Origin of the sequence: Flavobacterium sp. ZB4R12 (assembly GCF_048276375.1) — a bacterium.
GTDB classification, from domain to species: domain Bacteria; phylum Bacteroidota; class Bacteroidia; order Flavobacteriales; family Flavobacteriaceae; genus Flavobacterium; species Flavobacterium gawalongense.
The window spans coordinates 1-57671 of record NZ_JBLNKS010000004.1 but is presented as its reverse complement, the minus strand read 5'-3'; the positions used below and the strand labels follow the sequence as shown (position 1 = coordinate 57671).

Here is a 57671-nt window from a genome sequence, read left to right as displayed (position 1 = left end):
AACACTTTGACCGTACTGCTAGATAAATTGACATTAACTACTTTTAAATGAATCAACTCCGTTCTTCGCATACCGGTAGTATAAAACAAATCAACTATAAGTTTATTTCTTATTTCCTCGAAACCTACTGGATTTTGCATATGACTTAACGCATCTACAACTTCTTTTTCAGAAAACGGGATTTGTAATATCTTAGGAGTCTTTAATGCTTTGTGCTTCAATAGCGGACTAACTTCTATTTGTTTTGTTTTTAACAGAAATTTGTAAAATGCTTTTAAGGATGCAATTTTTCTATTGACTGAGGTATTTGATATATTATCATCAACAAGAGAAACAATCCAACTTCTTATTTGACTATAATTAACATGTTCTACATCCTCTTGATCGAAATGAATAGTATTGAATGATTCAAAAGAAGTAATGTCATTGCAATACGCTGTAACGGTATGTGAAGAATATTTTTTCTCCAACTGCAGATAATCCCGAAATGCATCTTTATTATTAGCCATAAAAAAACCGTTAGCATCAAAGTTATAAAACTTTTAATGACTAACGGTACTTTATTTTAATAGATATTGACTAACTCTCTAAGTTATCTCTCATATTTTGGATATAAGCCGCTTTTTGAATTTTGATTCTATTTGTAACTGAAGGCTTAATAAAAGCAGTACGTGCTCTTAATTGACGAACAGTTCCTGTTTTATCAAATTTTCTTTTGTAGCGTTTTAACGCTCTATCGATATTTTCTCCGTCTTTAATTGGTATAATTAACATAATATAGACACCCCCTTTCTTTAAGTGTGCAAAAGTAAACATTATTTTGAATTACGAGTCATGAATTATGGATTATTTTCGGGCGTGCCGGCGGACACCACTTTTGTTGTCATCAAAACATCTTTTCATCCGCCGTCAGGCTGTCCGTTGCAAGTCCTCATTGCATTCCGGGCTTTCCTCTTCCATCCTTCACGCAAAAAAAAGAGCCAATCTACAATTTAATGTGTCTTGACTCTTTATTCTATTTTTTAATTTCAAAAACTATTCCTTCAACAAATTTCTCGAAATCACTATTTTTTGAATCTCTGTAGTTCCTTCACCAATGGTACATAATTTAGAATCTCTATAGAATTTCTCCACTGGATAATCTTTGATATAACCATACCCCCCGTGAATTTGCACCGCTTCATTAGCGACTTTCACACACACTTCCGAAGCAAACATTTTAGCCATAGCTCCCATCGTAGTCACCGGTCTGTGTTCTTGTTTCAAGAAAGCTGCTTTGTGTAATAACAATTCCGAAGCTTCAATTTCAGTTGCCATATCAGCTAACTTGAATGAAATTCCTTGAAATTCACAAATTGGCTGTCCAAACTGATGTCTTTCTTTCGAATATTTCAATGCCGCTTCATAAGCTCCTTTGGCAATTCCTAATGACAATGCTCCAATGGATATTCTTCCACCATCCAAAATTTTCATCGCTTGAATAAAACCTTGCCCTACTTCCCCTAATCTGTTAGCATCAGGAATACGACAATTATCAAATATCAATTCAGCAGTTTCACTGGCGCGCATTCCTAATTTATTTTCTTTTTTTCCAGAGGTAAAACCCGGCATTCCTTTTTCGAAAACAAAAGCAGTCATTCCTTTCGAATCTCCTTTTTCACCTGTACGAACAATTACAACAGCGATATCTCCGGAAATGGCATGCGTAATAAAATTCTTAGCTCCATTAACAATCCAGAAATCCCCCTCTTTTTTTGCAGTAGTATTCATTCCACCAGCATCCGATCCCGTATTGTGCTCTGTCAATCCCCAAGCACCTATATGTTCTGCGGTGGCTAATTTAGGAATCCATCTTTTCTTTTGCTCTTCGTTTCCAAATGTCAAAATATGATTGGTACATAAAGAATTATGTGCCGCAACAGACAACCCAATCGACGGATCTACTTTTGATATTTCTTCTATAATAGTAATGTATTCATGATATCCTAATCCAGAACCTCCGAGTTCTTCTGGCACCAAAACACCCATAAAACCCATTTCACCTAATTTTTTAAATAATGGCACGGGAAATGTTTGTGCTTCATCCCACTCCATTATATTTGGGCGAATTTCTTTTTCAGCAAAATCTCTTATAGATTGTGCAATCATCGATTGTGTTTCGTTGTAGTCAAAGTTCATTGTAATACTGTTTTATTTTAAAAGTCCAAATATAAGTCAATTATTTTTGCTTTATCAACAGGAAATCCCTTAATTTTTATTAAATCCTCAATATTATTAATATCTCCTTTCATACTTCTATAGGTCACAATTTCTTTTGCTAGAGCATATCTAAAATAAGAAAACTGAGAAAGTTCCTTTAATGATGCATTATTAATATCTATCTTCTTGAAATTCGGGAGCACTGAGACTTTAAAATGAGCATTCAAATTTTCAATAACTTCGGGAGATAATCCCCAAACATCTTTCATTTGTTCCATCGAAACAAAACCTCCTAAACTTTCTTTTTGTTTTAAAATCCGCAAAGAAATGACCTCGCCTATCCCATAAATTTTTATCAAATCTTCTTGAGTTGCCTGATTGATATCGATTAAAACAATTTTCTCTTTTTTGGCGAAAGCCTGATTTGAATAATTTTTATACGCTTTGAATTCTTTTTTATTGTTCACCCATTCCGGGAATTTAAAATAAGGAGCTATAGCATTTAATAATGAATCAGAAATTTTAGTCACATTTTGAAATTCTTTTGGAGAATTCACATATTTATTTTCTTTTCTAAAAGAAAGCAACCTATCTATTTCTTCAACAGACATTCCAAGTTTATATCCTTTATAATCTGTAATAAAATTAGGATTGAAGAGATACATTTTAGGAAGTTCCGCTTGATTCTCCGTTTTCATGGAATCAATTTGAGATTGTAGTGAAAGCCACTTTTGTTTCTCTGGATAATTTTTTGCTACAACACTAAAATCAACAAAAAAATAAATCAATTGTAAAACAATTATAATCCCAAACAACAATAAAATACCATTGCGTTGCTCACGAGAAAATTTAAAATAAGTAACTATCGTTCTGAAATCCATTATTTTAATTTGATTAAAAAAACTTATTTTAATAGCTAAAAATAAGAAAACTATTTAAATTTAAAAATATAATAAAAATCAATTCAATTTGCATTTTCTTAATGAAAGTTTCACAACTTTAAAATAAGAATTTAAAAAAATATAGTTAAATTTTTTACACAATTCACAAAAACAAGTCGTTAAAATAATTATTATGTATTTATTGAAATATTGTTAGTTTTTTTTTATTTTAAAAGTTTATTTAAATTATTGTTTTTATTTTTTATAAAAAAGAATACATTTGGAGCTTAATAACAAACAAAACCATATAACCCATGTCAATTTGGAAAACTAAACCACTGTCGGTATTGCTAAATGAAGCATCAGAATCTGAAAAAGGATTAAAAAGGACTTTGTCCTCACGTTCACTAGTAGCACTTGGAGTTGGAGCAATTATTGGAGCAGGATTATTTTCATTAACAGGTATTGCAGCAGCGGAACACGCAGGTCCTGCAGTTACACTCTCCTTTGTTTTAGCCGCCGTAGGATGTGCTTTTGCAGGACTTTGCTATGCAGAGTTTGCATCAATGATACCTGTAGCAGGAAGTGCCTATACGTATTCCTATGCAACTATGGGAGAATTTATGGCTTGGATTATTGGCTGGGATTTAGTTCTTGAATATGCATTAGGAGCCGCTACGGTAGGTGTAAGCTGGTCGCGATATTTACTCGAATTATTAAATAAATACGGTATTCACCTCCCCCATAATTTGATTTGTTCACCCTGGGAAACGTTAAAATTAAGTGACGGAACTATTATAGAAGGCGGAATGATAAACCTTCCAGCAATTTTTATAGTTTCCATGTTATCGTTATTGCTGATAAGAGGAACTAAAGAATCTGCATCTATAAATAACATACTCGTTATTGTAAAAGTAATCGTAGTTATTATGTTTATTGTTTTAGGTTGGAGTTTTATTGACACTGCAAACTACACACCATACATCCCTGAAAACACAGGCGTTTTTGGAGAGTTTGGATGGTCAGGAATTGCTGCCGGTGCAGGAACCGTTTTCTTTGCTTTTATTGGTTTTGATGCCGTATCTACAGCAGCTCAAGAAGCAAAAAACCCACAGAAAGGGATGCCAATTGGTATTTTAGGATCATTGGTAATTTGCACCATACTTTATGTATTATTTGCACACGTAATGACAGGACTTGTTCCTTATAATGAATTTGCCGGTGATGCTAAACCAGCTGCAACAGCATTTGCCAGAACTGGGTATACCTTTTTGCAAACAGGTTTGATTATAGCTATTTTAGCCGGTTATACTTCTGTAATGTTGGTAATGTTAATGGGACAAAGTCGTGTTTTCTACACGATGAGTAAAGATGGTTTATTACCTTCATTCTTCAGCGAAATTCACGCTAAATTCCGTACCCCATGGAAAACAAATATTTTCTTCATGATTTTTGTGAGTCTTTTTGCTGGGTTTGTACCTGTAAGTGATTTGGGTCATATGGTAAGTATTGGAACATTATTAGCATTCGTTTTAGTTTGTATTGGAGTATTGGTAATGCGTAAAAGAATGCCAGATGCACCAAGATCATTCCGTACGCCTTTAGTACCATTTGTACCTATTGCCGGTATTGTAATCTGTTTAGCTTTAATGTATTCATTGCCTAACGAAAGCTGGGCAAGACTAGTTGTATGGATGGCATTAGGTGTTGTTATCTATTTTGTATATGGAAAGAAAAATAGTAAATTAAACAATCCAGATAAATAAATTTCTATCCTAATTTAAAAAGGGATTATAAAGTATTTCAAGTACTTTATAATCCCTTTTTAAATTTATATTATTTTTACAAATCAAAAACTGAGGTACGTTTCGCTCGAATTAAATCCTTCAGACGAATCCAGAAGGCCAATGTCAAATAAACCGCAAACCACAATCCAACGGTAACAAACGACAAGTAGATAAAAAATAATCGTACACTACTGGCACGCATCCCTAATGTATCAGCCAAACGGGAAGAAACATGGAAACCGTGTTTCTCAAAAAAAAACTTGAGTTTTATAATTACTGACATTCTTTAGCTTATTTATTGAATTGGTTATTTCGTTTATCCGAAAAACAAATTTACAACATTACAGCATTCTCCAGTAAACAAATCCAAAAATAACTGAATCAACTTTTTTTCAACAATTCCATGCCAACAGCACATTCTAAACATTTGCTTTTATTACAATACTCATTTTTGAGTTGTAACAAAGATTGAGTTTCAAAAGCACTTTTTGATTGTATACCGAAAGAACTAAATTTATCTATAACCGCATTTTTCTCTGGAGCAACTTCATTTAAAAGGCGTATTAAATCCTCAGAAATTTCTTTTCCCTGACTTTTTGCGAAAGCAAACTGAAGTGGAATTATAGTATTTATAACAATCAAATCGATGAAAGATTTAGAAAGCGGTTTCTTTTTCTTCGGGCTTTCTTTGTCAAATTGATAATGATTTAACCAATATTCAGAAGCGGACACTTGGAAAACTTCATAAATATCTTTTAATGAATTTAATGTACTTATTTTCGAAAATAAATTTTGCTGACTGTGGTATAAATTAGCCAATTGAGAAAGTCGTATCGTTGGAAAATTATCAGGACGATGCTTGAAAAACTGAACGGGCTCTATACAACTTTTCTCCATTTGATATTTGTGGAGCAAATAGAAATACCTGAATTTTAAATCTTTGAAATAATTATCTTCCTTTTCAGAATCCAACAAACCAGCATTCCCAAAAATTAATGCTTCCAGATTCTCCACTTCAAAACTTTCTTTTCTTATGATTGAAAAAGGAATGGATCGGGCAATTTTCAAAAAGATTTCCCCATTCGTATTTAAACCAAAATTCTTGGCTAAAAGACAAAATAAAACGGCTTCCCAATCTTGACTGGTTTGTTCCAATAAATCAAATATAGGTTGGGATTTCCTTTCTAAACGTTCAAAAAACAAACGTTCTTGCCAGTTTTTTAAAGTAAATTCATCTATGTTTATCAGTTGTTTTTCACAAAAAATCCATGATTTTGGGGACATTAAAGATTGGTAATTTTCAACAGTCTCTTTTTCTACATATTTTTTTAATTCCAAAACCGGAATTTCAGTATTATCACTTCTAAAAATCCCCGCATCATGTTCCCAAACTACATGTAGAATTACGTTTTCATACCCTGTATCTCTTTCGTGATGATGCACGTACCAATCAGAAGATTTGAGATGAATTTCGACGTTTCCAGCCCATTTTTGATCACCAATAGTAATTTGAGCATTGAAAAAATCAGGACCTGCCAATTCAAGGTATTGCCCTACATTGGCAATTGTGATTTCCTCATCGTTAAACGTTTTTAAATTCAAAGTATCAAACTTCTTGAATTTCCAGAGATAATGGAGGAAATCTTCTTTCATATTTTTTTCAGATAATAGAGTATAGACTTGGAGACAATAGACTTCTAAAGTAAGAAAAAAAACAGAAATGAAAGAAATTTATCGCAATAAATACAATTTGGCGCAAGCCCGAGCATCAGATAAAGCTTCATGATGATTTAATTGTATTTTCATTTCCCTACAACAATCGCTTAATTTTGTTGGTTTCAACCCTTTGGCTTTGTAAATTTTCACGGTGCATTCCCAACGAGGCGCCAAATTTAAATCAGCATAATCCAAATTATAAAGTGCCATTGATTTAGCAAGAACATTTCTATCGAAACTCTCATTATGAGCTACAACAACCCTGTTTTGCAGCCGTTTTTGAATTTCAGGATACACTTGTGCAAATGATTTTGCATTTACTGTATCACGTGGATAAATTCCGTGAACTTGAATGGTAAAAGGAGAATATAGATTATTTGGCGGCTTGATTAAACTGACAAATTCATCTACAATTATTCCGTTTTCTACGGTGACAATACCTACAGAGCAAGGATGGAATGCTGTTGCGGTTTCAAAATCTATGGCGGTGAAAGTCAATTTGATTTCAGATTTAGGATTGCTTCGCCAGTTCGCCTTACAGGCTCGTGTAACGATTTTTGATTTCAGATTTACAAAAATACTATCAATTATACAAGTTCAAAGCATTCAACAACTTTTTTTTCATTTCGTCTTGTAAACTTTTGGGTTCTAAAACTTTTAGCTCTTTACAAATCGATTCTATTGAAAGTTATCGTATCTACAAATTATAGCTTAAATTTAAAAACACTTCCTTCAAGCAATTTCTCTTCTTTCGATATTCCTTTTTAGAAAAGAAGTCAGACTTTAAATCGATACCTCTAAATTTTCATTAACCGCTTTCTTAAAATCTAAATCATTTTGATTGTTGTACAATGGTAATCCAAATAAAACATAATCCTTATTTTCGGCTTTTAGGATTTTTTTTGTTCCGTATTTATGAGAAATTTGCTTTAAAAATTCTTCTTTCCATTTACTATCATCGTTTGAAATTCTATCGCCGCCTTTTGGCTCTATAAATACTTGGTAATACAATTCTTTTTTAGGCGATTTCAGAAACAATAAAAAATCAGGTTGAAAACCCCTGCCTTTTTCAAAATCATAAATTTTATATACTTCTTCGTTTCTTAACAAGAATACTTTTTCGTATTTGTTTTCGAAATTCCCCATTGTATCTTTCAAAAACGAAATCAGGTTTCTTTCTTCGCTAGTTCCGCTAAAACCATTATAAACATACCAATCCTTGTCTTTTAATTCGTTTTCTAAATTAACATTCTCTGGTTCTTCAACAATTGATTTTTCTTTGTACCAAACATCCATTGCTGCGAATGGTTTTAATTCAAATTCTGAACCGATATAAGGATTTGAAATGAATTGAATTTCATTTGATATTTTTTCAAAAAAACGAATTAAGGCATTTAATTGCTCGATATTCGAAACATCATCTAAACTGACAACCGTTTTTGGAACAATCAACTTTATAGGAAATTGCCCTAAAAGTTTATCTTCTAAAATCTCATCAATGGAATTTATACTTAATTCTTCTTTTAGTTTATTGAATCTTAATATCGAATTACTTCTTTTTGCTATGCTATTTATGGCTTTCCAAATGATGTGTCTTTCGAAGTTTTTCAGTTTTAATGATAATGTTTTACTATCAGATGTACCTTGTTTAAAGCGAGTCTTATCCTCTTTTTCTTCAAGATTTACAGTAGTTTCATTAATTCTAAAAGTATCTAATTTATATTCAAAATCAAATGTAAATTTTATTTCATCTAATGTAGATTTTCGCTTATTTGGATTTGGTGGACGGCTGTTACAATAGAGTTGCATTTTATTGTAAAAGTCTCTATTATCTTCAATAAACGTTTTTTTTAGTTCATATTTTTTTAATATTTTGTCTTTTTCAGGTAATAAATTTTGACGCTTTAATTCATCCTTTAATTCATTTATATACTTTTCGTCATTATCGCTATGAAAAAAAAACTCTTCTAAAACACGTAAATCGTGGTTTAATAAATTATCGAATTTTCGCTTATTCTTTTCTTTCTCTTCAAATTCAAATGGATAATAGCGAACACCTCGCCCAATTAATTGAACTTCTGCTGTGGTTGCTTTACCAGCTTTTCTTCCACCTGTTTCACTCTTACCGCTATCTCTTCCTTCATACATCCTAACAATATCATAAAGATTTAAAACATCCCAACCTTCTGTAAGTCTTTGTACGGTAAAAATGGCTCTAATATGATTGTTTTTATCCTCAAGACTGTTTAACAATCTTTCTGTTTCGGCTTCGGTTTTTTCAATTGTTTTTGTACCTTTTTTAGAATTGGTAATAATACAATTTCTGTCGACAAATGCGCCTTGCAGGTATTTAATAATATGATTTGTCGTCAACTTATTTTCGAGCATATACCGTTTAATATCAATGATTCGGCTTTGACCTTTTTTGTATAGTTCCGTAATATTAAAAAGTGCTTCTTCATCAAATTCATTCAAAAAATTAAAATCTTCGGTTGTTAAATCTTTGATTAAATTAATGAAAAATTCAAAATCTTCTTGCGAATTATTTTCTTGGTCTTTGTCAATGTATTTACTCCTAAAAAGTATAACGGGTTTGAAATTAGGAATATTATATTTTAGCGCAATTTCATTTCTGTACCAATTAAATAACAAGGCTTGCAAAACTCTTTTTCGTTTGCTAAAAGAACTCGAAACCAAATTAATCTCTTTGGTGTATCCTGCTTTTAGAAAATCTTTTAAATCAAATTTTGCTATTGTTTTGGGTACATATTTTTCTTTTACATCAATATTATCTGGAACCGTTGCTGTAAATTCGACAAGCACATTTTGGTTAGATAAATTTTGTTCCTTTTTACCTTTATTTAAAATTAGTTGAATAACAGTATGTTCCCAACTTTTTTCTACTTGGTCTTGACTTGCTTTTTCGGACAATTCAAAAACCGTATCCATTTCTAACTGTTGTCCTTTTTTCTTTTTGGTTGTTGCATTCAAATGATGAGCTTCATCGCCAAGCATAATAATGTCGTCTTTTTGCAATTGTTCTAAAAACAAAGAATCTTCTTTTACTTTATAAACTGAATTGTGAAGTGCGTGAATTGTTGTAAAAACGATTTGAATATCATCATCATAATTTGAGAATGTATCTACTTTTTTTATATTTACTATCGTATCATCAATAACAATATTAGTCTGAAATAAATATTTGTTATGTAGCGGATTGGTTAAATTGTCTTCTGTTTTGCCAACTATGTTGTTTTGATTTACAAAAAAGATGAACTTGTTTTTCCCTTGTTTGTAATAATATAAAATTACAGCTGCCATCAACAAGGTTTTCCCTGTCCCAGTAGCCATATTAAAAAGCAAATGAGTTGGATTTTTATCTTCTTCATATTCTTTTATAACCGCATAATCTAAAAAGTTAAGCAAGGCGCTTTCCTGCCACTTGAAAAGTGGAAATTTTAAATTATCCGTGATGTAATTCGGAATGTTAGAATAAGGCAAACGATATTCTCTTTGCTTTTCTGCTATTTCTTGATAAAGATATTTTTCTGGAAATAAACTCATAATAATGATTACTATATTTGATAAAAATCTTTTGTCACAGCAATATCAGTCGAGCTCAAAGCATATCGACTGTCTTCCATATCCGAAACATTGACATACAACTGATTTAAATCAAGCATTTTGACAAACATTATTTTTTGTTGGTCTAATGTCAATTTTTTGAAGTTTTCTTCTTTACAAATTACTTCTCTAAATTCCTTTAATTTTACATTATAATGCAAGAAATACTTGTTGCTCATTTCATCAAAATAATCAACTAAATCTTGATAATTTTCGCAAGACTGAATGTGTTCAATAGCATTTTGATTGTTTTTGGCTAGCTCTAAATAAACGAATGAACCTTTTTTTTCTTCGAAAATTGAATTAGATACTCTTTTGCAAGTAACCTGTTCTACATAATCTAATTGTTCCACAAGAATAAATCCTCTATTGCTATCTGTTTCATTATTCAATTGAATAATTGCATCGCCAGTTGTACCGCTGCCAGAAAAAAAATCTAAAATAATATCGTTATCATCACTCCCTATCTTAACAAAGTCTTTAATCAAGTCAACAGGCTTTGGGTTTTTAAAAATCTTTGTGCCGAAAATTTTTTTGATTTGAGCTGTTCCATTACCACTAGAATATTCAGGTTTGTAAAACAACGATTTTGGTTTTTTACTTGGTAAATCGTTAAGATCTGGTCTTTGTTTTTTATATAATGAAATACCATTCTTTGTGTTAGATACTATTACATCGTAACTTAATCTTTTACGGTTTTTTTCAGAAAAACCCCAACGCCATCTACCGTAATCATTATCCGATAAAGGAAGAATTACATCATAACCCAAATCTTTGTATTTTGAAATTAATGAATTCAAAAAATCATCCTCAAATTCTTTTGTTACTTTATTATAAATTCCAGAATGTTCTTCTGCAGTTATCGTCGAAGCAATATCTTCTTTAACCAATATAGGATAAAACATATCTGTTCTATCTTCTCTTTTATCTTCATCTCCAGTAGCGCGAAGTGGTGCTCCCTTTTTAAAATAACCTATGTCATCAGTATCCCATTTTTCTAGCTCTGTTTCTTCTATATCAAATTCATTTATTTTAGCTATTTTTTTATTTATTCCATAAACCAAAGTATATTCGTGAGTGCCTGCAAACCCGAATTCGTCATTATTCCCCTTTAAATTCATCACAGTAGGAAGATTAGCAATAAAATTTTCACGCCTAAAAATCTCATCACATATAACTTTTAAATAAGATTGTTCATTATCATCACAACTTATAAAAATTAGACCATCATCTTTTAATAAAACTTTTGCAATAGAAATTCTATTATAAATAAATGTTAACCAAGTACTATGAGTAAAGTTATCATTATATTTAAAAGTGTCTTTTTCAGTATTATATGGAGGGTCAATGTAAATGAGTTTTACTTTGCCAGCAAACTCGCTTTTCAAAGTATGCAAGGCTAAAAGGTTGTTTCCTTTAATGATAAGATTGTCTTTTATGGTGCCATTTTCATCTCTATTAAAAGAAGTTATATTTTCTTCTCCATTTGCAGTATATTTTTTTATGTTGGTAAAAGCTTTAGGTTCAAGCAATCGGTCAATTTCGTCTTTGGCAAGAACGGTATTAAAAAATATTTCTTTTCGTTTGGCTTGTTTTTCAAGGTAATGACCGTCTTTTGGCTCGTATTCAAAATAAGTATCAGTGCCTTCTTCGGTCCTTTGTCCGCCTTCGAGAATGCAATCTTTGTATGGAAAATCTAAAACAACATCGGCACAGTCTTTCAAAAATTTTCCGCCAGCAGTTAATCCAATTCTGTTTTCGTATTGGGTATAAGAATTGTCAATTTTATTTTCATCTAAAAAAAACTTGAAATCATTGGTTTTAAAAACATAAACATCTTTGATTTTAAAGAAGAATTTTTCTCGTAATTCTTGATTTTCTAATAACAACCCAATTAAGTTTTCATCGGTTTTATCTACTAAATCGTGAATTTTATTGAGCATCAAATCCCCTTGATTGTCTAATAGTTTTGTGGTGGTAATATTGTTGGATTCTGATTTTAAAACAGATTCGAGAATTGCGTATAGTTTCATTTAAATAATTATATTTTTCAAATATAATTAAATATTCGGTCGCAATCAACCGATTGTTTTCAATCAGTTAAAAACAATCTCACTCTTGTAATTTTCGGAATATGAAAAGGACTAGAAAAACAGAGGTACCACAAACTATTATTGACTTGGGTAATAGAATAAATGAAATCATAAAGCAAAATAATTTTAAACAAAAAGATGTTGCTCATGATGCCGGTTTAGATGTGGAGAATTTAAGAAAGTATATTAAAGGAACTCAAGAAATGAAAGTAAGTACAATGTTAAAAATTGTTGAAGCCCTTAAAATAGAGGTTAAAGACCTTTTTAAAACTCAATAAAACATCAATATAATTTATGGCTATTGAAAAGTTTTTAGTTAAATCTAAACTCTCTAAAAACAAAAAACCTACAAGGTTAAAAAAAACCTTGCAGGAGTATAGTATAAAATAAATTCGTATTTTAACCTTATTTTATCGACCCAATAATATCATATTTAGTAATAATATGGTGATTTCCATTCTCTAATTCAACCAAAACCGCATCGTTTTCTTTGGTAAATAATTTAGAAACTTCTTCTATGGAAGTTCCTAATTTTACCATTGGAAATGGTTTTCCCATAATTTCTTTAATGGGTCTGTCCGCTACGTTTTTATCGGCAACATAACTTTGGAACAAATCACTTTCATCAACGGAACCTACAAATCCTGTGACGTCAATCACCGGAATTTGAGAAATCTTGTATTTACGCATTCTTTCTATAGCGTGTGAAACTAATTCTTCTGTACGAACTACAATCAATGGTTTGTCGATATGATCTTTGATAACATCTTCGGCTTTTTTGATTTCCTCGTCCAGAAAACCTCTTTCACGCATCCAATCATCATTGAACATTTTACCCACATAACGACTTCCTGAATCATGGAATAAAACCACAACCACATCTTCTGGTTTGAAATGTTCTTTGAGTTGCAACAATCCTTTTACGGCTGCACCAGCTGAATTCCCAACAAATATTCCTTCCTCAAGTGCAATTTTTCGGGTATAAACCGCTGCATCTTTATCAGTTACTTTTGTAAAACCATCAATCAAAGAAAAATCAACATTCTTTGGTAATATGTCTTCGCCAATTCCTTCTGTGATATAAGAATAGATTTCATTTTCGTCGAAAATCCCTGTTTCATGGTACTTTTTAAACACAGAACCATAGGTATCGATTCCCCAAATCTTAATATTTGGGTTTTTCTCTTTCAAGTATTTTCCAACTCCTGAAATCGTCCCTCCAGTTCCTACCCCAGAAACAAAATGAGTGATTTTACCGCCTGTTTGTTCCCAAATTTCAGGCCCGGTTTGCTCGTAATGCGCTAAAGAGTTGGATAGGTTATCGTATTGATTTACATACCAGGAATTAGGTGTTTCTTCAGCCAATCTTTTAGAAACTGAATAATAGGATCGTGGATCAGTAGGCTCAACATCCGTTGGACAAACCACCACTTTTGCACCTACCGCACGAAGAATATCCATTTTTTCTTTGGATTGTTTATCCGAAATTACACAAATAAGTTTGTAGCCTTTTATGATGGCTACTAATGCCAATCCCATTCCTGTATTTCCTGAAGTTCCTTCGATAATTGTTCCTCCTGGTTTCAATCTTCCGTCAGCTTCGGCATCTTCAATCATTTTAACGGCCATTCTGTCTTTTACAGAATTTCCCGGATTGAAGGTTTCTACTTTGGCAAGTACCAAAGCCTCTATACCAGCAACAACTTTATTTAGTTTTACTAATGGCGTGTTGCCTATTGTCCCTAATATATTTTCTGCGTAGTGCATTTTATTATTCATTTAAGAGTGTTCGTTGTTATAAATCACAACACAAAGATAGCATTTTGTTACAAAATAATCTTGGTTCCTGGATTATGCGTTCGTGATTACTTCACTATACTTTTATTTCAATGGGAGTTCAGTGAATTTCATTTAAAGCGGCATCCTTTACTTGCTTGCTGCCAAGCAAGTAAAGATATAACATACACGATAAAATACCCAGAAAATTATTGGAAGAAATTCCAAACCAATCCAAAACGGATTGTAAAATCACGAGAAGGATTATTAGGTGAAGAATAGAAATTATTCCCCGATAAGGCCGAATTAAAATGCTCCGCTTTTAGGTAAATTCTGGTTCTTTGAATCTTTGCATTAATAAAAAAATCAAAATTAGGATGATTTCCAATTTCCTTTTTATTTTGGACGAAAAACTCACCAATCACCGGATTGTAATCATTGGCATAATATTTCGTGAAATAATTTAACGAAACTCCTGTCTGCAAAAACAAAGCGTTCTTTTTGAAAAAATAACCTGAGTAATAAAAGGTATTTCTCGTCACAATTGCAGGCACATTTATGATGTTATCCTGTTGATCTACTTTTTGATATAAAACGGTATTATCTAATGCAAATCTCCCAAATTTTAATTCTTTGCTAACTTTAACCGACAAGTAATTTATCGTGTTCTCATATTGCGTTGGCGCAACAATCTGGGTACGTGCCAATATCTGCGCATCAGTTGAAATATCATTAAAATACAAATGATCATTTAGGACAGAAACCTGTAATGACGCATTAACCCATGGTGTGATAGCATTGGCGCTAATTGAGTTTATTTTTTCATTCTTAAAATCATTTGACCAGTTGTACTGGACATAGCTGCTTTGATAGAGATTGTAATTATTATTAGGCAACTTATTTATGTTTTGATATTGAAATGACAATTCCGTTTCATCATTAAAATCATATTTCACTTTGGCGTCCAAATTTGATAGGGATTGATTGGTAATCGATCTTGAATACAAGAATTTTCCATTCCACTTGTTTTTTTGGTACTCATATTGTCCTCCCACATTATTTATGTTTTGGCTTAAAGAGCTAGGAACTGTTTTATCATCAAAAATTAATATCTGATTGTAGTAGTAATTAGATCTGAAATCATCCACAAAAAATTGAAATTTCCCTAAGGTTGTATTCTCATAAATTAGCCCTACTTTATTGTACATTTTATTGTAATGGGTTTGGTCATTGATTCCACTATCTTTAAAAGAATCCCCAAATCTGTACACTATCGTTCCTCCTACAGTTGACGGAACTGTCGTCTGATTGTATTCAAAAAACTTGTTTTCGTAATTAAATTGATGCGTTACATATAAATTATTAGCCCCCTTATTCGCATTGATTCTAAAATTGTGATCAACAAATACTCTCTTTCCTTTCAGAAATGATTTAGCATTTAAAAAATAGACCTCAAATCGTTGCCTGTTATTGTACTTTGGGTCTTCATTTTCAAAATCACTAATTGTTGTAATTCCACCGTTTTCCTGATTTAAAATGTCCTGAGACGTGAAATGTGAATTAGAATAATAACGTTTGTTTTTAGTATTATAACTTACGGTAAACCTAAAATTTCCTGTACTTGACAATTGATTTAAATATTCTCCCTGAGAACGCAATCCCCTGTAGGCTATAGAAAAATTAAGGTTTTCAGAAGTATTTAAAGTAATAAATGCATCTGTCGATTGTCCTTTTTGTATGGTGGTTTTAAAATACAATTCGGTAACAGGAGTTGCTACAGAGCTGTATCGTATTTGGTTTGCCTCCAAAAAATTAAAATGCTTTGCTTTGAAACCGAATTCTGGTAAAGGCGAAAAATCAGTTAAACTATATTGCAACGTATTGTACGTTTGTCCGTCATTTGGAAAAGGCAAAAGTCCAAAAATGTCTTTTCGTAAATAATTATGACTGTATTCTTTTTGTATGGTAAGCGAAGTATCAATATAAGTCGTATCCCGATCCAAAGTAATCACCCGATACATATCTATGGTAGCAACTGGTTGTTGTTTTTTGCTTATTGAATCCGAACTGTTGTATTTACTATTGGAATCTAAATTTTTACTGTTCTTTTCCTGAGAAAATAGTAAACTGGAGAATGATATAAAAATAAAAAAAAAGAAAATTCTCATTTGAAAAGGGTATAATTAGGCTAATTATTTTTACAATTTTAATCAAGCAAAGGTAATTTATAAAAACATATAAATAAAAAAACACAGCATTTTATAGGATTGTTATAACAAATAGAAATATAACGGTTTTTTACAGAGAAAATTTTATAATATTTGTTTCTTCAAAACAATACTATATGCTCGAAAACAATTTTTCGAAAATTATTCTCGAAAGCGGAACTGATGAAGCAGGTCGTGGCTGTCTTGCCGGTCCTGTTACTGCAGCTGCTGTAATATTACCATTCGATTTTGAAAACGTAATCCTGAACGACAGCAAGCAATTATCAGAAAAAACCAGAGAAAAATTAAGACCCATTATTGAGCAACAGGCTATTTCATTTGCGGTAACACATCTTGAACCTTTGGTAATTGATGAGATTAACATTCTGAATGCGTCTATAAAAGCGATGCAGGAAAGTATTCTAAAACTCCATCCAAGACCCGAATATATTATTGTGGATGGAAATGCGCCACTAATCCACAAAAGAGGGATAAAAAACCGTGGAGGAAAAATTTTTACTGATGCTGAACTCGAAATTCTTAATTCTATTCCAAACACTAGTATCGTAAAAGGAGATTCTAAATTTATGAGTATTGCGGCCGCCTCAGTATTAGCAAAAACGTATCGAGATGATTATATGAACCGGATTCATGAAGAATTCCCGATGTACAATTGGAAACAAAATAAAGGCTATCCGACCAAAGAACATCGTGAAGCAATCCGAAAATATGGGATTACGAAATATCACAGAATGACGTTTCGATTGTTACCGGAGCAGTTGAAATTGGATATTTAGATTTATTTGAGGCAACATTAAAACACACCCCTAACCCCTCTCAAGAGGGGAATTCGACCCTGCTATCATGAAACTTTTGGTTTTCATACAAAATCCGAGACGTTCTTATAATTCTTTTATTTGATGTATTTTTAGAATTCATCAGATGTCGTTTAGCAAAACATTCCTTTTACGCACTCCTAAGTCCTCTCTTGAGGGGAATTCGGCCCTGCTATCATGAAACCTTTGGTTTTCATAACAAATTCAAAACGTTCTTATTAATTCTTTTTATTTGATGTATTTTTAAAATTCATCAGATGTCGTTTAGCAAAACATTCCTTTTACGCACCCCTAACCCTCTCAAGAGGGGAATTCGACCCTGCTATCATGAAACCTTTGATTTTCATACAAAATCCGAGACGTTCTTATAATTCTTTTTATTTCATGCATTTTAAAATTCATCAGATGTCGTTTAGCAAAACATTCCTTTTACGCACTCCTAACTCCCCTCTTGAGAGGGGCTGGGGGTGTGTCTTTAGTTTTTTATTCAAATTTAGATTCAAATAAATCAGCAAAATGACGTAGGATTTTTTCTTTCACTTCTACTTCGTTTACTCTTTCAACTCCGAGTTCTACATTTAATGAAGTTACCGCTTTACCGCGAATTCCACACGGAATAATATTGTCAAAATAACCTAAATCAGCATTTACGTTTAAAGCAAATCCATGCATGGTAACCCAACGGGAAGCTCGAACGCCCATAGCACAAATTTTTCTTGCAAATGGAGTTCCAGCGCCTAACCAAACTCCTGTTTCGCCTTCGCTTCTGCCACAAGTAATTCCATATTCTTGAAGGGTAAGAATAATGGCTTCTTCCAGAAAACGGAGATATTTATGAATATCAGTAAAGAAATTTTCTAAGTCAATAATTGGATAACCCACAATTTGTCCGGGTCCGTGATAGGTAATATCGCCACCACGATTTATTTTGTAGAAAGTAGCTCCTTTGGCTTCCAATTGTTTTTCGGATAATAATAAATTACTTAAATCACCACTTTTACCCAAAGTATACACATGAGGATGTTCTACAAAAAGAAAATAATTGGGAGTCGGAAGGTCGAGTTCTTCTCTGCGATTTCTAATTTTTAAATCGACTATTCCTTTGAACAATTCTTCTTGGTATTCCCAAGTTTCCTTGTAATCTTTAGTTCCTAAATCTTGAAGTTGGATGGTTTTGTTCATTTGTCATTGCGAGGAACGAAGCAATCCTATTTCGTTCCCTTATTTTTGATTGGCAAAGGTACAAAGTTTTGAGTTTACTGTTTTTTCCTGCAAGGTTTTTTTTCAAACCTTGTAGGTATGTTACTTATAAATCATGAATAACTAGTCTTCGTCTATAACTAATTTCTATTTTTATCATTGCGCTAAAAGCGATACCTACAAGGTTTGAAAAAACCTCGCAGGATTAGCATTTTTAATCGACTTCTTCTGGTCCCAAAATCACCTCTAAATTTGTGCTTTCTGGATTTTGTAAACAATCCGATAAAAGGAATTGCAATTCTAATGCTTTTTTGTCTTCGCTTATTTTTGCATTTGCATTCGAAACTGATTTTATTTTTCGAGGAAAATGATATTTTAAAACATAGGGCTGGCTAATTTTAAAATTGGCTCCTCGGGTTTTCAATTCTGAAATTTTATCCTGTTGTTTTTTTAATTCAACTGGATTTGTAATTTTCACTGTTCTATTAAAAAGACTTCCGTCAAAAGCATAACTCACACTATAATAATGTTCTTCGGCAGTTAAGGCATAATTATGTTCTAAATCATCCGCATATTCCTGGGTTTTGTATAAATCCGGAACTGCTGAAATTTTATCAAAGTTTTGATTGATTTTTGTTCGAAATTCTTTCTCATAGGAACTTTTCTTGATGTGAACGTTTACGGTTGCATATTTTTGAAAAATAGCTTTTTCGGATGCTGGAAGTTTCGAAAAAGTCTCCGAATATTTCGTTATAAAATCCTTGAAAACGTAAGTTGTATCCTCGAATTTTTCTTCTTTGGAATAATTTTCTCCCGCTAATTGCATATAACTGTGTTCATCGCGAAGTGATTCGGTTTCTATTTTTCCCGTTCCGTCCTGGTTTAAATGGGTGGTTTCGGTAATTTGGCAACTTGTAACGAGTAGCCCTAAAAGCAAAAAAGCGCAAATTTTATTTTTCAATTTTTATGATTTTGAATCGTTATTTTTTACCAAATGTAAAATAATAACTACAATTCCTAGCCCAGATTGTAGTGGAAATCCTTTTTATTTTTTCTTTAAAAATAAAAAGATTATAACGGAAAGCTGGAAATAGCTCCAAAAAACCTTTAGCACTTTGCTACTTTGCTACTTATACAGTATCTTTGCGCTCTTAAAATCAGAATATAATGGCATTATCCGAACAAGAAATATTACGTAGAGAAGCACTTACCGAATTACGCAATTTAGGCATTGAGCCTTATCCAGCAGCCGAATTTATCACAACCGCTTATTCCAGCGAAATCCTAGCCGATTTCGAAAAGTACGAAGGAAAGGAAGTTGTTTTAGCAGGACGTTTGATGGGGAAGCGTATCATGGGGAAAGCGTCATTTGCAGAATTGAAAGATGCTGAAGGACGTATTCAAATCTATGTTTCGAGAGATGATATTTCGACTGATGAGGAAAAAACGATGTACAATGTAGTTTTCAAAAAACTATTGGATATTGGCGATTTTATTGGGGTTCGCGGAACGGTTTTCAAAACACAAGTAGGTGAAATCTCAGTTCATGTGTATGGATTGACGGTCTTGGCAAAAGCCTTGAAACCGCTTCCTGTGGTAAAAACGGATGCTGACGGAAAAACACACGATGCTTTTGCTGATCCAGAACAAAGATACCGTCGTCGTTACGTGGATTTAACCGTGAACGACCATGTGAAAGAGACTTTTATCAAAAGAACTAAATTGTTCAATGCGATGCGTAGTTTCTTTAATGATAAAGGATATCTTGAGGTTGAAACCCCTGTTTTACAACCGATTCCTGGTGGAGCAGCAGCGCGTCCTTTTATCACGCACCACAACTCGCTTGATATGCCTTTATACATGCGTATTGCAAATGAATTGTACTTAAAAAGACTGATTGTTGGTGGTTTTGATGGTGTTTATGAGTTTTCGAAAAACTTCCGTAACGAAGGAATGGACCGTACACACAACCCGGAATTTACTGCCATGGAAATATATGTAGCCTACAAAGACTACAATTGGATGATGAAATTCACCGAAAACTTGTTGGAACATTGCGCCATTGGTGTAAACGGAACTTCAGAAGCGACTTTTGGAGAGCATACCGTGAACTTCAAAGCGCCTTATGCAAGAGTTACGATGACAGATTCTATCAAACATTTTACTGGTTTTGATATTTCAGGTAAAAATGAAGCGGAACTGTTTGAAGCTGCAAGAGGAATGGGAATTGATGTGGATGCCACAATGGGTAAAGGGAAATTGATTGATGAGATTTTTGGCGCTAAATGCGAAGGAAATTATATTCAGCCAACATTCATCACGGATTATCCAAAAGAAATGTCGCCACTTTGTAAACAACACCGTGACAATCCGGAATTGACAGAACGTTTTGAATTAATGGTTTGCGGTAAAGAAGTAGCAAATGCTTATTCTGAATTGAATGACCCAATTGACCAAAGAGAACGTTTTGAAGAGCAAATGAGATTGTCTGAAAAAGGGGATGATGAAGCCACTGGAATAATCGATGAAGATTTCCTTAGAGCTTTAGAATACGGAATGCCGCCAACTTCTGGATTAGGGATTGGAATGGACCGTTTGATGATGTTCCTGACTAATAATGCTTCTATTCAAGAAGTATTATTGTTCCCACAAATGCGACCAGAGAAAAAACAAGTTCAAATTGAATTGTTAGACGAAGAGAAATTAATCCTTGATCTTTTAAAAACCAATGACAGCAAAATGGATTTGGGACTATTGAAAGTAAAATCGGATTTGAGCGGAAAGAAATGGGATGCTGCGATGAAAGGTTTGGCAAAACATGGCTTAGTGAAAGTCGCTTTAGTTGATGATCATAAAATTGTGGAATTAGCGGGATAGTATTATCAATCCATTTATTAAATATAAATCTGCTCTTTCGGGCAGATTTTTTTGTTTTCATTTAATCTGATCTAAAAATTCCATAACTTTGTTATTCAAAATCACCATGCCATGAGCACTTTAGAAATAAAATTGGAAATATTTGACAAACTAAAAGAGGTCGAGGATATCAGTTTACTCAAAAAAATTCAAAAACTTTTAAAAAGTATTCCTGCCGAGACATCATACATTCTTTCTGAAGCTGAAATAGAAATATTAGAAATGAGCGAAGAAGACATAAAAGCAGGAAGAGTTATTTCACAGGAACAACTTGACAAAGAAGATTTAGAATGGTTATCAAAACTGTAGTTTGGACAGATACAGCTGTTCGTCAAAGAAGAAAAATATTGAGTTATTGGACCAAACGAAATAAATCTTCTACTTATTCTAAAAAATTGATTTATGAAATTTTAGAAAGAGTCCAGTTTCTAATCAAAAATCCTGAAATCTATATTACCACAAACCTCATTGACATAAGAACTTCAACTTTGGGCCATTATAATATTTTTTATAAAACAACCAAAAAAGATTTGATTGTTGTTGCATTTTGGGATAATCGACAAAATCCGAAGAAGCTTTTGCAACTTCTAAAAAAATCATAAAAAAAGGAGCTTCGAAGCTCCTTTTTTGTTGTTATAAAGTATAATTCAAATTGACACTCCAACGGTAATTGGCTTCGATTTTTGAATTGGATAAATGTTGATTGATGGGAAGCATCGCATTGACACCGATGGAAAAGTCCCCTTTTCCGGCTTCAATCCCAAATTTACTGAAAAGAATATCTCCCGAAGTATCCGGTAATTTTTCTCCATATTGTTTATTGGATTCATAGACTTCACCAGCTAAACCCAATTGCGGAACCAATTTCACAACAGGTAAATCAAAAAGATAAAACAGCGTACTGCCATAATTAAATTGATTTCCAAATTGATATTTCTTTTGATTTTCTGTTTTGAAAGTATAATTCAGCATCGTACTTAATCCTAAATTTTTCTTTTTAATAACATATTCCGATACCAAAAGATAATCCCAACTGCCTGTTCCCACTTGGAAACTCTGGTTGACACTTCCTGTATTGTTGGCTTCATCAAATTTTCCTGTTGGTACTTTTACTCCTCCGCCCAATTGCAGTTTATGGGTAAAAACCGTGCTGTCTTTATGCGTTTGATACACGGAGTACATCGCCATAACAGAGATATCGCCGATTCCTTTAATGTTTTCTGTCCCGGTGGAACGTTCCCGATTATGAAAGTGATAGGGAACCAATGCCGAAATCTGGATTTTTTCTGTAATTGGAATTTTAGTCCAAATTTGGACCGTATTGAAATTTTCATCTACCCACGGCGAGTTAGCGAAAATTCCGTCTCTGCTGGTATAACTTTGATTGAAATAGCGCAAGCCTACAAAGTTATTATTTAGCATGGAACTAAATCCCATACTACCTCCACTGGCTGAACAGCCACAGGCATCACAATCATCTTCGAAATCTTCGAGCAATTGCATTTTCTGGAAGGTAAATCTCGAAATGCTGTCTTTTTCTATTTTGGCAGCAACAAACTGGTTTACAAAAAGAACTAAAACAATAATTAAAATTTTATTTTTCATGGTTTTAATATTCTGAGAATCGTTTATCTGTGAGATATTGATTATCGGTTAATGCGTTTAGGAAGGCAATTAATTGTGTTTTTTCAGTATCAGAAAGCGGAATTCCTAAATTTCCGTTTTGATTTAGAATCGGGTCTAAAGTTGCAAAACTTACAACTCCTGAAGCATAATGATTCAAAACGGATTCTAATGTCCCGAATCTTCCATCGTGCATGTAAGGAGCCGTTTTTTCAACATTTCGCAAACTGGGCACTTTGAATTTATAATAATCTGTTTCCAATTGCGTCACCCGAAATCTTCCCACATCATTTATCTGCGGATTGACGGCTAAGCCGTTATTTCGATAGGAATTATCAGTCATCAAATCCGTGGCGTGACACGAAGCACATTTAGCATTGAAAAGCACATAACCAACTAATTCCTCCGAAGTTAAAGTACCGCCCGTTTCATTACGTCGGTATTTATCAAATTTGGAATCAGATGAAGTCACCATCAACATAAATTGAGAAAGTGCTTTCAGCATATTTTCGGTATTTATGGCTCCATCTGTAAACGCTTGCTGAAAAAGCCTTTGATAGGTTTTATCCGCTTTCATCATGGCAACAATTGTCGTCAGATTGCCATTCATTTCAATCGCACTTGACAATGGAATAATAGGTTGCAAATCCAGATGTGTTGTTGCACCATCATACATAAATGCCGTTTGGTAGCCTAGATTTTGAATCGAAGGCGTATTTCTGGTTCCTATATTATCACCCACGCCGTGGCTGAAAGTATGTCCATGATGTGTAAATGCATTTTCCTGAATGTGACAAAAACCGCAAGAAATAAGACCATCCGAAGATAATCTTCCGTCGTAAAATAGTTTTTTACCCAGTTCAAATCCTTTCTCTGTTGGCGGATTGAGCGTAATATTGTATGCCAAATCCGGAAAATTAGACGGCACTTCGAAATCTAACGGTTTATTGACATAAACATCGTCTTGATCCGAACAACTGGACAGCAAAGTCAAAAAGAGAAATACCAAGATTAATTTGTACATCTTCACGTTTTTTAGCCCTGATAGCAATGGAAAGCCCGCAGCAGAAAAATGTAGTTTTTCTTGCTGGAAAAAAGCGACCAAAGGAAGCTCTTTTTCCAGCTTAGAAAATCACATTTTTTAGCGAGGACTTGCAATGTATAGCAGGAAATAGCTTCTAATTCAACACGAATTAATCGTTATGAACGTGAGCTACCGTAAACATTCCGTTAAGGTTTGCTGTGATTAAAGGCAAATTTGTACCGCCCATAATCATGGCTCCCATTCCGCCCATGTTATTATCCGAAAGTTTGATTTTGTTTGTTCCGTCAATAATTTTAGACACATCAGCTACAACATGAATTTCCGGAGCAATAGTAGTTCGCACCATCGCTTTTGTTGGCAAATCAAGTGTTACTTCGGTATAGTTATAATTTGTTCCCGTTTGCCCTGTATGAACCATAAATGATGTACTGTTAGCCACTGTTGGGGACGTAAATGTACCTTCGAAAGCAAGGAATTTATACCCCGCAGACCAACTCCACAACATATCGGCAGCTTGAGCTGTAGCCAGGAAATTTCCCTGACCCGTTGCGCCCAATTCCCATTGCGCTTTGTCAACTCCTATTCCAAATTTTACTTTGGCATAATTTGCCGCAGGAACATTAGTTAATTCCAGTAAATGACTGGCTTCAGTAGCTTCATCAACGATAAAATAGCTTTCGCTTTTTGGATAGGTAAAAGTAGTTCCATCCTCTTTTGTCAAGACGATGTTGCTGATAATGTATTTAACTGTATTGATTTTCAATACTTCGTTATTGGAAGTCGTGTTGGCTTGCGTGCTTAAAATCAGGTCATTTGACCCAAAAGAATTATCGAATTCAACCCCTAAGTTTCCAGTTCCCGAGATCACCTCATCATTATTCGTACAGCCTGCAAACACAGCGCTTAATGCAATAATTGCTATTGCTTTATTCAGTAAATTTTTCATTTATATGATTGTATATTTCTTATTGTTTGTTTTGAAATAATTGCGCGTACAAACGGTTTCAATTGACATTTGTCAAATGAAAAGTAAACGCAAAAAGTGTTTCAACTAAAATTTAAGAAATAGAAATCGGCGGATGAAAAATAGAATATAAATTCAAATGAGAATATAAATTTGAATAGACCGGGTTTATTTTTTCTTTAGTGCCAAAACAAACCGGTGTGATTTTGAAAGATTGGATTTCTTCAAAAAACAATACTTCAAGTACTTGAGCGGTAACTTTTTTATCTGAAGAAACTGGTTTATCGGCATCGGAAGCTTTAGCCAATTCTTTCATCAAATGACATTTCCCGTTACATTGCATTTTGGGTTTGTCTTTATTGATACAAAGTACTTTTGAAATATATTCATAATTCACCACGTATTCTAAAACCGGAAGTACTGGTTTTACAAGCATGATTAGTACGATTATGAATATGATTTTTTTCATGGGACAAAAGTAAATATATTTTTCAGATTCTAAAGAGATTAAACGCAACAGTTATAAAAGAATATTTTTAGAATTTATTTTTAAACACACCTGATTTTTTTATGATTACCGAGGGCAAATGCACATTCCAATCTTTGATTTCCATATTTAATAGAATTCATATATAACTTATTTCTTTTCATTTGTTAATAATACACTGAACACCAACACGGTAAAAAATAAAAGCTTATTTTTGTACAATAATAGTCTTGACATTTTATGCAAATTCATCCTCTTTGGATGGACATTTGTATCTGAGTTTCCGGCAGTCCTACTAAAAGACAAAAAACCTATATCTAAGAACACTGAAATGAGAAAATTAATTTTCGTTTTAATCTCAATGGGGGTATTATTTTTTAGTATCAAAATTTTGTCAAAAAATACTAAAAATAAATCTTCCGTAATTTCTGTATCAGATGATTCAACAGAAGAAAAACTTTTGAGCCGAGCTGGTGTTATTAAGAAATTCATTACTAATAATTCTAACTATAATAATGAAATCGCTTTTCTTATTGACATGAAAATTATGTCCGGAAAAAACAGATTCTTTGTTTATGACTTAAAAAACAACAAAATAATTGACCAAGGTTTAGTTGCTCACGGTTTTGGCTCAGAGACTCCAATTCAAGGCCAACTAAAATTCAGTAATATAAACCAATCCCTTTGTACATCATTAGGCAAATACTACATCGGAAATAGTTATACAGGTAACTTCGGCAAAGCTTACAAATTATACGGATTAGACAAAACCAACAATAATGCTTTTATCAGAAATATTGTTCTTCATAAATACGATAAAGTACCTTATGAAGAACAAGATAAACCAATATGTAAAAGTTTTGGCTGTCCAATGATAAATGCAGACTTTTATAAAAGAATTGAAAAACTAATTGACAATTCAAAAAGCAAAATCATTTTAGAAATTTACTATTAAAAAGTACTACTATGACCGACAACCATTACTCCACTTCTTTCAAAATCTAAAGAACAAACAACCTAAAAAACTTTTTTTAACCAATATAAAGGAGTTTCATTTTAAACTAAATATTCTCGGACTAAAAGAAACCATAACCCAAACCCAATTATTGGCATTTGCGGCATCAGTAACATTTTTTAGTCTTTCTAATGTTGATGAACCAACCATTTGAGAGTATCCCGCTGAAGCAACAATATCTTTCTGAATGTTGTAACTGGCGGTGAAATCTATTTCTGTTCCTAAATAGCTATCCATTTTTTTATTGGAAGCATCCAAAACGGTATTTGGCGCATTAAAAACATGTGGCATTCAGGTAAATTGCCATTTATTAGAAGTATAATTTAACTTCAAATAAGCATCTTGCAATCCAACACTATTTTGATGATTTCCTACATAAAAATAATCCATGAAACCATTAAAACCATGATTAGTTCCAAAAATCGGGCTAAACGATTTTATATCAGAACTGCTGTCGTTTTGGTTTTTACCCGAAAGATATTCATATCCTAATCCAGCTTTGAATGTATTGGTGACCGCATAACCAAGGAAAGCTCCTGCATACCATGCGCTCACCTTTTTATCGGTACTTTTTCCTGTTTGTCCATAAGCCCCAAAATTAGTTTCCCATTTTTTTTCCTTCACAGAAAGATAAGTACCAAAGGTTTGTTTGTAATCTATTTCTAAATTGCCAATGGTTTTTTCAAATTCATATCCGGTATTTAACAATACCAAACTCAAATTTAATTTGCTAAACTGGGTATGATACCATGCATATTGCATCGATTTATAATTGGTGGTGTATGGGTTTTTTGGTTCTTTTATCCGTTTTGGAGGAGTTTAGTTTTATAAACATGACAAACAGCTCTTTAAGTTGCAATCACCCTAATTGGAAAAACAATCCTTCTCCGTTATTTTCTTTCAACTATTTTTACAATTGACTCAAGTAATAAACAATCAAAGTAATTATCAGAGAATAAACTATTTTCAATAAATTTGTAAAAAACCAACTATGTTTTCTAAAACCTGTGAATACGGAATCCGAGCCACTATTTTTATAGCCTCACAATCTTATCAAAACACCAGAGTAGGGTTAAGAGATATTGCCAAAAAAATAGATTCTCCCGAAGCTTTTACGGCAAAGATTTTACAAATATTATCCAAAAATAATATCATCCATTCCATCAAAGGAGTCGGTGGTGGTTTTGAAATCCCCAAAGAGACCTTGAGCCAAATAAAGCTTGCCCAAATTGTAACGGCAATAGACGGAGACCGGGTTTTTACCGGTTGCGGACTCGGACTAAATCAATGTTCCGAAGAACACCCCTGTCCGGTTCACGATAAATTCAAATCGATTCGAAATGAATTAGCGGCCATGCTTGAAAACACGAATCTCGAAGAATTGGCTCTCGGGATTAAATCCGGAGATACTTTTTTGAGGTATTAATACAAAGTAATCTTATATATACAGAATATAAGCATTTATGGCGTAATCTACTGATTTTGGGTAGATTGGCGCGATTTAATGGCGTGTATAAACAAGTTAGTGGCAACCGACCATTATTACGAAAAAATGTGAGTCCATTAAATATTAAATACTAAACGATTTTTCACGTGTTTACTTTCCTTTTCTCTTATCTCTTTGTCAGTTTGCAATTCATGTTCCTTTTGTTTTTCTAATAGTTTATACCAACTTATCGCTGGTATTGTATTATTTGAATGTAATTCCAATCTGACAATGGTTTTTTTACTCGGAGTACGACCTTTATTTAAAATTGAACTTAATTCAGTTTCAGGCAACTGAATATCTTTCGCAAAATTTTTATTTATTTTATAGTTTAATCTAATATACTTTCTTAAAAAATATGCAAAAGAAAAATCTTGATTATAACTATTTGATTTAGCATAATCTTCCATTAAAAATCGTAATTGTTTAACTCTAGCGTACAATATTTGATTTTCATTTAGTTGTTCTTTAGCTTTTTTACGAGCTAACTGTAATTCATTTGCAGCTTCCTGAATTTGTTTATCAGTAAGTTTAGTTCTAAAAACAAATGCTTCTGCTTGTTCTTCTGGCGTATACTTTTTATTTAATTTGTCTGTTTTCATATCTCATTTTTTTCTAATAATCTGTACAACGAAATGCCTCCTAAAAACACTTGTCTTCCAGCGTCTTGCATTCCATATTTTTCCACATAATGCATCTTCAATTTTGTTTTGGGAAACAATGAAACACATGCGCTTTCAGCATGCAGCTTAACAGCTTCACGACAAGCAAATGCAATTAAATTTTCAGTTATTCCATCATACTTTTTATCTTTCCCTCTATTCTCTTTAGATACCGCCAACAACTTTATTTCAAATCTTTCTTCATGTTGAAAGTGTTTAAGTGACATTAAACCTAATATTTCATCAGCATCTTCAATTCTTAACTTAAAAACTATATTTTCTTTTTCTTGTTTCCAATTAAAAAAATATTTTGCTTTTGTAATTACTTTAAAATCCTCTTCTGCCACCAATTCTATAACAACATTTTTTTGTACAGAACTTTCTAAATGAGTAATTTTTTGCATATGCTAATATACAATAAAAATTTACAATTTATGCAAATAATTTACTTTTTTTGTAAATTTATGAAATATACCATTAAGGTGTTATGATTAGTGAAATACGTTGAATTTCCTTCATACCTATAGTATGTGCCATTTTGAATTGAATTTTGATGAACAATGTTTGCGGGGATGTTTATGTTTGAATCTTCCTGAATTGAACCCAGCAAATAACCATCGGTGGCAAAAGCATATTTTTCTTTAAAACAAAACCTAACATTTATCATATTTTCTGCTGCTTTTAGAATGTAAATTTGATAAAATTTATAATCATGCAATTCTGGAAAAAAATCACCCCAAAAGAAAGACAAATTCGCATTCAAAAAGCATTAAGTGAAAATGTAAATTTTTCTTACGATACCTCTTTAGGATATCCTGCATCCAAGTTAGACGGAAAAGTATTTAATGATGAAGCTCCCTTTTTAAAGGATGCGCCAATTTTGCAAACCTATGTTGCCAATCCCAATCATATTGGCTGCCATACTTTTGGCGATTCTGAAAAAGCTTTTAGAGGAACACAAGAAATTGAGCGCGAGGTTTTAAATGTGCTTGCCGTTGATGTTTTTAAAGCAGAACCCAATTCTTTTGATGGATATATTGCTACCGGTGGCACCGAGGCAAACATTCAGGCAATTTGGATGTATCGTAATTATTTTGTGAATAAATTAAATGCAAAACCAACAGAAATAGTCATTATTGCTTCAGAAGATACCCATTATTCCATTCCCAAAGCGGCCAATTTACTGATGCTGGATTGGTTAAAAATTCCTGTTGATTTTGAAACCCGTAATATTGATGCATTCTCGCTTGAAAACATCATTATCAATGCAAAAAAACGAGAAAAAAAATATTTTATTGTAGTTTCTAATATGGGAACCACTATGTTTGGCGCAGTAGACAATCCGGAGGATTATATTCAAATCCTCGAAAAACACGACTTAAAATACAAATTACATATCGATGCCGCTTATGGCGGTTTTGTATATCCATTTAGCAATAAAGCAAGCGCTATTAATTTTGAAAATCAAAAGATCAGTTCAATAACCATCGATGCACACAAAATGCTTCAGGCACCTTACGGAACGGGTGTGTTTATTTGCAGAGAGGGATTAATTGAAAATGTTTTGACTAAAGAAGCCGAATATGTCGAAGGAATGGATTTGACACTCTGCGGAAGCCGTTCAGGTGCAAATGCCGTAGCCGTTTGGATGATCTTATTTACGTATGGGCCTTTTGGATGGTGCGAAAAAATTCGCATTTTACAAATGAGAACGGAATGGTTGTGCGAACAATTAGAGGCTTTAAATGTGAATTATTTCAGGGAACCTTTTATGAATATCGTAACCATTGAAGCGCAAAATATCAACCAAGAATTAGTAAAAAAATTCGATTTAGTTCCTCAAAAACACGACGAAAATAATCAATGGTATAAAATTGTAATTATGGATCATGTTGAAATAGACCATTTGATGACTTTTATAACTGACTTGAAAGCTACAATTCAGAAAAATATTGAAACTATTAAAGTATAATTCAACACAAATCCGCATTTTGAATAGGAATGTTGCAAATTATTACGCTATTAAATAGATTATTAATACTAATGCAAACTTCCAAAATAGAGCTTATTGGAATTTAGTAAATGTGGGTACTTGAAGGATTATTTACTAAATTTGCCAAATCTATAGAATAAATAAAATTACTAAAAATGAAAAGTCTTAAAGAGCGCATATTGGAATTGAAAAAGGAGAAAAATGCGGTTATTTTAGCACATTATTACCAAGAAGCCGACATTCAGGATATTGCTGATTATGTGGGTGACAGTTTAGGATTGTCACAAGAAGCCATGAAAGTGGATGCCGATATTATTCTTTTTGCAGGCGTGCATTTTATGGCCGAAACGGCAAAGATTTTAAACCCAACCAAAAAAGTAATCCTTCCCGATTTGAAAGCTGGCTGCTCACTTGCCGAATCCTGTCCGCCGGATTTGTTCAAGAAATTTACTGATGAACATCCCGATCATATTGTTATTACCTATGTAAACTGTTCTGCCGAAATTAAAGCATTGAGCGATATTGTCTGTACCTCATCGAATGCTTTGAAAATTGTGGAATCCATTCCTAAAGAAACGCCCATTATTTTTGCACCGGATAAGAACTTAGGAAAATACATCATCAGCGAAACAGGCAGAGACATGCTACTTTGGGACGGCTCTTGTGTGGTTCATGAAGCTTTTTCATTGGATAAATTAATTGAAGTACACAAGCAATACCCTGATGCAAAAATTATTGCGCATCCCGAATCGGAAACGCATATTCTACAAACGGCAAGCTATATTGGTTCAACAGCCGGAATGATTGAGTATGTAAAAACAAATCCGAACAATAAATTTATTGTCGCTACTGAAGCAGGAATTTTGCACAAAATGCAACAGGAAGTGCCTCATAAAATATTAATTCCGGCTCCTGCTAAAGATGATAATACTTGCGCTTGCAGCGAATGCGGTTATATGAAAATGAATACACTTCAAAAGGTTTATGATTGCTTGCTTCGAGAAAGTCCGGAAATTGATGTCCCTGAAAACATTAGAAAAAAAGCGTTAATTCCTATTGAAAGAATGCTTGAATTATCAAAATAATGATTAAAACCAATTATCTAATCATCGGTTCTGGCGTGGCAGGATTGACTTTTGCCATAAAAATAGCAGATCGATTTCCCAACAGAAAAATCACGATAATTACCAAGTCGAACGAAGATGAATCCAATACAAAATATGCTCAGGGCGGGATTGCCATAGTCACAGACAAAACCGAAGATTCCTATAAAAAACACATTGACGACACCCTAATTTGCGGAGATGGTTTATGTGATTCGTCAGTCGTTGAAATGGTCGTTACCGAAGGTCCAAAACGATTAAAAGAACTAATCGAATGGGGTGCCAAATTCGATAAAAACACCAAAGGTAATTTCGATTTGGGTAAAGAAGGCGGCCATTCCCAAAACAGGGTGGTGCATCATAAAGACCAAACCGGTCATGAAATTGAACGTGCTATTTTAGCGCAGGTTCATCAAAAAGAGAATATTACCGTTCTGGACCATCATTTTGCACTTGACTTAATAACCCAAAATAATTTTTGTTTTGGTGCCTATGCATTGGATGAAAAAACAAAAGAAATTATTACTTTTAAATCTGATTTTACGGTATTAGCCACTGGTGGAATTGGACATCTTTACGGTCACACGACCAATCCTGTAATTGCTACCGGAGATGGAATTGCCATGGCTTTTCGTGCGAATGCCTCCATAAAAGACATGGAATTCATCCAATTTCATCCTACCGCTTTATATGATTCTTCTGCAGGATCTAAATTTTTAATTTCAGAGGCAGTTCGAGGTTTTGGAGCTTATTTACGCACCAAGAAAGGACATCGTTTTATGCTGGATTATGATAGCAGAGGCGAACTGGCTTCCAGAGATATTGTTTCGCAAAGCATTGATTTGGAACTAAAAAAATCAGGTGACGATTGCGTTTATCTGGACTGTACTCATTTGGATTTAGACATTTTTATAAAACATTTCCCCATGATTTATGAACGTTGCAAAAGCATTGGAATTGATATTGCAAAAGACTGGATTCCCGTAATTCCTGCACAGCATTATCTTTGTGGCGGAATTATGGTGGACAAAAATGGGAAAACAACTGTAGCCAATTTATTTGCTTGTGGGGAATGTTCTCAAACAGGATTGCATGGTGCCAACCGATTAGCATCAAATTCATTATTGGAAGCGCTCGTATATTCGGACAAGATTTATAATTATTTGGCAAATATTTCTATTGGAAACAGTCAATTCAATGGAATTATTTCGAATTGGGAATCAGTTGAAAAGCCTGAAATTAATTCGGATTATTTAGCTAAAATGAAAACAGAATTACAGCTTTTGATGCGTCAGAATGCGGGTATTGTGCGCTATGATTCGGATTTACCCAAAGCCAAAGAACAGCTTTTGCATTGGCAAAATGAAATGGAAGAAATCGGTAAAACCCATCAAATTAGTGTTGCGTTTTACGAATTGCTTAACATGATTACAATTGGAAATTTAATTGTTCAGCAATCCATTGAAAGGAAAGAAAATCGTGGCGGTTTTATGAAAGTTAAAGCTACCGGAAGCAACTAAATTATTTTTTAAAGCACAAAAAATAGTACCTTTTCATTCTCAAAAAAACATTTCGCACAACTAAAATAAAAAAATCGGCTTAAAAAAACTTCAAGCCGATTTTGTATTAAACTAAAACCAATTCCGGAATTTCAATCTCAATTAGTTCCGTTTTATAGAAATTAAATTGACTTTGAATCTCCTTTTTAGTGCTTTCGAAAAAAGGAGTTGATGAAAATAAATCTTCATAATATCCAATTCCTTGTAGCAAATTATTTTTAAATGAATGCCATTTTTTTATTTGTGCAGCTGTAATCTCATCAGAAACTGCTGTGATTTCATTTTTCAAATAATCAAGATACATTTTCAATTCTTTTACAAATAGATTCGGACGATCCGTAACCGTTAACACTGACGCGTTTCCATAAATATGCTGTACCATTTTAGAAAGGGAAACTTCCTGATCAAAATAGGCCATATTGGGTCCGGGGCAAATGATTACACCCTGAGCCTGTCCTTTAATTTTAATATCATTTTCAAGATAAGAAGCATTGGCTAAACCCACGCAAAGGCAGGCTTTTTCAGTAATACTGTTTTTCTTTTTTTCGAAAATTTCAGCAGATAAAATATCTTTTTGTTGCAATAACTCCTCTAGTTTTAGGTCTTGGTATTTTTTAGAAGACGTACAAATTCCTTTTGCATCGTATTCTTTGCTTAATGCCAAAAATCGTTTTGGACAAGAACTTCCCGCTTTATTTTCCTGAATACGTTTTTGCTTGAGAATTTCGTTAGTCGTTCCTCGCAAAGTATTGAAAGGAATTCCCAACGGCGAAATATGACTCAGATACAAATCTTCTTCTTTGGCTCCAGCCAATAATGCTCTGGTGTGTTTATCTACCGAAGTAGCTTCAGGAACCAATAAAAATGGAGAACCCCAACCCACAGAATCAACCTTATAATAGTCCAATAGAAAATCGTGTTCTTCGGCAGTTCCTACACCGCCTTGCACGGTAATTTTTAAACCCAATGGTTGTTGCGGAACATGTAATTCCTTTTGCCCCAGAGCTTTCACCATCAAATCATGAGCAGATTGAATCAATTGCTCTTTTTTCTGTTTGAATTCTTCTAAAATTGGTCCCAACAAATAACCATCGGTAGCAAAAGCATGTCCGCCACAATTTAATCCGGATTCGATTCTATATTCAGAAACCCAAAGCCCTTTTTTGGCTAAAAAATTTCCTTGAATCATAGCCGAACGGAAATCGCTTACTTTAAGTGTAATTTTCTTTTTCAGTGTGTTATTGAAATCCGGGAAGAAAGCCGAAAAATTTTCAAAATAACTGTATAATCTTGGATTCATCCCAGCCGATAAAACTACTGATGATTCTAAAGTGCTATTGACAAAACCGCGAAGAGCGGCATGTGCATCATTGAAAGCAATTGGTAATTGTTCGTCTTTAATAAAATTATCCTTATCGAGTTTGGTCATAATGTTCACATCGATAGCGCCTGGAGAAAGGTTGTTTTCAAGATAATTTTTGATGTTTTCTTTAAAAGCAAAGCCGTCTTCCAATAAATTTTGTAAGCCTAATTTAATCTCCGATTTGTTCGGAAGCATGGCAATATAATTTTCCAATGCCAATTTGCTTTCGGATAATTCGATTTTAAAATTTTCGAATTTTTCTTTTACGATTTTGTCGACCAAATTTAAATAGGAAGTAATACGTTCCGTGCGATAATCATGTATTTTTTGAGTAATTTCCTGATAAGGAAGATCGAATTTCTTGCTGTAAAAAACATTCATTTTTTCGATGAGTTCATCATCCATAATTGAAATTACGGAAGATATTCCATACTTCGCTACTCTTATTGGACTATCAATCGTATATGCAAGTCCCATAACGGGAATGTGAAATGTATGAAGTGGTTTAATTGTTGTCATGCCTAAATGATTTAATAAATAAACCACAAAAGTCGGTAAACAAAACGGTATAAAAACTGATAAATATCATGCGCTATAAATTACTGCACTAGATAATAATAATAATAATAATAATCCTTTTGGATAGCCTAACAATGAATCTCTTTTCATTATGCAAACGATAATCTTTTGTTAACGGTCAAACTTTTGATTCCTTTCATTGTCTTATAACCATAACTTAAAAACAATACAAATGAAAAAATTATTTATCGCCGCATTATTAATTGTTGGAATGACAAGCTTTGCACAAGAAAGAAAAGGAAGACCGGAAAGATCTGAAATGGAGCAATTAACTCCCGAACAAAGAAACCAGTTGCATTTAAAAAAAATGACTTTAGAATTGGATCTGAATGCCTCCCAACAGAAAGAAATGAGTAAAATTATTGCTGAACAAAGTACCAAAAAAGAGGCTCGAATGGCGGAGAGAAAAGCAAATAAAGATTCGGTTAAAAAACTTACTTCAGACGAACTTTTTGCTAAAAAAAGCAAAATGCTAGACGAACAAATTGTTATGAAAGAAAGAATGAAAAAAATTCTTACTCCAGAACAATATAAAAAATGGGATGAGATGAAAGCGAAAAGACATCACGGAATGAAAAAAGAATGATGCATAAAGATGGAAAAGCAGCAGAAACGGGTGATAAAAAATAACATAATTCAATCTGAAATGTTTTATCTTATCTAAAAAAAGACCCAAATTTGGCTACCGTCTGGACACAAATATTCAGACGAAATTTTAGCCACGAATTTCACTAATTTTTACGAATTAATTAGAGTAAATTAGTGAAATTCGTGGCTGTCTTTTTTATAATATCATAAAATCTCTGTAAATCTTTTTAATCTGTGTCCTATTTTAAACTTGTGTCCAGACGGTAGCCGGAGGAAGCTCTTTTTTTTATTAAAATGTTTTAGAAACTTTATCTATTGCTCGAATGGTAAAATCTAAATCCTCATACGTTAATGCATCAGTGATGAACCATGTTTCATAAGCGGATGGCGCGATATAAATTCCCTCTTGCAATAATCCGTGGAAGAATTTCTTGAAAATTTCGTTATCGCCTTTTGCGGCAGTTTGAAAATCAACTACTGGAGCAGCATCAAAATGTACAGAAATCATTGATCCGATACTATTGATTGTAAAAGCAACAGTATTGGCTTTCAAAACTTTATCAATTCCGGCAGCTAAATATGCTGTTTTTTCTTCCAATCTTTTAAAAATTGCACGATCAGTATCTAAAGCTTGCAACATTGCTAATCCTGCCGCCATCGCTAATGGATTTCCGGATAAAGTTCCCGCTTGATAAACCGGACCTAACGGAGCCAGATAATTCATAATTGCTGAACGAGCGGCAAAAGCACCAACTGGCAATCCTCCACCTATTACTTTCCCGAAAGTGACAATATCAGCAGTTACATTAAATAATTCCTGAACACCGCCTCTAGCGAGTCTGAATCCAGTCATAACCTCATCAAAAATCAATAGAATTCCATTATCGGTACACAATTGGCGTAAGCCTTCCAGAAAACCTTTATTTGGTGGAATACAACCCATATTTCCTGCAACAGGTTCTACGATTATGGCTGCAATTTCATTTTTATTGGCTTCAATTAAAGCCGCTACGTTCTGCAAATCATTGTATTTTGCAAGTAAAGTATCCTTGGCAGTTCCTGCTGTTACTCCTGGGCTGTTTGGTGAACCAAAAGTAATCGCTCCGCTTCCCGCTTGAATCAAAAATGAATCAGAATGTCCATGATAGCAACCTGCGAATTTTATTATTTTATCTCTTTTGGTAAATCCACGAGCCAGTCTTACGGCGCTCATGCAAGCCTCAGTACCCGAATTTACAAATCTAATTTTATCAATATTCGGAACCATGGAAACGGCCAAAACTGCGATTTGGGTTTCCAATTCTGTTGGCATCCCAAAAGAAGTTCCCAATTTAGCTTTCTCAATCACCGCTTGTACGACCGGTTCGTAAGCATGTCCTAAAATCATTGGTCCCCAAGAATTAATATAGTCTATCAAACGATTTCCGTCTTCATCATACAAATAAGCCCCTTTGGCACTTTTGACAAAAATTGGAGTTCCACCCACTGCTTTAAAAGCTCTTACTGGTGAATTTACACCTCCCGGAATTACTTTTTCTGCTTCAGCAAAAAGCTGACTGCTTCTTTTATATAACATTTATGAATTTATGAATTATAATTATTTTAAATTATTTTACTACCAGCCTCTGCCCAATAGAAAGCGTATTGTCAGAAAGATTATTTTTTTGTTTTAAATCCTCAATCTTTAAGTCGAATTTTTTTGAAATGGAATACAGCGTATCTCCTTTTTGAACCACATATGAAACCAAGCCCTGACTTATTGGATTTTTAGATTCTATTGTTAATTCTTTAACCATTTGTTGTTCATTTGACACATAATTTACATCTAAAACCTGAATGTCATATTGATGTAATTGGTAACGTTCAATATAAGAAATCAATTTGTCCGGATATCTTGGATCTGTTGCATATCCGGCAACCCTAAGACCTTTGGCCCAGGCTTTGTAATCTCCTTTTGAAAATCCAAATAGTTTAGAATACCTGCTTCTCCCAGTTAGAAATAAAGCGTGATCTTTAAAAGATTCAGACGGATTATTGTATTTTCTAAAGCATTCCTGTGCTGCATCATCATCATGTTTCACACTTTCTCCCGTCCAGCCTTCATGACATTTTATACCAAAATGATTATTGGCATTTATTGCCAAATCACCCCTGCCGGCACCCGATTCAAGAATTCCCTGAGCCAAAATAATACTTGCCGGAATACCATAATTCCTCATATTTCCCATTGCAATATCCTTAAATTGAGAAACATAAGCAACCACCACATCATTCGTAACGACCGTTTTTGAAGTTGAAACGATTACTTCCGTTTCACGATTACTTTGTTCTTTTTTTACTGGGTTTGAAAGTATTGGGTTTGAAAGTATTGGGTTCGTTGCATTAGTACTTGATGTATTGGTTTTTTTAATAGTGCGAACTACCTCCGATTTTGGTTTTACAGGAGCTTTTTTTGTTGTTACAATAACTGGCTTTGTGGCTTTACAGCCTATTAAAGATAGTATGGTAAGAATCAGTAGGATTTTTTTAAACATTGATATCGATTGTTGGTAATTGTTTGTTTCTTAATTTTATATTCATTCCCTGAATTCCCTGAATTCCGCCAGTGTGAATTAGTAAAATTTTTGATTCGGCAGGAAAATAGTTTTTTTGAATTAAATCTATAACGCCAAAAACCATCTTCCCCGTATAAATAGGATCCAAAGGAATTTGATTTACTGCATAAAACTGATTAATAAACCCGATTAATGCTGAATTTACTTTTCCGTATCCCCCAAAATGATAGTCCGTAATTAGTTCCCAATTCTCATTTTGGACAAAATTACGAATTTCCTCTTTTAAAAAATCACCTTTTAAAGCTGGAAAACCTAAAACTTTTTGATGAGGCAAAACACTGTTAATAATTCCCGAAATGGTTCCGCCCGTTCCTATTGAACAACAGATGTAATCAAATTCGGCATCTTCTTGAGTTAGAATTTCCTGACAGCCTTTGATAGCTAATGCATTAGTTCCTCCTTCTGGAATAAGATAAAAACTGCCAAATTTCTGTTTTAAATTTTCTGAAAATGTTGTCTCGCTTTTTAATCGATATTCCTCCCTCGAAATAAATTCCAGTTGCATTCCGCAATTTTGAGCAAATAATAAAGTAGGATTCTCCGAAATTTTACTCCCTAATTCATCCCCTCGAATAATCCCTATGGTTTTGAATCCTTTTTCTTTTCCTGCAAAAGCTACTGCTGCAATATGATTTGAAAAAGCGCCACCAAAAGTAAGCAATGTTTCCTGGTTTTCTTCTTTCGCCCGAAGCAAATTGTATTTCAGTTTTCTGAACTTATTTCCGGAAACAAAAGGATGTATCAAATCTTCCCGTTTGATATATACTGAAATAGAATTCGGAAATGGTGTTTTTAACTGCTGATTCAAAGGAATTGATTTTGGTACAAAGGTAAAATTTATATATAATAAAAATGCAACCTTTACAGATTGCATTTTTTGTTTTCATTTCAAATGAGTTTTAGTTTTTAATGATAATTTTTTTACCAACCTCAATATTGTCTTTCGTCGATAATTTAACAATATAAATCCCATCGCCAAGACCCGAAGTAGAAAATTTATAAGACGAATTCACACCCAAATCTTTTTTACTAAAAATTAATTTTCCCGCTACATCATACAAACCGCAGGTAGCAAGATCCATTAGTAATGGATTATTAATCGTTAGATTTTTGGTAGAATTATTTTGATAAACCACAAAACTCTGACTTGTTGTATCTTCAACACCTAATGTAGAATTAGTTTTAAAAGTAATTTCAAATTGTGTATTGTTAACTCCAGCAGGTAATGTCAATTCATGGAAATCATTTTTAATATCATGGTATAAATTCGTCACTTTATCGTGTAAATAAACAGTATTAGCCGTTGTAAAGTTCAAAATTTCTTTTACCGTAATTTTATAATTGGCTTGATTCGCATTTTTAAATCCAATTGGAATTTTTTTATCCATATCAAAATTCACTGCGTTTATTACATACTCTGTATCCTCTAACACAAAATAAATATCCGCTGGAGAACCATCACTAGAGGACATTGCATCCATTGCACGATCAACACCGTCCGTAGCTTCAGGAATAAATGCCAAAGCCATTTGACGAACTCCCTCATTATTCAATAAGGTATTGAATCTAATTTGTGGTGTTGGGGCAATACTAACTTTTGTATAATCGAAACCTGAAACAGATTGAATAGCCGACAAATAATCCGAAGTATTTTCTGTTTTACTTTGATTTGCGTTTTTATTGAATTGAGAATAATTTGATGCACCTTCCTTAACGAACACTCGGTAACTATTTTTCATTTCTACCGTTCCATTTGCAGTACCATCAATCAAAAAACCTTGTCCTATAGGGCAAAAACGTTTTTCATAACTCCCTCCTGTACCGGTACTCGTTCCTTCATTACCTGAACCATCGTAAGAATAAAATGTCGCAGGAACATAGATTCCATTACTACCTAAGGAACCAGGTGAGAAAGCTCCATATCCGCCTTTGTAATCTGTTATATAATGAGAACTTACTGTTTTATCCTGTTCCCAGAAATAAGCAATCCCAGTACAATTTGTCGCATCGGTTAAAAAGGCAGATAAATCTATTGCTGATGGATACGGATTTCCAGTTAATGTAAATTGCTCGATTGCAACAGGAATAGAAATTGTTCCGTCATTTGGTTTTCCTCTAAAATCATATCTTTGTTGACTAGTCGGATTGTTTTGAACCCCATTTACCGTAATTAAATTGGTCCCTGAAGTTCCTTTCATGGCAAACCCCTCTCCAGCGTTAATAGTAGAGGCAGATCCAACTTGATTCCAATTTGAATAGTCCGCTGAAGCAGTCAGCTTATTGATCCAATAAGGAGCAATCGCAAATGGACTAGCCGTACCATTATAATTGTTCATTGCTAAAATAGTTGGATTATTACTGTTTGTCAAATCAACAATATCTTTGAGTTGGGTAATTCCAAAAGGAGAATTTCCAGCGGCAGCGATATTTCCTCCAACAGGTGAACACCAGTAATTAAATTGAAAATTATTTGTAGTCCCTTCTTGAAACACAGATAAGTCCCCTATTCCTTTATTAGTTCCAGCTGTAGTGGAACCCTGTAACAACTGGGCATCTTTTCTTAAATAGAAATTACTACTAGCTGCATTTAACTCCAAGTCTTGTTTTATAAAAACAACTTCGTTGCTTGCAAAGACGTAACTATTAGGACTTACATACATCTGGGCATTGACATTACTCTGAAATAAAAATCCAGTAACGATCAATAGTGTTTTTTTTAAGTATTTTTGAGTCCATAAGCTTCTAAATTAAGTTAATTTGTATGAAATTATATTTTTTAATGGATTTCTCTTTTTGGTAAAAACAAAAACAATCACCTTTTTTATCGTAACCCTTTCGGGTGAAAATACCATCAACAATGTTGTAAAACGATACAACTAGCGATCTATTTCTTTAAAAATTTTGATCAACACATTCTGTAGCTCCACCTTCAAGAGTTAATGTATTACCAGCATTTGCATTACTCCACTGAACGGTGATACTAATTGTATTCGCCAAAGTTGTGTCAATCGAGGCTAAATTCCCAATCTCAATATTTGGTGTAAGATTATCTTGTTGTGTTTTACCATAGCTTATAATAGTCCCGGATGTGCCAATGCTTCTCACAGTTGATCTTAAATCAATATCGAAAGGTCTGTCTGTAACATTCTGACCTGTAGATGCAATAGTTAATATAGTTATTCCTGCCAATTTAACCCTGAATGTATAAATAGATGAAGTATTTACTGTAGAAAACCTTCCATATAATTTTATATTCATCAATTTACCAACAGTTAAATAGTTCGCTGCCATAGTAGATGTATAAATAGTTGTTTCGGTTGTCGTATTTGAAACCGTTACCGGCGTAACAACTACATCTTGGGCAAGCATAATACTTCTTCTTACGAGATAAGTTGATGCGTAAAATGTATGATCTTTATATTCAATAGCTTCTGGTTCTACGGTTGTCAATAACGGTCCGTCTGTTAATTTTAGTGGGGCAGTTCCTGCTGAAGCGGTACCTGGTTTAATATGTAGGGAAGCTGTTGGGGCAGGCACGCCTATTCCAATATTTCCTGCTGATAAGGTTCTTAAACGCTCTGTGTTATTCGTTTTTAAAACAAAATCTTTTGCATCGATTGTGCCAACAAAATTTGTACCTGCAGTTGTGCCGGTATTCCCTGTTAAATTCCAATCTGATGACTATGACGAATTGTAATTATTTGATGTTTTCCATTCAGTTCCGTTACTAAAAAGCGTTTCAGCTTCTCCAGCTTTAGCCAGAATTAAATTTGCTACTCCGTCTATTGTTCCAGTTAAAGTAACATTTGCGGTACTTGTAGCATCTCTTTTAATAGTATAAACTCGACCCGTAATCCCAACAGCCGTTGGTAATGTGATTGTTATTGCAGTTGATCCATTATTACAGACAACGAGATTATAGGTATCATCTAAAGTTGTATTAGAGGTACAGTAGTTACCTTTTGACCAACCGAACCATTGACTTCAAAAGTTGATTGAGGAGTAATTGTATTTATTCCTACTTGGGCTTTAACAACTGAACAAGAAAGAAGGAAAAAGACAATTGAAAAAATGTACAATATGATATTGTCTGGAATTGATTTAATTTTTCTCATAAAAGTAAATATTTAAGATTAATGCAAGTACATAGGTAAACATATAAGTATCCGCACAAATACGTAAGTATTTATACAAATTATTAAGTATTTTAATACGTAAAATTACTTAGTAAAAATAAAGAAAAATAAAAATGATTAAAGTAAAAAAGTACCTATTATGAAATAAAAACGATATTAATAAAATAACAGTCCAAAAATATTAAGAATTAAAAAACTGTATTAAAAACAGAAACGAATCTATCTAAAGAGTAATTTTAAACTATTTTTTTTATTCATCCTTTTTAATTTTTAACCCGTATATGCACAAAAACAAGTAGCGTTCAGCCTATTTTAAGTCACGTTCTGGCCACTAGCCGGAACTTTTCCATTTAAATTTAAATAACTTGGTTTCTTAAAATCATTCTGCATGATTAATTGACAGTATTGTTGAACAATTAGAAATTCAAGATCTAATAAGTCAATATAAAGGAGATTGTACTTCGAGTTACCATCCTAAAATGCTCTTAAAATACTATTTTACGGCTATTTAAAGAACATTTATTCTTGTAGAAAATTAGGAAAAGCTGTTCAGGAAAACATCTATTTTATGTGGTTAGCTGTCAAGCTTCCTAACATTGCTGATTAAAGTTGACACCTTACAACACATTTCAACCCTTCATTCACATTAACATCAAATTTAAAAATTAAGATCATATTCAAAATGCCCTTTCTTAGAAAAGGCAATATCCATCCCTCTTCAATAACTGGTGATGAAGAGTAAGCAGTTACTCCTCTTAAAAATGTTAAATACTAAAAATAAAATGCAAAAATTTTTATATAAAATATAGTATTTTTCATATGAAAATTTAAATAAATTGTATTTAAACGTTTTTTTTTTCTTTTAATCGATAATTACCTAAAACTAATATAGTTTTGCACTCAAATTAGATTTATAAAATCTGAAAAAAATATTTTTTTAACCCAAATCCCTTTTCTATTATGAAAAAAATTACCTCAATTATTGCAATCATTACCTTATCGATTGCCTTTTCAGCAACTGCTTCTGCACAAGTATCAGCTTCTGCACCTACTTCTGCAACTATTGTTACTCCAATTTCCATTGTAAAAAACACAAACATGAGTTTTGGAAACGTAGCCGTTTCGTCTACTGCCGGTACGGTAGTTTTAGCACCTGCTAGTACTCGTACTGCAACAGGTGGAGTTACATTACCGGTAACAGCAGGTACTGTGACTGCCGCTCAATATACGGTAAACGGTCAGACCGGTTACACTTATGTTATTACGTTGCCTACGACACTTACAATTACTAAAGCTACAACTCTCGAAACAATGACTCTTGCTACTTTCACCAGTACACCTTCTGCAACCGGTACTTTAACAGGTGGTACACAAGTTGTTCTTGTGGGTGCAACTTTAAGCGTTGGGGCTTCACAAGTTGCCGGTTTGTACGAAAATACTACAGGTTTTGCTGTGACAGTAAATTATAACTAGTAATCCTAAAAGAAAGGGTGCTTCTAATTTTAGAGCGCCCTTTTTTATCATTTTTTACTGTTGCTGTCCCTGGCAAAACCCAAAGCGGAATCAATGAAACAAGGACTCCCATGAAAGAGAAAATTTTACTGCTGTTATTGTTTTTTTTACCCTTTTCCGGTCCCTTAATGGCGCAAGTTCCAATCTCCATTTTGAAAAACACAGACATGAATTTTGGTACTATAGCGGTTTCATCCGTTGCTGGTACAGTCCTTTTATCTGCTTCAGGATTAAGAACTCCTTCAGGCGGGGTAATCTTGCCAACCATTACCGGAACTGTTAGTGCGGCTCAATTTACTGTATCTGGTCAGGCTAATTATACCTATGCAATTACGTTACCTGCAACAGATTTCACACTTTATGAATCTGGAGTTGGTCCTGCATCCATGGTTGTTAATGCTTTTACCAGTACACCTTCTGCAACCGGTACTTTAGCAGGTGGTACACAAACTGTTCTTGTTGGAGCAAAGCTAAATGTTGGAGCCTCACAAGCTGCAGGTTCATATACCAATGCCGCAGGTTTTGAAGTGATTGTAAATTATAATTAGTCGTACTAGAAGGTGTTCCCGTTTTGCACACCTCTTTTTACATCTTTAAACCGTTGCTGTCAATAATAAAATTGAAAGCTAAAATAATGAATGACTCCCCATGAAAGAGAAAATTTTACTGCTGTTACTCTTGTTTTTATCCTTTACCGGTCCCTTAATGGCGCAAGGGGATTTGATGATTTTCCCAAAACGCATCGCCTTTGACGGCATCCAAAACAGGGTGCAGAATATTAACCTGTCCAATGTCGGGAAAGATACCGCCACCTATAAACTGTCGTACAGCGAGATAAAAATGGATCAGGACGGCAAATTTATTTCTATTGAAGAGCCGGAACCCGACCAGCGCTTTGCGTCTCCTTATTTGCGATTTTACCCCCGCATGATTACTCTTGCTCCCAATGAATCGCAAACAGTAAAAATACAGCTGATCAAAACCAATGAACTGCAACAAGGGGAATACCGTTCCCATCTTTATTTCCGTGCCGTGCCTAAAAACAAGGTTTTAGAGAAAGAAGATCCCGCCCATAAGCCGGAAGGCTTAAGCATCAGTATAACGCCGGTTTTTGGAATTTCGATTGCCAATATCATTACCATAGGAGAATCCACCACAGCCGTGACGCTTTCGAATTTGGCAGTGCAACAGTCCGAAGAGGGAATTACGCTTTCCCTGGATTTTAATCGGAGCGGTAATACGTCCTGTTATGGCGACATACAGGTCAACCATATTTCGTCCGAAGGAATTACCACCAGCGCAGCCACCGTAAAAGGTTTTGCCGTGTACGCTCCGGGAAATTTACGCAGAACCAAAATAAAACTCAATACCACCCCAAATATAGATTATACCAAAGGCCAGCTTCAGGTCATTTATTCCGCACAAGACAAAGGCATGAAATATGCTGAAGCCACCCTCCGTTTATAACACCCTAAAATACATAACCCATGTATTCCTTAAAGGTACGTTTATTTATTTTACTGCCCACAATAGCTGTTCTTGGAATGGATTCCTTAATTGCTGCCGCCTGTCTTAATGAAGACCACATGTTGCATGTTAGAATATATAATGGGTAAGTGTATCCAAAAAAAATATATTCCACTTAGCAAGTGGACTTCTTTCTTCGGATTGTTTACGCACAAGTCCGGCACCCTTTTATGTCTATTCATTATCCTATTAGCAAGTTTGCATTCTTCTGCCAGCGCACAAGAACTCGACTGTGATGAAGTGCTGGTGTCGCTTCAGGTGAAATACATTGGCAGTACCGAGCTGCCTTCAATAATCTGTGGCGAGGAAGTGTATCTTTCGGTACCCGATGTTTTTGATTTTTTAAAGATTAAAAATACCACTAATGCTAATTACAGCACGATAGAAGGTTTTTTTATCAATCAGAAGAACAACTTCAAAATAGATGAAATCACCAACCAAATTATGTACAAAGAGCAGGCGATCCGTCTAAAACCGGGCGATTTGATCCGAACTCCAACCAATTTGTTCCTGAAAGCTTCCTATTTTAATACGGTTTTTGAGCTCGAAAATAACTTTAGCTTTAGGAGTTTGACGGTTTCGATGTCCTCGAAACTGGAACTTCCGGCCATCAGGGAAGCGCGTATCGCGCAGCTGCGGGCCAATATCAACAAAATCAAAAACGAATTTACTGCCGATACCACCCTAGGCAGGGACAAACCCCTGTTTCACTTTGGAACAGCCAATTGGGCCGTCGATGCCAACCAACAAGCCAATGGAACCCATTCTGAAAGACTGCTTTTAAATTTGGGAGGCATGCTTGCCGGAGGGGAACTGACAAGCGCATTTAACTACGGCAGCAATCAGCCCTTTATATTAAAAAACCAGTATTACCGTTGGCGGTATGTCAATGACGACAATAAATATATAAGCCAGATCACGCTGGGAAAAATAGGCGCGTCGTCAACGGCCACTATTTTGTATCCGGTTGTCGGAGGACAAATCACCAATGCGCCCACCCAAATCAGAAAATCTTTCGGCACCTATGCCTTAAGCGACCATACCCAACCCGACTGGATGGTAGAGCTCTACATAAATAATGTATTGGTCGATTACATAAAAGCGGATGCTAATGGTTTTTTTTCCTTTAATGTTCCGCTGATGTACGGCCGCACCGAAATTTCGCTGCGGTATTACGGTCCCTGGGGTGAAGAACAGGTTTCAGGCAAACAATTTGTGATTCCTTTTAATTTTCTTCCAAAAAAAGAATTGGAATACATCCTGAGTTCCGGAATCATAGAAGATGGCAAGAACAGTACTTTTGCTAATGCAAAAGTAAACTATGGCCTTTCTAATTATATCACCCTAGGAGGCGGGGTGGAATACGTTTCGTCTTTAAAAAACAATAAAATCATCCCTTTTTTCAATTCGTCCGTGCGTGTATCGTCTCAATTGTTTATTTCGGGAGGCTACTATTATAAGGTTATGTATAACGGAATACTGAACTATACCGCTCCCAATAACCTCCGATTGGAGTTGGATTATACAAAGTATGACAAGAACCAACAGTCCATCCGTTTCAATTATTCAGAAATGCGTAAGGCGAATTTGTCCTTTCCGATTCATACCGCTCATTTTTCGGGTAATTCCCGATTGTCCTTGCAGCAAAATTTGTTTAACACCAATAAATACACTACTGCCGAGCTTTTATTGTCTGGAACGGGCTATGGTTTAAATTTTAATTTTACCACCAATTCCTTTTTTACCGATTCCAATAAGCCGCTCCTTTACAGTAACCTGTCCACTTCACTCCGGCTCCCAAAAGGGTTTGTTTTAATCCCCCAAGTAAGGTACGAATACAACGCTGACGGCATCACTTCATTAAGAGTCGAACTAAAAAAACAAGTGTTCAAAAAAGGCTATGTCCAGGCTTCTTTTGATCGTAATTTCAAGACCAACAGCAGTTACCTGCAAATGGGTTTCCGATATGATTTCGAGACTATAAGCACTGGTTTTTCAAGCAGTTTTACCAAAAATCAAGCTTCGTTTTCTCAGTCGGCCAGCGGCAGCCTGATTTATGAGCCCAAAGCAGATTTTATCGATTTTAACAATAAGACCAGTGTAGGAAGGGCAAGCATAAAATTCATTCCTTTTTTGGATACCAACGGCAATGGAAAACGAGACCCAAATGAACCTCCCGTAATTGGCATGCAGATTCTATTGAATGGTGGCGGCAGACAGATCAACTCCAAAGACGGAACCACTATAATTACCGGATTAGAGCCGTATATAAAAAACCATGTGGAACTCAACACCAATAGTATCAATACTATTGCGTGGCGAGTAATCAATAAAACCTTAAACATTACGCTAAACCCTAATCAATTAAAAATAATTGAAATCCCTGTTGTTGTAGTCGGAGAAGTGGGAGGAACAGTTAACAGAAATGAAAATGGAAGACTCATTGGAACCGGTGGTTTAAAAATCAATATTTATGATATTGACAATGTTCTGACCACAACCATTCTTTCGGAACCCGACGGGTATTTTAGTTTCCTGGGTTTAAAATCAGGCAGGTATTCCGCAAAAATAGATTCGCTGCAATTACAAAAATTACAAATGAAGGCAGAACCCGCTAACGCACCTTTTGAAATTGACAACGGAGCGGATGGAGCCATTGTGGACAATATTGAATTTGTGCTGCATAAAGGAAAAATTAAAAAATCGGATACTGAAACGATTCCGTTGCATAATCCAAGTAAAACAGCAGTTGTTGCAGTTTCTGAAATAGCAACTGATCCAATAGAGTATGGCGAACAAGTCGTTTATAGCGTGCAACTGCTGTCATCTAAAACGCAACTCCCGTTAAACCATCCTTGGTTCAAAAACAAAAAAGAAATAGTTGAATATGAACATCATGGTGTTTACAAATATACTTGGGGCTCAAGCACCTCGCGCAGTAAAGCCAACAAAATTAAAAACAGGTTACGTTCGGAAGGCTATCATGATGCTTTTGTAGTCCCTTTTCATAAAAATAAAAGGATCAGCAGGCAAGAAGCCAAAGCAATTGACAAAAAGAACGCCGCTATTCAGTTCGCAGCCACTTCTCCAAAATCACAATCTGGGATCTTCAACTCCCCTACTTCTGTTATCGATGCAAGTAGAGAAGAACAATATGAAAGCAGTCCCGAAGAAGGATTAATTTTCAAGACCCAACTTTTAGCTTCAAAAAAGAAAGTGGCACTATCTGATTCTTTCTTCAAAGGTTTGAAGGACGTTAAAGAATACCTGCATAAGGGATTGTACAAATATACTATTGGAACAAATAAATCGATGACCGAGGCGAACAAGAATAAAAACAAACTGCGTTCCCAGGGATTCTCTGGCGCTTTTGTAGTGCCTTTTAATGACAATAAAAGGATAAGCACCCAAGAAGCCAAAATAATTATTAAAAAGAAGACGATTGTACCGTTAGTAACTGTTCCTCAAGAATTACAACCTGAGATTTCCATCCCATACACTCCCATTGCTATTGCAAGTACCCCGGAACAGTATAAAAGCAGTCCGGAAGAAGGATTAATTTTCAAGACCCAGCTTTTGGCTTCAAAAAAGAAATTGGCATTAACTGATCCGATTTTTAAAGGTTTGAAAGGCATTAAAGAGTATCTGCATAAAAAATGGTATAAATACACTATGGGTATCAGTAAATCGCTGAAGAAAGCGAACGAAATTAAAAACAAACTGCGTTCCCAGGGGTTCTTCGGGACTTTTGTGGTGCCTTTTTATCACAATAAGAGGACAAGCATACAAGAAGCCGAAGCAATCAATAAAAAGAATGCAGCTGATTTGTTGGAAGCTGCTTTTCAAAAATCACAATTAGACCTTTCCAAACCCAATACTTCCGTTACCAATGCAAGTACAGAAGACCAATATGGAAACAGCCTTGAAGAAGGATTGATTTTCAAGAACCAGCTTCTGGCCTCAAAAAAGAAAGTGGCGCTATCTGATCCGATTTTCAAAGGTTTGAAGGGCGTTAAAGAGTATAGACATAAGGGAATGTATAAATACACAACGGGCACCAGTAAATCGATAGCGGAAGCAAACGAGATTAGAAACAAGCTGCGTTACCAGGGATTTTCTAATGCTTTTGTAGTGCCTTTTTATAACGATGAAAGAATTAACTCCGGTAAAATTAGTGGAGTAGTATTTTACAAAGCTGAAAATTTAGATGGGATTGCCGGTATAAGAGTACTTATCTATGACTCCAACAATACTATAACCACAGCTACCCTTTCAGAAGTCGACGGGACCTTCACCGTTCTGGGCTTAAAGCCGGGAGATTATACCGCCCAATTGGACAGTGAACAATTGGATAAAGCACAAATGATACCAACGGCACCAGTTCAAAAATTCAGTATTGCCAATGATAATGGGAATGTTGAGGCTAAATTGAAATTTATTCTGGAAGCAAAAGACAATAAAAACCAACAGCCAGATGAAAAATCTACCGGCAATAAAATAACTTCCCAAAAAGGTTTGGTTTTCAAGGTTCAGATAATGGCTTCAAAACATAGGAAATCTTTTTCCAATCCGTTGTTTAAAGTCTTAAAAGGAATTGAAATGTATCAACATGAAGGTTGGTACAAATACACTTGGGGAGAAGCCAATACCCTTGAAGAAATAAGAAAAATAAAAAGAGACCTTCAGAATCGCGGATTTAAAAATGCTTTTATAGTCCCTTTTTATAATGAGTTGCGAATGAGTTTGCAAGAAGCTACAGGGGAGGTTTCCCTGAAGATGAATGGTGATTTATACGAACTTGGAGGCATTAAAATAAATATTTATGATGACAACAATGTATTTATTACTTCTTTACTTTCAAAATCCGATGGTCATTTTAGTTTTCTTGGGCTACGTCCGGGGAATTACAAGGCAGAATTAGATCCGATTCAATTAGATTATTTGAAGATGATTTCTGATACCGATGCCATGAAATTCAGTATTGGAAATAATGTGGATGGAGATGTTCCCAAACAATTAAATTTTATACTTCAACAAAAAATAACTAATCCAAAATAACTTTAGCCTGCTATCGAACAAATACCTAAAATAAATTGGCGTTCAAAGTTCAAATCACGGCTTCTAAATTGAAATTACCTGTAAGTCATTTCTTTTCTCACTTATTAAGGCACCAAAAAAACCATAAATCCATGGTCAGGCCACTGTTCATCAAGTCGCTTTTTTAAACAATGAAAAAGGATAATGTTATCTGGAAAATAAAGTAATCCAATCGTTTCCCCTTTTGATGTATCATCATCGAGCCATCCTATCCGCTTCCATTAAGCTATAATTGATGACTACAAATAGGAAAATATTGGATAGTTATCTCTAAAAAACTTTTAAACCCAATTTATTCTAACGAAATTCTTTTGGAATGGAATGTCTCTCATAAGTAAGAGCGAAGTGCTCTTCTGCCTTTTTATAAGAAGTTAACTCAAAGTGTTCTACTACTATTTAGTACAATCCCATCTCGACACGTTCGATATAGGAATCTTGCATTCGTATCTGAATTGAAAATACAAATGTCATTCTTGCTTTTAGATTTCTCTACCCCTCTTTGTCTTGCTCTAATTTATGATTGTAAAAACCTTAATTTTAATCTTTGCAACACCTGTTCATCTAATGGCTTTTCGACAAAATCAATAACTTTGGAATAGGAGAAAGCTTTTTCTTTGTCAGATGCATCTACGGATGATGTTACCATCACAACATGTACTTCTTTCCCAAAACCATCCTGATGAATGACTTCCAATAAATCCCAGCCATTCATAACAGGCATATTTATATCCAGAAATAATAAAATAGGCTTGGCATCATCAGGAAGTTTATCAAAAAAATCCAATGCTTTTTTTGCAGAATTAAAAGTATGGGGCGACTCTTCAAACTTTGCCTTTTGTAAAATTTTTTTATGCAGAAAAAGGATTATATTATCATCATCTACAACCACTACAGTAAAATTCATCTAATTTTAATTTTTTTAAATATTAATGCGTTCAGTTTTTTTTACAATGTTTCTTATTATTTTGTCCAATTCAGTTCCGGAATCAAAAAAATGATTCAATAAATCTTCAAATTCGGATGATGTACTATCCATTTCTTTAATGAGATTTACAATACCCATCATTCTTGCTAAAGGAGCCCTAGCTACATGTGACTGTGTCCAGGCTATCTGTTGCAATTTTTCGTTTTGCTTTTCTATTGCTTTAATATATTGTACGCGCTCTGTAATGTCATTTGCGAGAACCAATTCAGCTCTCTGATTGTTGAAATAAATGATGTTACTTTGAATCTCTACATGAATAACATCTCCGTTTTTCTTCTTGTGTCTGTAAATCCCTTTTGTCGGGAGTTGATCTTTTTGTTTTGGAGAATTAACTGCTGCTGCTAAAATCGTAACCTCTCCTTCAGGTATAATTTCTTTGACAGTCATTTTTAAGAATTCATCTTCTGTGAATCCATAATTATAAACGGCAGAATCGTTGACATCTAAAAACTGAAATGTGTCCATATCACATACCCACATTGGTTGCGGACTTAAATGAAAAAGATCGCTGTAGCGTTTTTCAGATTCTTTAAGTAAAGAAATTGATTTTTTTCGTTCTATGGAATAAATAATACTTTTATAAAGCATTGTCGCGTTCAAATCATCTTTAATTAAATAGTCTAAAATCCCTTGAGATATTGATTTGATACTGAAATCAACATCTGAATAACCTGTAAAAACTATTACTGGACATAATGAGGCCGTCTGCAAGATTTCAGTAATCAAATTTTGTCCGCTTTTATCCGGCAGCGTAAGATCCAATAAAATGATGTCGAAAAAACTATCGCGAGAAGACAAGATTACAGAAGCTTCTTTGAAATTTTTTGCATGTGTTATTTTAGGATTGAGAATAAGTTCTGTTAACAATTCCTCAACTATCATAAAATCACCAAAATTATCTTCTATGACTAAAATACTGTACGATTTTTTATCTTTTATCATTTGAAATAATTTTTTCTGGTTGGCAACTTCACTACTGAAATCCAAAAATTTTCTATTTTAGTAATAACATCCATAAAAGAATCTATATCTACCGGCTTAGTGATATAGCAGTTGGCATAGTTTTGATAAGACATAAAGATATCTTTTTCAGAAGAAGAAGTAGTAAGCATAATCACGGGTATATGTTTAAAAACTCCGTTCCCTTTTATGTATTTCAGTACTTCAATCCCATTTTTTTTAGGCAGATTGATATCCAGCAGTAAGAGATCTGGTATCTCCGAATTTAGATAATTACCCTGTTTATTTAAGAAATCAACTGCTTGCTTTCCATCTTTTACTACGTCTAGTTTGATAACTATTTTTGCATCTTCAAATACCTCTTTTGTAAGTAGAATATCACCTTCGCTATCCTCTACCAATAAAACATGAATGGGTTCCATTGTAATTATTTTTTTATTTAAACTAAAAACTACTTTGTAAGTTATGTTATGGATTTTTTATTCTAATTTTTTCTCTTGTATTACTGCTGTTTTTTAATTGTAAAATAAAAGGTACTCCCTTTACCCTCGGTAGATTCTAACCATATTTTACCTCCAAGGTTCTCAACAACTTTTTTTGTAACCGCCAGCCCAATCCCTGTTCCAGAATACTCGTCTTTGTTATGAAGCCGTTGGAAAATGACAAATATCTTGTCAAAATACTCCTCTGCAATGCCTATTCCATTATCAATTACTGCAAATTGCCAATGATTTTCAAATTCCTTAACCGTAATATTTACTTCGCAGTAGAATCCTTCTTTTGAATATTTCAAGGCATTACTTATTAAGTTTTGAAATACTTGACGCAGTGGTGCGCTATGGCCTTGAATAACTGGAAGTTTATCAAACTTAATAATGACTTTTTTCTTCTCTATCCTTTTTCTGAACAGCAGTTGGATTTCTTTAACTAATTCATTCAGATCAAGTTCTTCCTGGTCATCCTCTAGAGTACCTGCTCTGGAAAATTCTAATAAATCCAGTATGATTTGTCGCATCCTTTTGGCTCCATCTACCGCAAAATGGATATATTTCTTACCTTTTTCATCAATTACATCTCCATATTTTTTTTCCAATAAAGTAAGAAAACCGGTCACCATACGCAACGGCTCCTGTAAATCATGAGATGCAACATAGGCAAACTGTTCCAATTCAATATTAGAGGTTGCCAGTTGTTTTACATTTTTTTCAAGATTCATGTTTAACTCTTTTAGCTTTTCTTCAGCCATTTTCCTTTCTGTAATATCTCTGCCAATACCCAGTAAACCTATAATTTCATCTTTTTCATTTCGGAGTGGAATTTTAGTTGAAAGTAACCATAACGGCCTGTCATTTTCTACAGTAAAATATTGCTCAAAATCAATAAGTGCATTTCCAGATTGTAATATTTCCAGATCATGCTCAAAGCCAATTAATCCAAGTTCATATGGCAGTACCTCAAGATCTGTTTTACCTATAACTTCTTCTTCCGTGACTGCTCCCAACAGTTGATAATCCACTCTATTACTGATTAATTTTCTGGCCGATAAATCTTTAAAATATATTGTATCCGGTAAATTGTCAATTAACGTTCTTAGGAGATTTCTTTCCGCTTTTATTTTTTGTTCAGATTGTTTTCTTTCTGTTGCATCTCTAAAATAAACTGACAAACCGTTATTGGAAGGATAAACACTTATTTCAAACCATTTATTCAAAGGCGCATAATAGTCCTCAAATTGAGCTATCTGATTATTTTCAGCGGCTTCGTGGTAGTTCCTGTAAGATTCAGAATTAATGCTATCCGGAAATACTTCCCATAAATTATGTCCAACTATTTCATTTTTTAATATACCTATTAGTTTTTCTGCTTGATTGTTCCAATAAGTAACCGTCCAGAACTTATCCATGGCAAAAAAAGCATCACCTATACTCTCGAGAATAGTATTTTTCTCTTCCAGAGTTTCTATAACTGCTAACTCCGCTCTTTTCCTTTTATCAATGCCCTGGAAACTACCGTAAATTTTTATGCATTTCCCTTCGGAAAATTCTGTTTTCCCAATAACTCTTATCCATTTTTCATTTCCTTTAGCCGTAACAATCTGTAATTCCACATCAAATGGAATGTCTTTTTCAATGGCCTTCTGAATTTTTTCGCTAATAATTTCCCTGCTTTCTCCCTCTTTAATGAAATTGATAGCCGTTTCTAAATCCGGCATATAATCTTCCTGAACCTCATAAATTTCTCTAATCAGCTTGGACCAATATACCCTGTTATTAACAAGATTTACTTCCCAACTACCAATACGAGCCAGGGTATTTGTTTTATTAATCAAAAAATCCAGATTTTTTTTCTCAGTAATATCTTTTGCTACCGCAAAAAAGAATCCTTCTTCAGAAGACGGGGAAATTGTCCATGCCAACCATTTTATTTTTCCAGATTTAGTGATATACCGGTTCTCAAAATAAATTCTATCGATTCCTTTAGATAAATCTTCAAATTTTTCAACTGTATTTAGCTTATCTTCAGAATGAATAAATTCAGAAATCGGAACTGCCAATAGTTCTTCCTCCGTATATTCAAGCAGTACACAAGCCGCAGCATTTAATTTTTTAAAATATCCATCTAAACCTGCTATGCAAATAACATCAGGTGCAAAGCTGAATATCTGACTCAGTTCCTGTTCTAATTGCTTACGCTTAATTTCAGCACCAATAAGAATCCCTATGTTTTCAAACAAAACAGAAAAGTCTTCAATTAGATCTTTATCTGAATTTAATCCTAACACAAAAACGGCTATCACTTCATCATTATAAAAAACAGGCAGCCCATAAGCTGATTGCAAACCCAATTTTTTAGCTGCATGTCTGCGGATAAAGCTATTCTCTTCTCTGATATTCTGCCAAAGCTGAATGGTTTTGGTTTCCCAAATAGTGCCGGGTAAACCTTCCCCTTTGGCAAAACTTTTCAGCTCCTTATTTTCATCATAAAAAGCCCGTGATGCATCTGTTTCACAATATTTAGAAACTAAGTTTATTTTCTTTTTATCTGCACTGATTAACCAAGCTTCCGCTATGCTGAAATATCCAAAAACTACCAGTCGATCTAAGACTTTATCCAATATTAGGTTTAATGTGCCCGGCTCATTAAATAACCGGCTGATGTCAGCAAAAAGTGTCTTTTGTAACTCCTCATTTTTTCGTTGTGAAATATCTCTTCCAATAGCTGTCCAATGGGTAAACCAACCTGTCTTATCTGCAACCGGACTTACAGTTAAATTGATCCAAAATTCTGCTCCGTTTTTTTTATAATTTACAGTAGTGATTTCACAAGATTCCCATTTTCTGAGTGCCTCACTTAATCTTTTTAGTTCGTTTTCATCTGATTTTGGACCTTGTAAAATTCGTGGAGTTTTGCCTATTACTTCTTCAGCTGTATAACCCGTCATTCTGGTAAATGCGTCATTTACATAAACTATTTTCGGGCCAGGTTCATCAAACGGTTCTGCTTCGGTGATCAATACGGCATCATAGGTCTTGGAAAAAATGGAAGAGAATTTTTCAAGTTCTTTAATTAAATTCTGCTCCTTTGTAATGTCTTGAAAAGTACCTGATAAACGACTTGGTTTTCCATTTTTGCATACGATCTGACCCATGCTTTCTACATATTTGATATTGTTTTTGGCCGTGATGATCTGAAACTTGTCATTAAAAGGAATTCCTTCAAGTATAGCTCTTTCGGCAAGTAATTTAATTTTATCTCTATTTTTACCTTCGGCATAAAAATTAATTACAGTTTCAATTTCAGGAATGAAATTATCAGGAACTTCATGGATGCATCTCATAACAGCATCCCAATAAAAGATATTAGTTTCCAAGTCTAATTCCCAAACACCAATTTTAGCGGATTGCGCGACTTTACTATAGAGCTCAAGCTTATCAGTCATAATAGATTTTATAATAGATTAGGTGTTTTTGGAACAATCAAATTTAGTCATTATTTTTTTTAGTAATATCATAAAAGCTTGTTTTGTAATTAGTTCCGATAATCATTTAAAAAAAAATATGCTTTTTAGTCCACCGAATTTATTAAATTAATGTTTACCAATAATTTAGGCGAAGAACCAAAATTATTGGTTTATAAAAAAAACATTCATAGAATAAAAGTACTTATTAAATCGATAAAAAGCAAATTAAATCGACGAAATGCATAAATTTTGTTTATAAACAATAAAAAAGGTGGTTCTTCAACTGGATTAGTGGCTAATCAAAATACCTCTTCGGTATCGCATTAATCAACTTCTTTGTATTTCTTTCTGTGGATTGGTATACAATTCATCCACATCAGCAATCTCTTCAATCTTACTTTCATTCATCACTAAAACTTGATCAGACATCTATTTTACTACAGCCAAATCATGAGAAATAAAGATATAAGTAAACCGATTTACATACTTAAATAATACGTATAAGTGAAGCAAATAATAGAACCGTAATACGCTTATTTAAATCTGATGATTTTAGACTACTATTTTACAATCTTAATAATATCTAAGTTCCAGTAATAATGGGAAATGAATAGTATTGCTTAAGTATATAACCCGATAAATAAATTTAATACTTACACAAATGCCTAAACTGATTCAATCCATTTTGGTTGTAAGGCTATGGTCTTACATACCAAAACGTTGGCGTTGTCTTCTAGAAAATTCCGATGGATTTTAAAACCAGAATCCAAAATTTATAAACAATTAGGCAAGGGTTAAACAACAATCCTGTGAACCGTAACATTTAGAAAAACCAACTCGCTACTAAAATAGCGGTAATAACACATATTAAATCGACCAAAAGTATAGTACCAAGGGTGTAGCGTGTGTGTTTAATTTTTATGACTATCCGTAATGCGGACTAAAATCATTTCGAATACAATTTTCGTCGTTTGTACATTTATAAAGCACACAGATAACACAGATTGTACAGATTATACCGATTTACACGGATTTTTTTACTTGGTGAATCAAACTGTTTGTCTCGTCCTGAAAAAAGTTTACACTTTTTGTTATTAATCCTGATATAAATTTACATTAATTCTTAATCCTAAAATGGGTTTATTTTTCATTGTAAATTTTATTAACTTTATATTG

The 57671-nt window shown here is 33.9% G+C and carries 48 protein-coding genes and 1 pseudogene (1 of these 49 running past the window's edge); 18 read left to right on the top strand and 31 right to left on the bottom strand.

The genetic code is table 11. The features are described from left to right. The 4 genes from ACNO7W_RS03840 to ACNO7W_RS03825 form a co-directional block, all read right to left on the bottom strand. Positions 1-509, bottom strand: the 5' portion of a protein-coding gene (locus ACNO7W_RS03840) for a tyrosine-type recombinase/integrase (RefSeq protein ID WP_417937096.1). The gene continues 388 nt to the left of window position 1, outside the view; 509 of the gene's 897 nt are visible here — the first part of the coding sequence; its start codon is at positions 507-509; the stop codon falls past the left edge of the window. Between the two features lie 70 nt (positions 510-579). Then, positions 580-774 (bottom strand): 30S ribosomal protein S21, encoded by a 195-nt coding sequence (gene rpsU / locus ACNO7W_RS03835; protein ID WP_035670421.1) that lies wholly within the window; start codon positions 772-774, stop codon positions 580-582. A 261-nt stretch (positions 775-1035) separates the two neighbouring features. Continuing rightward, complete coding sequence (locus ACNO7W_RS03830) at positions 1036-2178, bottom strand: acyl-CoA dehydrogenase family protein (RefSeq protein WP_417937095.1); 1143 nt, start codon at positions 2176-2178, stop codon at positions 1036-1038. A 17-nt stretch (positions 2179-2195) separates the two neighbouring features. After that, on the bottom strand, positions 2196-3080 hold the full coding sequence (locus ACNO7W_RS03825) for a ComEA family DNA-binding protein (RefSeq protein WP_417937094.1): 885 nt from the start codon (positions 3078-3080) through the stop codon (positions 2196-2198). A gap of 314 nt (positions 3081-3394) precedes the next feature. Here ACNO7W_RS03825 and ACNO7W_RS03820 point away from each other — a divergent pair, with 314 nt between their 5' ends. After that, positions 3395-4846, top strand: coding sequence for an amino acid permease (locus tag ACNO7W_RS03820; RefSeq protein WP_417937093.1), 1452 nt, complete (start codon positions 3395-3397; stop codon positions 4844-4846). A 76-nt stretch (positions 4847-4922) separates the two neighbouring features. Here ACNO7W_RS03820 and ACNO7W_RS03815 read toward each other — a convergent pair whose 3' ends face one another. From ACNO7W_RS03815 to ACNO7W_RS03795, 5 genes are all read right to left on the bottom strand, one after another. Further along, the gene (locus ACNO7W_RS03815; RefSeq protein ID WP_131916712.1) at positions 4923-5150 is read right to left on the bottom strand and encodes a PspC domain-containing protein; all 228 of its coding nucleotides are present in this window, start codon (positions 5148-5150) and stop codon (positions 4923-4925) included. Positions 5151-5248: 98 nt separating this feature from the next. Beyond that, positions 5249-6520, bottom strand: coding sequence for a DUF2851 family protein (locus ACNO7W_RS03810; RefSeq protein WP_417937092.1), 1272 nt, complete (start codon positions 6518-6520; stop codon positions 5249-5251). 78 nt (positions 6521-6598) lie between these two features. Further along, on the bottom strand, positions 6599-7081 hold the full coding sequence (locus ACNO7W_RS03805) for a 3'-5' exonuclease (RefSeq protein ID WP_417937091.1): 483 nt from the start codon (positions 7079-7081) through the stop codon (positions 6599-6601). Positions 7082-7366: 285 nt separating this feature from the next. Continuing rightward, positions 7367-10147, bottom strand: coding sequence for a DEAD/DEAH box helicase family protein (locus ACNO7W_RS03800; RefSeq protein WP_417937090.1), 2781 nt, complete (start codon positions 10145-10147; stop codon positions 7367-7369). Positions 10148-10158: 11 nt separating this feature from the next. Then, positions 10159-12240 (bottom strand): DNA methyltransferase, encoded by a 2082-nt coding sequence (locus tag ACNO7W_RS03795; protein WP_417937089.1) that lies wholly within the window; start codon positions 12238-12240, stop codon positions 10159-10161. A gap of 101 nt (positions 12241-12341) precedes the next feature. Here ACNO7W_RS03795 and ACNO7W_RS03790 point away from each other — a divergent pair, with 101 nt between their 5' ends. Continuing rightward, on the top strand, positions 12342-12578 hold the full coding sequence (locus ACNO7W_RS03790; protein WP_417937088.1) for a helix-turn-helix domain-containing protein: 237 nt from the start codon (positions 12342-12344) through the stop codon (positions 12576-12578). 127 nt (positions 12579-12705) lie between these two features. On the opposite strand, the gene ACNO7W_RS03785 is transcribed toward ACNO7W_RS03790, so the two are convergent. Beyond that, positions 12706-14067 (bottom strand): pyridoxal-phosphate dependent enzyme, encoded by a 1362-nt coding sequence (locus ACNO7W_RS03785; RefSeq protein ID WP_417937087.1) that lies wholly within the window; start codon positions 14065-14067, stop codon positions 12706-12708. A gap of 218 nt (positions 14068-14285) precedes the next feature. Continuing rightward, entirely contained in the window at positions 14286-16244 is a 1959-nt protein-coding gene (locus tag ACNO7W_RS03780) for a putative porin (protein WP_417937086.1), read from the bottom strand. Between the two features lie 176 nt (positions 16245-16420). On the opposite strand from ACNO7W_RS03780, the gene ACNO7W_RS03775 reads away from it, so the two are divergent. Further along, positions 16421-17080 (top strand): ribonuclease HII, encoded by a 660-nt coding sequence (locus tag ACNO7W_RS03775; protein WP_417937085.1) that lies wholly within the window; start codon positions 16421-16423, stop codon positions 17078-17080. A 522-nt stretch (positions 17081-17602) separates the two neighbouring features. Here the strand turns inward: ACNO7W_RS03775 and lipB are convergent. Both lipB and ACNO7W_RS03765 read right to left on the bottom strand, forming a co-directional pair. Continuing rightward, a complete protein-coding gene (gene lipB, locus ACNO7W_RS03770) occupies positions 17603-18301 on the bottom strand; it encodes a lipoyl(octanoyl) transferase LipB (protein WP_417937084.1) in 699 nt (232 codons plus the stop codon). A gap of 232 nt (positions 18302-18533) precedes the next feature. Continuing rightward, entirely contained in the window at positions 18534-19280 is a 747-nt protein-coding gene (locus ACNO7W_RS03765; RefSeq protein ID WP_417937083.1) for a hypothetical protein, read from the bottom strand. 206 nt (positions 19281-19486) lie between these two features. Here ACNO7W_RS03765 and lysS point away from each other — a divergent pair, with 206 nt between their 5' ends. The 3 genes from lysS to ACNO7W_RS03750 all read left to right on the top strand — a co-directional run bounded on the left by lysS (position 19487) and on the right by ACNO7W_RS03750 (position 21837). Continuing rightward, positions 19487-21196, top strand: coding sequence for a lysine--tRNA ligase (gene lysS / locus ACNO7W_RS03760; RefSeq protein WP_417937082.1), 1710 nt, complete (start codon positions 19487-19489; stop codon positions 21194-21196). A gap of 111 nt (positions 21197-21307) precedes the next feature. Then, entirely contained in the window at positions 21308-21544 is a 237-nt protein-coding gene (locus ACNO7W_RS03755; RefSeq protein ID WP_143386172.1) for a hypothetical protein, read from the top strand. After that, on the top strand, positions 21526-21837 hold the full coding sequence (locus tag ACNO7W_RS03750; RefSeq protein WP_143386171.1) for a type II toxin-antitoxin system RelE/ParE family toxin: 312 nt from the start codon (positions 21526-21528) through the stop codon (positions 21835-21837). The genes ACNO7W_RS03755 and ACNO7W_RS03750 overlap by 19 nt, the downstream gene beginning before the upstream one ends. A 31-nt stretch (positions 21838-21868) precedes the next feature. Here ACNO7W_RS03750 and ACNO7W_RS03745 read toward each other — a convergent pair whose 3' ends face one another. The 4 genes from ACNO7W_RS03745 to ACNO7W_RS03730 all read right to left on the bottom strand — a co-directional run bounded on the left by ACNO7W_RS03745 (position 21869) and on the right by ACNO7W_RS03730 (position 25336). Beyond that, positions 21869-22840 carry a transporter gene (locus ACNO7W_RS03745; protein ID WP_417937081.1) on the bottom strand — a complete coding sequence of 324 codons (972 nt, stop codon included), beginning with the start codon at positions 22838-22840 and terminating at the stop codon, positions 21869-21871. Positions 22841-22844: 4 nt separating this feature from the next. Continuing rightward, complete coding sequence (locus ACNO7W_RS03740) at positions 22845-23882, bottom strand: cytochrome-c peroxidase (protein WP_417937080.1); 1038 nt, start codon at positions 23880-23882, stop codon at positions 22845-22847. A 169-nt stretch (positions 23883-24051) separates the two neighbouring features. After that, complete coding sequence (locus ACNO7W_RS03735; protein WP_417937079.1) at positions 24052-24849, bottom strand: MbnP family protein; 798 nt, start codon at positions 24847-24849, stop codon at positions 24052-24054. Between the two features lie 112 nt (positions 24850-24961). Next, positions 24962-25336, bottom strand: coding sequence for a hypothetical protein (locus ACNO7W_RS03730; RefSeq protein WP_417937078.1), 375 nt, complete (start codon positions 25334-25336; stop codon positions 24962-24964). 409 nt (positions 25337-25745) lie between these two features. Between ACNO7W_RS03730 and ACNO7W_RS03725 the strand changes: the two genes are divergently transcribed. Beyond that, positions 25746-26309, top strand: coding sequence for a murein L,D-transpeptidase catalytic domain-containing protein (locus tag ACNO7W_RS03725; protein WP_417937077.1), 564 nt, complete (start codon positions 25746-25748; stop codon positions 26307-26309). Positions 26310-26405: 96 nt separating this feature from the next. Here ACNO7W_RS03725 and ACNO7W_RS03720 read toward each other — a convergent pair whose 3' ends face one another. Together ACNO7W_RS03720 and ACNO7W_RS03715 are read right to left on the bottom strand one after the other, a co-directional pair. After that, positions 26406-26660 (bottom strand): hypothetical protein, encoded by a 255-nt coding sequence (locus ACNO7W_RS03720; RefSeq protein WP_417937076.1) that lies wholly within the window; start codon positions 26658-26660, stop codon positions 26406-26408. Next, positions 26661-27131 (bottom strand): hypothetical protein, encoded by a 471-nt coding sequence (locus tag ACNO7W_RS03715; protein WP_417937075.1) that lies wholly within the window; start codon positions 27129-27131, stop codon positions 26661-26663. A gap of 229 nt (positions 27132-27360) precedes the next feature. Between ACNO7W_RS03715 and ACNO7W_RS03710 the strand changes: the two genes are divergently transcribed. Further along, entirely contained in the window at positions 27361-27795 is a 435-nt protein-coding gene (locus ACNO7W_RS03710) for an RrF2 family transcriptional regulator (protein ID WP_417937074.1), read from the top strand. 137 nt (positions 27796-27932) lie between these two features. Here ACNO7W_RS03710 and ACNO7W_RS03705 read toward each other — a convergent pair whose 3' ends face one another. Continuing rightward, complete coding sequence (locus ACNO7W_RS03705; protein ID WP_417937073.1) at positions 27933-28457, bottom strand: hypothetical protein; 525 nt, start codon at positions 28455-28457, stop codon at positions 27933-27935. Then, complete coding sequence (locus ACNO7W_RS03700) at positions 28454-28921, bottom strand: N-acetyltransferase (RefSeq protein WP_417937072.1); 468 nt, start codon at positions 28919-28921, stop codon at positions 28454-28456. The genes ACNO7W_RS03705 and ACNO7W_RS03700 overlap by 4 nt, the downstream gene beginning before the upstream one ends. A 308-nt stretch (positions 28922-29229) precedes the next feature. Here ACNO7W_RS03700 and ACNO7W_RS03695 point away from each other — a divergent pair, with 308 nt between their 5' ends. The 3 genes from ACNO7W_RS03695 (at position 29230) to nadB (ending at position 33133) form a co-directional block, all read left to right on the top strand. After that, positions 29230-30489 (top strand): pyridoxal phosphate-dependent decarboxylase family protein, encoded by a 1260-nt coding sequence (locus ACNO7W_RS03695; protein WP_417937071.1) that lies wholly within the window; start codon positions 29230-29232, stop codon positions 30487-30489. Positions 30490-30665: 176 nt separating this feature from the next. Further along, positions 30666-31595 (top strand): quinolinate synthase NadA, encoded by a 930-nt coding sequence (gene nadA / locus ACNO7W_RS03690; RefSeq protein WP_143386166.1) that lies wholly within the window; start codon positions 30666-30668, stop codon positions 31593-31595. After that, entirely contained in the window at positions 31595-33133 is a 1539-nt protein-coding gene (gene nadB / locus ACNO7W_RS03685) for an L-aspartate oxidase (protein WP_417937070.1), read from the top strand. Before nadA ends, nadB begins: the two co-directional genes overlap by 1 nt. A gap of 106 nt (positions 33134-33239) precedes the next feature. Here the strand turns inward: nadB and ACNO7W_RS03680 are convergent, their stop codons facing one another. After that, on the bottom strand, positions 33240-35054 hold the full coding sequence (locus ACNO7W_RS03680; protein ID WP_417937069.1) for a hypothetical protein: 1815 nt from the start codon (positions 35052-35054) through the stop codon (positions 33240-33242). 232 nt (positions 35055-35286) lie between these two features. Here ACNO7W_RS03680 and ACNO7W_RS03675 point away from each other — a divergent pair, with 232 nt between their 5' ends. Next, positions 35287-35700: a hypothetical protein gene (locus tag ACNO7W_RS03675; protein WP_417937068.1), complete on the top strand. Its 414-nt coding sequence runs from the start codon at positions 35287-35289 to the stop codon at positions 35698-35700. Between the two features lie 291 nt (positions 35701-35991). Here the strand turns inward: ACNO7W_RS03675 and hemL are convergent, their stop codons facing one another. The 5 genes from hemL to ACNO7W_RS03650 all read right to left on the bottom strand — a co-directional run bounded on the left by hemL (position 35992) and on the right by ACNO7W_RS03650 (position 41854). Next, positions 35992-37278 carry a glutamate-1-semialdehyde 2,1-aminomutase gene (gene hemL / locus ACNO7W_RS03670; protein ID WP_417937067.1) on the bottom strand — a complete coding sequence of 429 codons (1287 nt, stop codon included), beginning with the start codon at positions 37276-37278 and terminating at the stop codon, positions 35992-35994. A gap of 31 nt (positions 37279-37309) precedes the next feature. Further along, entirely contained in the window at positions 37310-38236 is a 927-nt protein-coding gene (locus ACNO7W_RS03665) for a glucosaminidase domain-containing protein (protein ID WP_417937066.1), read from the bottom strand. Further along, positions 38229-39191, bottom strand: a complete 963-nt coding sequence (locus tag ACNO7W_RS03660; RefSeq protein ID WP_417937065.1) for a 1-aminocyclopropane-1-carboxylate deaminase/D-cysteine desulfhydrase — start codon at positions 39189-39191, stop codon at positions 38229-38231. Before ACNO7W_RS03660 ends, ACNO7W_RS03665 begins: the two co-directional genes overlap by 8 nt. 25 nt (positions 39192-39216) lie before the next feature. Further along, positions 39217-41022, bottom strand: coding sequence for a T9SS type A sorting domain-containing protein (locus tag ACNO7W_RS03655; RefSeq protein WP_417937064.1), 1806 nt, complete (start codon positions 41020-41022; stop codon positions 39217-39219). 187 nt (positions 41023-41209) lie between these two features. Then, entirely contained in the window at positions 41210-41854 is a 645-nt protein-coding gene (locus ACNO7W_RS03650; protein WP_417937063.1) for a hypothetical protein, read from the bottom strand. A gap of 1030 nt (positions 41855-42884) precedes the next feature. Between ACNO7W_RS03650 and ACNO7W_RS03645 the strand changes: the two are divergent. From ACNO7W_RS03645 to ACNO7W_RS03620, 6 genes and pseudogenes are all read left to right on the top strand, one after another. After that, positions 42885-43033 (top strand): annotated as a pseudogene (locus ACNO7W_RS03645) (transposase); the annotation flags it as partial. Positions 43034-43413: 380 nt separating this feature from the next. Then, positions 43414-43926 carry a DUF4402 domain-containing protein gene (locus ACNO7W_RS03640; protein ID WP_417937062.1) on the top strand — a complete coding sequence of 171 codons (513 nt, stop codon included), beginning with the start codon at positions 43414-43416 and terminating at the stop codon, positions 43924-43926. Positions 43927-44036: 110 nt separating this feature from the next. Continuing rightward, on the top strand, positions 44037-44513 hold the full coding sequence (locus ACNO7W_RS03635) for a DUF4402 domain-containing protein (protein ID WP_417937061.1): 477 nt from the start codon (positions 44037-44039) through the stop codon (positions 44511-44513). A gap of 100 nt (positions 44514-44613) precedes the next feature. Further along, positions 44614-45432, top strand: a complete 819-nt coding sequence (locus ACNO7W_RS03630) for a molecular chaperone (protein WP_417937060.1) — start codon at positions 44614-44616, stop codon at positions 45430-45432. Between the two features lie 20 nt (positions 45433-45452). Further along, positions 45453-45581 (top strand): hypothetical protein, encoded by a 129-nt coding sequence (locus ACNO7W_RS03625; RefSeq protein ID WP_417937059.1) that lies wholly within the window; start codon positions 45453-45455, stop codon positions 45579-45581. Further along, entirely contained in the window at positions 45574-50550 is a 4977-nt protein-coding gene (locus ACNO7W_RS03620; RefSeq protein WP_417937058.1) for a carboxypeptidase-like regulatory domain-containing protein, read from the top strand. Before ACNO7W_RS03625 ends, ACNO7W_RS03620 begins: the two co-directional genes overlap by 8 nt. Positions 50551-51103: 553 nt before the next feature. Here ACNO7W_RS03620 and ACNO7W_RS03615 read toward each other — a convergent pair. The 4 genes from ACNO7W_RS03615 to ACNO7W_RS03600 form a co-directional block, all read right to left on the bottom strand. Next, positions 51104-51493, bottom strand: coding sequence for a response regulator (locus ACNO7W_RS03615; protein ID WP_417937057.1), 390 nt, complete (start codon positions 51491-51493; stop codon positions 51104-51106). Positions 51494-51508: 15 nt separating this feature from the next. Continuing rightward, complete coding sequence (locus ACNO7W_RS03610; RefSeq protein WP_417937056.1) at positions 51509-52516, bottom strand: PAS domain S-box protein; 1008 nt, start codon at positions 52514-52516, stop codon at positions 51509-51511. Then, positions 52513-52956, bottom strand: a complete 444-nt coding sequence (locus ACNO7W_RS03605; protein ID WP_417937055.1) for a response regulator — start codon at positions 52954-52956, stop codon at positions 52513-52515. Before ACNO7W_RS03605 ends, ACNO7W_RS03610 begins: the two co-directional genes overlap by 4 nt. 80 nt (positions 52957-53036) lie before the next feature. Beyond that, entirely contained in the window at positions 53037-56474 is a 3438-nt protein-coding gene (locus ACNO7W_RS03600) for a PAS domain S-box protein (protein ID WP_417937054.1), read from the bottom strand. Positions 56475-57671: the final 1197 nt, after the last annotated feature.

Coding starts and splice junctions, on each gene's coding strand:
- ACNO7W_RS03665 (WP_417937066.1), bottom strand. CDS start 38,236: ATGTTTAAAAAAATCCTACTGATTCTTACCATACTATCTTTAATAGGC.
- ACNO7W_RS03735 (WP_417937079.1), bottom strand. CDS start 24,849: ATGAAAAATTTACTGAATAAAGCAATAGCAATTATTGCATTAAGCGCT.
- ACNO7W_RS03630 (WP_417937060.1), top strand. CDS start 44,614: ATGAAAGAGAAAATTTTACTGCTGTTACTCTTGTTTTTATCCTTTACC.
- ACNO7W_RS03750 (WP_143386171.1), top strand. CDS start 21,526: ATGGTTATCAAAACTGTAGTTTGGACAGATACAGCTGTTCGTCAAAGA.
- ACNO7W_RS03640 (WP_417937062.1), top strand. CDS start 43,414: ATGAAAAAAATTACCTCAATTATTGCAATCATTACCTTATCGATTGCC.
- ACNO7W_RS03600 (WP_417937054.1), bottom strand. CDS start 56,474: ATGACTGATAAGCTTGAGCTCTATAGTAAAGTCGCGCAATCCGCTAAA.
- ACNO7W_RS03745 (WP_417937081.1), bottom strand. CDS start 22,840: ATGAAAAATAAAATTTTAATTATTGTTTTAGTTCTTTTTGTAAACCAG.
- nadB (WP_417937070.1), top strand. CDS start 31,595: ATGATTAAAACCAATTATCTAATCATCGGTTCTGGCGTGGCAGGATTG.
- ACNO7W_RS03710 (WP_417937074.1), top strand. CDS start 27,361: ATGTTTTCTAAAACCTGTGAATACGGAATCCGAGCCACTATTTTTATA.
- ACNO7W_RS03675 (WP_417937068.1), top strand. CDS start 35,287: ATGAAAAAATTATTTATCGCCGCATTATTAATTGTTGGAATGACAAGC.
- ACNO7W_RS03635 (WP_417937061.1), top strand. CDS start 44,037: ATGAAAGAGAAAATTTTACTGCTGTTATTGTTTTTTTTACCCTTTTCC.
- ACNO7W_RS03800 (WP_417937090.1), bottom strand. CDS start 10,147: ATGAGTTTATTTCCAGAAAAATATCTTTATCAAGAAATAGCAGAAAAG.
- ACNO7W_RS03790 (WP_417937088.1), top strand. CDS start 12,342: ATGAAAAGGACTAGAAAAACAGAGGTACCACAAACTATTATTGACTTG.
- ACNO7W_RS03730 (WP_417937078.1), bottom strand. CDS start 25,336: ATGAAAAAAATCATATTCATAATCGTACTAATCATGCTTGTAAAACCA.
- ACNO7W_RS03785 (WP_417937087.1), bottom strand. CDS start 14,067: ATGCACTACGCAGAAAATATATTAGGGACAATAGGCAACACGCCATTA.
- lysS (WP_417937082.1), top strand. CDS start 19,487: ATGGCATTATCCGAACAAGAAATATTACGTAGAGAAGCACTTACCGAA.
- ACNO7W_RS03625 (WP_417937059.1), top strand. CDS start 45,453: ATGTATTCCTTAAAGGTACGTTTATTTATTTTACTGCCCACAATAGCT.
- ACNO7W_RS03715 (WP_417937075.1), bottom strand. CDS start 27,131: ATGCAATATGCATGGTATCATACCCAGTTTAGCAAATTAAATTTGAGT.
- ACNO7W_RS03720 (WP_417937076.1), bottom strand. CDS start 26,660: ATGCCACATGTTTTTAATGCGCCAAATACCGTTTTGGATGCTTCCAAT.
- ACNO7W_RS03830 (WP_417937095.1), bottom strand. CDS start 2,178: ATGAACTTTGACTACAACGAAACACAATCGATGATTGCACAATCTATA.
- ACNO7W_RS03820 (WP_417937093.1), top strand. CDS start 3,395: ATGTCAATTTGGAAAACTAAACCACTGTCGGTATTGCTAAATGAAGCA.
- ACNO7W_RS03810 (WP_417937092.1), bottom strand. CDS start 6,520: ATGAAAGAAGATTTCCTCCATTATCTCTGGAAATTCAAGAAGTTTGAT.
- ACNO7W_RS03740 (WP_417937080.1), bottom strand. CDS start 23,882: ATGTACAAATTAATCTTGGTATTTCTCTTTTTGACTTTGCTGTCCAGT.
- ACNO7W_RS03620 (WP_417937058.1), top strand. CDS start 45,574: ATGGGTAAGTGTATCCAAAAAAAATATATTCCACTTAGCAAGTGGACT.
- hemL (WP_417937067.1), bottom strand. CDS start 37,278: ATGTTATATAAAAGAAGCAGTCAGCTTTTTGCTGAAGCAGAAAAAGTA.
- ACNO7W_RS03660 (WP_417937065.1), bottom strand. CDS start 39,191: ATGCAATCTGTAAAGGTTGCATTTTTATTATATATAAATTTTACCTTT.
- rpsU (WP_035670421.1), bottom strand. CDS start 774: ATGTTAATTATACCAATTAAAGACGGAGAAAATATCGATAGAGCGTTA.
- ACNO7W_RS03615 (WP_417937057.1), bottom strand. CDS start 51,493: ATGAATTTTACTGTAGTGGTTGTAGATGATGATAATATAATCCTTTTT.
- ACNO7W_RS03775 (WP_417937085.1), top strand. CDS start 16,421: ATGCTCGAAAACAATTTTTCGAAAATTATTCTCGAAAGCGGAACTGAT.
- ACNO7W_RS03680 (WP_417937069.1), bottom strand. CDS start 35,054: ATGACAACAATTAAACCACTTCATACATTTCACATTCCCGTTATGGGA.
- ACNO7W_RS03610 (WP_417937056.1), bottom strand. CDS start 52,516: ATGATAAAAGATAAAAAATCGTACAGTATTTTAGTCATAGAAGATAAT.
- nadA (WP_143386166.1), top strand. CDS start 30,666: ATGAAAAGTCTTAAAGAGCGCATATTGGAATTGAAAAAGGAGAAAAAT.
- ACNO7W_RS03755 (WP_143386172.1), top strand. CDS start 21,308: ATGAGCACTTTAGAAATAAAATTGGAAATATTTGACAAACTAAAAGAG.
- ACNO7W_RS03780 (WP_417937086.1), bottom strand. CDS start 16,244: ATGAGAATTTTCTTTTTTTTTATTTTTATATCATTCTCCAGTTTACTA.
- ACNO7W_RS03705 (WP_417937073.1), bottom strand. CDS start 28,457: ATGAAAACAGACAAATTAAATAAAAAGTATACGCCAGAAGAACAAGCA.
- ACNO7W_RS03795 (WP_417937089.1), bottom strand. CDS start 12,240: ATGAAACTATACGCAATTCTCGAATCTGTTTTAAAATCAGAATCCAAC.
- ACNO7W_RS03605 (WP_417937055.1), bottom strand. CDS start 52,956: ATGGAACCCATTCATGTTTTATTGGTAGAGGATAGCGAAGGTGATATT.
- ACNO7W_RS03825 (WP_417937094.1), bottom strand. CDS start 3,080: ATGGATTTCAGAACGATAGTTACTTATTTTAAATTTTCTCGTGAGCAA.
- ACNO7W_RS03700 (WP_417937072.1), bottom strand. CDS start 28,921: ATGCAAAAAATTACTCATTTAGAAAGTTCTGTACAAAAAAATGTTGTT.
- ACNO7W_RS03815 (WP_131916712.1), bottom strand. CDS start 5,150: ATGTCAGTAATTATAAAACTCAAGTTTTTTTTTGAGAAACACGGTTTC.
- lipB (WP_417937084.1), bottom strand. CDS start 18,301: ATGAACAAAACCATCCAACTTCAAGATTTAGGAACTAAAGATTACAAG.
- ACNO7W_RS03695 (WP_417937071.1), top strand. CDS start 29,230: ATGCAATTCTGGAAAAAAATCACCCCAAAAGAAAGACAAATTCGCATT.